Source organism: Thermoactinomyces sp. CICC 10522 (assembly GCF_016055075.1).
In the GTDB taxonomy this organism is placed as follows: Bacteria; Bacillota; Bacilli; order Thermoactinomycetales; family Thermoactinomycetaceae; genus Thermoactinomyces_A; species Thermoactinomyces_A daqus.
The window spans coordinates 1-57,671 of the sequence record NZ_JAECVY010000013.1 but is presented as its reverse complement, the minus strand read 5'-3'; the positions used below and the strand labels follow the sequence as shown (position 1 = coordinate 57,671).

Genomic DNA, 57,671 nt, shown 5'->3' with positions numbered 1-57,671 from the left:
TCAAACTCCTTTGGAGTAAGGAAAACTTCTTTATCATTTACATAAACTTGTCTGGTTGACAAACGGATCGTCACATGTTGAATGTGAAGCACATCGTTTTGTTTCTCAGCCGGAGAGAAGTGCAGAAATCTTCGTAAATGCGCTTTGATTCTCGCAACCAGTTCCAACGGATTAAAAGGTTTGGTCACATAATCATCTGCTCCGATGCTGAGTCCCTGAATTTTATCCATATCCCCGGTTTTGGCTGTCAGCATGATAATCGGCATCTGGAACTTCTCCCGCAGGCGAATGCAGGCTTGCATGCCATCCATTTCAGGCATCATCAAATCCAGGATGATCAGGTCGACAGGATGCCGTTCGGCCAGACCCAATGCTTCCCGGCCATTGGTGGCATGGAAGATCCGATAACCTTCATTTTGCAGATAAAGCTGGATTAACTGGCGTATTTCGTCATCATCATCGACAATTAGAATGGTGGTGTTTTGCTTCATGAATCCTTTTCTCCTTTTCATTTTTTCTCTGGGCATAGGAACGAATGAGCAAGAGAAGAAACATCACGGCGGCGATTCCCAGAGTGAGATGACCCAAGTCCCGGCTCAGTTTCGCCACGTATGCAATGGAATCCCCAAATTGATAACCAACCGTAAAGTAAATTGCTGTCCAGACAAAGCCGGCACCGTAAGAAAATAAAGCGTACCTCGGATAAGGCATTCGCAAACTCCCGGCGAGATAGGGGACAAGGTGGCGGATGACCGGCGTGAAATAGCTGAAACAAAGAGCAAAACTCCCGTATTTCGTCAATAATCGTTCCGCGCGGATCAGGTGTTTTCGAAGCTTTTTCTTGTTTAAAAGTTTATCATAAACCGTACTCCGGGAAACCCTCCCGCCAATATAGCCGATTGAGAGCCCGGAAATTACACCGAGATAAGTGACGGTGAAAGAAGGGATCGGCTGCAGAATGTGGTATGTTGAAACCAATCCTCCGGTCATGACAATCACTTCATCCGGAATCGGCACGCCCAGGATTCCCAGCCATAAAAAAAAGAATAAAGCAAAGCAGCCGTATTCCGATATCCAGTGAATCAGTTGTGCTGTTTCCAAAATGCTCACCTCCCCTGGCAGATATAGACAAAAGCAGGCGGAAGATTAAAGGGGACAAATTGGATGTCTACCTGTTGAAAGCAAGATTGCAGAAGCGGTTTCAGTTGTAAAGAGTATTGAAACTGGATAAAAACACCGTTTGGTGCCAGAACGTTTTTTATCCCATCCATGATCTCTCTTCTCAGGGTTGCCGAAAAGTTGGCAAACGGCAGACATGAGATAATCGCATCGGCTTGGCCCAGCCTGCGTTTCTCCAGTTCCTGCACCAGGAAACGGGCATCGGAACAATGGATCAACGCCGGGTGATTTCGCTTAAGCCAGAGACTCAGCTTTGGATCGGATTCAAAGATGACTGCCTGACCATCGGAGTTTAAATTTCGTTCAATTTCCAGCGTAACAACACCAGTACCCGCTCCCAGCTCAACTACTACTTTAGCCCGGGCCCAATTCACGGGTTTTATCAAAGTATGAACCAAAAATCTTGAACTCGGTGTCACACTGCCGATTGCAGCCGGTGATTTTGTAAACCGGAGAAAAAATTGAAGTCTTTGCATCAAAGTTTCCATGGTATTGATTCTCCTTTTGTGTCAGGTCGGAAAATCCGTTTTTGCGCTCATGATTCCCATGATAAAGTGCTGCAAACTATCATAAAGAAACGGGAGCCCCGCCGGAACCTGCCAAAGTAGGATTCAAACTCAGACCTGAGACTTACTTTTTTCCGGATCATTCGCCAGCGATTTCAGTCATAAAGAGGATTGAAACAGGATAAAACATCGCAGGGTTGCCGGAGTGATGAACCAAAAATCCTGACCCCGGTGTCAGCTACAGGTTAAACCGAAATTCTTAGCAAAACAGGAGAGGAATTCTTAATTTTTTCTTAAACGGGAAATAAAAAAAAATGACGCGGCGATCGCGTCATTCAAAATAGAAATGGTAATGCTTTTTACATCCGGGGTTAAAAGGATGGCGGCACTCAGGACAGCGTGCTTCTCCATTTAAATACTCGTGAACGGTCAATTCCGTCTGGCAGTTCCCGCATAATATCGCTTTTTCATGAAACCGGCTCCTTGGCCAGGGAACGGCTTGATGTCCGGCTGTTTCCTCATGGCATTGGTAACAAGGATAGTAACGCTCGCAACAGGCAAATTTGATGGCGACAATATCCAAATCAGAATGGTAATGTACACAGCGGGTTTTCTGGTCGATCGTTTTTCCGAAGATGATGGGTTTCATATGGATTCTTCCTTTATAATAAATGGTCTTGGTTTCATATATAATGGTAAAAACTTTTTTCCGGGAAAGAAAGTCGTCGAATGTGATTGATCTTTAGAGGACTCTGCTTTATGATTAGGTTGCCTAATAAAACAAGATACTAACTTTTCGATTCCGGGCTTAAATCAAAAGAAGCGGAGATGATCAAGAGTGATGAAATTGTCCCGATTTTTGCGACCCTATCGAATGTCCCTGATAATCGTGGTAACTCTTACTTTCTTGCAAGCCTTGTCCGACTTGTATCTCCCTACATTGATGTCGGATATCGTCGATACGGGTGTTGTGAACGGAGACATTTCCTACATCCTGAAAATCGGCGGCTTTATGTTGCTGGTGGCCGCGGGAGGGATGATTTGCTCCATCGTTGCCCGCTATTTGTCCTCCACAGTTTCCGCAGGGTTTGGCAAGGATGTTCGCAGTAAAGTTTTCAGCCACGTGGCTGCCTTTTCATTGAAAGAGGTTGATCAATTCGGGACCGCCTCGCTGATTACGCGAACAACAAATGATATTACCCAGGTTCAGCAAGTGCTGAACATGATCCTGCGCATGATGATCAGCGCTCCGCTGATGTGCATCGGCGGGGTGATCATGGCTGTTTTCAAGGACATCAAGCTCTCTTTTGTCATTATAGCGGTCGTTCCCGTTCTCGTCATGGTGATTTTTGCGATTACCAGAAAGAGTTTTCCTCTTTATCAAGCGATGCAGTCTAAACTGGACAAATTAAATCTTATTTTAAATGAAGGGTTAACCGGAATTCGGGTAATCCGTTCCTTCAATCGCACGGATCATGAAAAAAAACGATTTGATGAAGCCAACTCCGACCTGATTCAAACGGCAATCAGGGTGAATCAACTGATGGCGTCCCTTATGCCGATGATGATGCTTGTTCTCAATTTTTCCACCATCGCCATCATCTGGTTTGGTGGAATCCGCATCGACAGCGGCGCGATTCAAGTCGGGGATCTGATGGCATTCCTTCAATATGCCATGCAAATCATGTTTTCGCTGATCATGGTATCCATGATGTTTATCATGATTCCGCGCTCTTCCGCCTCTGCAGCCCGAATCAACGAAGTATTGGAGATTGTTCCCGACATCAAGGATGGGAAACAGGCCGCAACTGAAGAGAAAAAAGGAGTGATTGAGTTCCGGGATGTGACCTTTCGCTTTCCGTGGGCGGAAAAACCGGCACTTTCCAACATCTCTTTCAGTGCCAGATCCGGGGAGACGATTGCGATCATCGGCGGCACCGGTTCGGGAAAATCAGCTCTCGTCAATCTGATTCCCCGTTTTTACGACGTAGATAGCGGCAGCATTTTGATCGATGGAGTGGATATCCGCGATCTGCCACTGACTTCGCTTCGGGAAAAAATCGGTTTTGTTCCGCAAAAAGCAGTCCTGTTCTCGGGAACGATTCTTGACAATATCCGTTTCGGAAAGGAAAGCGCCTCGGAAGAAGAGGTGAAACGCGCGGCTGAAATTGCCCAAGCGGATGAATTTGTCTCAAAGCTGCAAGACGGGTATCAGACAGTGATCGCGCAGAGAGGCCTTAACGTCTCCGGCGGGCAAAAGCAACGGCTCACCATCGCCCGTGCCATCGTGAAAAAACCCGAGATTTATATTTTCGACGACAGTTTTTCCGCGCTTGATTTTAAAACCGAAGCGAAATTGCGAACCGCTTTGAAACAAGAAACGGCCAATTCGACGGTCTTCATCGTGGCGCAAAGGGTCAGCACGGTGATGGATGCCGATCGGATCATCGTCTTGGATCGTGGGAAAATCGCAGGGATCGGCAAGCACCAGGAATTGATGGATACTTGCAAAGTTTATCGGGAAATCGTTTTGTCCCAGCTTTCTGAGGAGGAAATCGCATGAGAGCCAATTTCGGAAGAGGCATGGGGAGAGGAAGCGGTCCGCAAATGGGGATACCGGTGCAAAAAGCAAGGGATTTTAAAAGAACGCTCTTCCGCCTGCTCAAATATTTGAAGCCGTATCGGATGCGCTTGGCCGTGGTTTTGATAATGTCGATTCTCAGTACTGCCTTCAGCATTCTCAGCCCGAAAATTATCGGGAATGCCACGACCAAGCTGTTTGAAGGGGCAATGCAGAAGATCAATCATGTACCGGGAGCCGCTATCGATTTTCACTATCTCCTTGATACTGTTTTGCTGTTGGCTGCTCTATATATTGTCAGCAGTTTGTTCAGTTATTTGCAACAGTACGTGATGGCGGGGGTGGCGCAGAAAACCGTTTATGAGTTGAGGAAAGAAGTAAATGACAAGCTTGCCCGCTTGCCGCTTCGCTTTTTTGATTCGCGGACAAACGGGGAAATTTTGAGCCGGGTTGTCAATGATGTGGATAACATCAGCAGCACTTTACAACAAAGCCTTACTCAGTTAGTTTCGTCCGTTGTTACTTTTTTGGGCGTAATTGTGATGATGCTGACCATCAGTCCGCTGATGACACTGGTCGTTTTTCTGACCATCCCGCTCAGCCTCATTGTAACCAAGTGGATTGCCGCACGATCACAAAAATATTTTGCCGGGCAACAAAAAGAGCTCGGGGAATTAAACGGACATGTCGAGGAAATGTATACAGGGCATATGATCGTAAAGGCATTTGGCCATGAAGCCAAGTCGGTTGAAACCTTTGACCGGATCAACGAAAAACTGTATCAATCCTCCGTCAAGTCGCAATTTATTTCCGGCATCATCATGCCCCTTATGCGATTCATCAGCAACATCGGTTATGTGTTCGTTTGTGTCGTCGGCGGAGTGCTCGTCACGAAACGGGCAATCCAAATCGGGGATATTCAGGCATTTATTCAATATGTCCGGCAGTTTTCCCAACCGATTATTCAGTTGGCCAATATCTCCAATATCATTCAATCTACGATTGCTTCTGCCGAGAGGGTATTTGAACTTCTTGATGAGCAGGAGGAAGTACCCGACAGCGAAAAAGCGGAAGAGATTTCCGATCCGGAAGGAAACGTGCAATTCCAGAACGTGACGTTCGGTTACAAAAAAGATACGATGTTGATCAGAAATATGAATATTGAAGTGAAAAAGGGGCAAACGATCGCGATCGTCGGTCCGACAGGGGCGGGAAAAACGACTCTGATCAATCTGTTGATGCGTTTCTATGAACTGGACGACGGCAGAATCACGATTGACGGTGTTGACATAACCCGGCTGAAGCGCGAACATCTGCGTTCGATGTTTGGCATGGTGCTTCAGGATCCGTGGCTTTTCAGCGGCACGATCCGGGAAAATATCGCCTATGGCCGTGCCGGAGCAACCGAAGAAGAAATCGTGCAAGCGGCCAAAGCTGCCCATGCCGACCACTTCATCCGTACTCTTCCTGATGGATATGACACGATTTTGAACGAGCAAGCCTCCAATATCTCTCAAGGGCAAAAACAGCTCTTAACCATTGCGCGGGCCATTCTCGCAGATCCGGCCATTCTTATTTTGGATGAAGCGACGAGCAATATCGACACGCGAACTGAAGTGTTGATCCAAAAAGCAATGAACGAATTGATGAAAGGGAGAACCAGTTTTGTCATTGCCCATCGTCTGTCGACCATTCGCAATGCTGATCTGATTCTGGTGATGAACAACGGCAATGTGATCGAAAAAGGGCGGCATGAAGAACTCCTCGCCCAAAAGGGACTTTATGCCGATCTCTACCAAAGTCAATTTGTCGGCACCACCGCTCAGCAAAAAGCGATCTGAAGCTGACTGCAGAAGTCGTCTTCCGTGGGTGAGGACGACTTCTGTATGTTTGTAACATGGTTGTATTTACCATTTGCAAATCAGTGACTTTTTTGCTTATGATAGTTAGTTGTAATCGATTACAATTACAATTTTTTAATGAAAATTTATACCAAGAGGCATGCTATTGAACAAGCCTTTCACAGTTGGACAAACGGAGGAATAGGTGTGAATATCATTTTCTTGTTAACCGGTTTGCTTATGGTGTTTATTTTGGCTTTTGTGGTTAGTAACAACCGAAAACAAATCAGATACAAACCGATCCTGTATATGCTGATCGCACAGTTTGTTATCGCTTTTGTTTTGTTGCACTCCAAGATCGGCGTGATTTTTATAAGTCTTGTGGCCAAAACATTTGAGCGTCTGATGGACATGGGGATGGAAGGGGTTAATTTTGTCTTCAGTGGGATCGAAAACAAGGGAGAGTCCACTTTTTTTCTCCATGTGCTGCTCCCGATTGTATTTATTTCCGTGCTGATCGGGATCTTGAATTATCTTAAAATCCTTCCGTTTATCATTAAGTATACGGGATTGGGACTTAGCAAACTCAATGGCATGGGCAAACTGGAAAATTACCTGGCCGTTTCCTCAGCCGTGCTTGGACAATCTGAAGTGTTTCTGACGACAAAAGAGCAGCTGGGGATGGTTTCCAGCAAACGGTTGTATACTCTTTGCACATCGGCGATGAGCGCGGTGAGCATGTCGATCATCGGTTCCTATATGACCATGTTGCCGGCAAAATATGTCGTTGTGGCGATTTTTCTCAACATCTTGTCCGCCTTGATTATCGCCAATATCATCAATCCTTATGAGCTGAAGAAAGAAGAAGATTTCGTTGCTGGTACACCAAACAGAGAAGGGAAAGCCGGATTTTTTGACGTCGTCAGCGAAAGCATCATGGACGGATTTAAAGTTGCCGTGATTGTTGCTGCGATGCTCATCGGATTTATTGCGCTGATGGCGCTGATCAACGCGATCTTCTCAGCGATTTTCCATATCACCTTCCAAACGCTCCTGGGATATGTCTTTGCGCCGGTCGCCTTTTTGATGGGTGTGCCCTGGCACGATGCTGTACAAGCTGGAAGCATTATGGCAACGAAATTGATCACCAATGAATTCGTGGCGATGATCAATTTGAAAGCGATCGCCGGCGGTCTCTCGGCGAAAACGATGGGGATCTTGTCCGTCTTCCTGATCAGCTTTGCCAACTTCGGTTCGATCGGAATCATTATCGGTTCCGTCAAAGCTTTAAATGAAAAGCGGGCTGATGAAGTTGCGCGATTCGGCATGAAATTGTTATATGGTTCTACGCTTGCTTCAATCTTGTCTGCAACAATCGCCGGATGTTTTCTCTGATTTTTGGACCAATCTGTAACGAGAACCCCGGGCTTGTGTTTTCGGACTTCAATCACAAGCAAAGGAGCGACTCCTTTAACGGAATCGCTCCTTGCTTCGTTTAATAAACGCCGACAGCCGAATATGCGTTTTTCACCGTATTTACCTCTGCGGAATTGGCTCCGTACAAATCGGTGGCAGCTTGAATGGCAGCCTGGCGCATCGAGGAGAAATTGGAACTGGAGTAGAGATAATAGTTCAGGGCGCGATAATAGATGTTGGCTGTTTTTGCCCGTCCGATCCCCGACACTTGCACACCGTATGCACTGCCGCCCTGAGCCATCAAATAAGCAGCTTTGTTGTTGATTCCGCTGTTGGTGTGCACGCCGCCGTTATCATCCGGGCCGGTGTAGCGATTGGCGTAGTTGTCCGGGTCGCCATATTTGGTCGGATCCGACATGGAGCGCAAAGCGTCTCCCGCAATACCCGGCGTATAAACATCTTCCCCGATATCCCAGTCGTCGGAATCGATCATCGCTCCGAAAATATCGGAAATCGATTCATTGAGCGCACCGGATTCACCTTGGTAAATGAGATCGGCAGTCGATTGGGTTACGGCATGGGTCAACTCATGGCCGATGACGTCAAGTCCGCCGGACAGGGTGCGGAAAGTGGTTCCATCGCCGTCTCCGTAGACCATTTGCGTGCCGATCCAGGCAGCGTTATTCCACTTGTTGCCGACGTGAACAGAAGAGATGATAGGTGCGCCTTTGTTGTCATAGCTGTTGCGCCCAAAGGTATTTTTATAGTAATCATAAACTCTTTCGGCATAAGCATGGGCATCGACAGCAGCGGGATCACTAAAGGTTGTGCTGGAGCTTCTGATCAAGGTGCCCGGAAGATTGGGGGAATAGTACGGAACATGTTTGGCATCGTAGGTGGCGATTTCAATGCCCCGGCTGGTGCCGTCAAGATAATAGTATCCGCCCGAATAGGTGACATCGAAGGTTTTTGTATCACCAAGCACGCCTTTACCGGTTCCGGTGGCATCATTGGCTGCATTGAATTTATTGATGACACTGCCGTTGGTCGCATCGATAAAGTAGAACCAGTATCCCGGTTTCGGCTGCACCGTCGACATTTTCACAAGGTAGGTCAGTTTATATTGGTCCTGATAGGGATAGATATACAGATCCGCCGAGGGTTGTCCAACGAATTCTTGAATTGTTCCAACTTCTTTTTGCAAAGCGGTTTCAGCTTGCCGGATTGCCTCCTCTCTGGAGATTTCGGCTTTCGTGGCCACATGTTTGTTTTCCAGTTCGGGGATAAACTGTCCGAAGTAAGAAGCAACATCACCGTTTTTTTGCACATGGATCGTTTGATCGGACCCGTAGACGGGAATTCCTTTGTAAACCTCACGGACCCGGTAGTGGGTCATGCCCAGCTCGTCTGTTTGCACCTTTATGATTTGAAAATGGGATTGGACATTATCCCGAATTTTAAACAGATTCTTTTTATTATTGAGATAGGTCCAGACGATATCCTGCTTGTTTTTTGTGCTGGGGGCATTCCATTTTCCCATAAAGGTGGGGGTTTTGTATTGCTTGTGATATTTGATCGGATCGGTCGGTGCGGCATGAGCCGGGGAGCTGGCAAACGGTATTGTCCCGAGAACCAGGGCCATCGCCAATCCGGCGGAAGTGACCAATTTCTTCATCGGCTTCACTCCTTTTATTAAATAATTTTTAATGATTAGTTAATACAATTTATATTAAAAATAAATGAACTGTTCGGTCAATAGTAAATTAGAAAATAGATTAAATTTATATATTTTATTAGCATTTCTATGCTTTCCGGCATTTTTCTGCCATTTTTCACTTTGCTCTGTTCGCGAAACAGCTGGTCGGGAGTAATTGGATTTGCCTGCTGATCAGTTGATCTTTTATTTGAAAACACAAATGCCGAAGAGAAGTCTGCTTCGGCATTTTTTCTGTTCATGAGAATGATTTCTTTGGCTCACGGGAACAAAGGGATGGATGAAGGGGAAGAGGGGGTGGCAAATGGTTCATTTCAGCATCTGATCCGTCATCAATAACTCGCTCCTTTTCTGCTGATCAAACAAGGATCGGTAATTTCCGGATTGACCGGACTAAAGCCTTTATTCGGTCCCCTGGCCAACATCTTGCCAAATGCCGGACAAAAATTGCGAAGAATGACAAAATAGGCGGCAATCTGATGGTGATGTCTCCCAAATGCGCGACAATTCCAGTGCAAGGGAAAGAGATAGTTCACATGTTGATAACCGGAAAGGAGCAGCTTCGGCACAATATCCCATTCGTTTGCCACTCTCAAACTCCGGGAAATGGCGCGGTTATAAGCGTTGACGAAGACAGAGTCGCCGGTTTTCGGAGAACCGAAAGTAATTACGACAGGTTTAACGGAAAAATTGAGTGCCAAGTCCAAAGCGGCCATGGTGGCGATTGCACCACCCATGCTGTGCCCGGTTACATAAACGGTTTTATGAGGAAATTTCCTGAGGCATTTAAGAACGGTTCCGATAATTTGCCTTCGCAGCGGAGGAATTTGGGGGTGAGAGGATCGCTGATACAGATCAGTCCAGCCGGAATGGGTTTTGCCAGGGCCGAAGGGGAAACGCTTTTGCGCGATTTGCAGATCAATGAGATTATCCTGGCTTGACTCAGAACCGCGCAGAACCACAACGATTCTTCTTTGCGAATGAGCGATAAATCCGATGGCTTCCGGTGCTTTCAGCGGGGCTGTGAGAACCTTTTTCGCGAAATGAAAGGATTCACCTGAGATGATCGGCAGTTTGGGCAGTTGATGCTTCCGGAATTGTTCCCTGGCCTGCCAGCAAAAACCAGCCATAAGCAGCAGCGTTTCATGAAGCTGGGCAGCCATCTTTGCTTCAGCTCCTTAATCTCGGGCTATAGATCGAAATGTAATATATTTTATTCCGGCTGCTCATGTTATTTCACAATCAATGAAAAACAGTTAATCCGACTGTTTGTTGTCAAGTGAAGGAATTTCCTCCCCGATGAAGATCGCTTCCTTAAAAAGCAAGGCGAGATCCCCGGAAATTTGGCGAAGATCCACCTTGTCGGGATCTTGTTGCAAAACGAAGTCAATCGCCCCGGAAACCATCCCGGACAGTGCGCTGACGGCCAAGTCTCGGTTTACGCTCCGGCATAAGCCTATGCTCATGTTCCGGATGATCTCATATTCCAATGGATGAAAAAGGGTTTTCATGATGTTGTCCCATCTCTCTTTTATCTCTTTCTGCGAATCCTTTGCGTTTTTCAGGATGGTGACTACATCACGATGTTCGTTGCATGCGGACAAAACATGATAAATGCTGTTGTAAGTCCGTCGATAAATACTTTTTTCCTCGGGAGAAAAAATTTTACATTTGGTGATCTTTTCATGCACTTCATCCGCCTGCTCAAGCAGCACATCCAATTTGGAATGATAGTACTGATAAAAGGTTCCGTATCCCAAATCAGCTTCATCCATAATCTCTTTAACATTGGTATGATGAAAGCCCGGTTCCAAAAACAATCTGAGCGCTGCCCGGCGAATCGCATTTTTTGTTTTGGCTTTCCGCCGAAGCTGTCGGTTGGGTTTGGTCATCCTCATCACACCTCTTCACCATTGTTCAGAAATCTTTATTCTATTGACAAAAATACAAAATTGTACGACAATTATTATAAAATGACATGGTTATCAATATTGATGCGGATCATATTATCGAAAATTACAAAATAATTAAACCCCATTTTCTTACTCTTGGCAACGGAGGGGGAACTCGTTTGTATTTCGACTTTTCAGATAAAGTTAACTGCCTGCGGCGCAAATTGGAACTTTTTATGGAATCGGTTGTTTATCCGAATGAAAAAGTTTATGAAGATCAGTTGAACTGCCAGTCTACACGTTGGCAAAGCCCCCCGGTCATGGAAGAGATGAAAGAAAAAGCCAGGAAGGAAGGGTTATGGAATCTGTTTTTGCCTGATCGCGAGTACGGGGCAGGGCTGAGCAATCTGGAGTACGCCCCGCTTTGTGAAATCATGGGGCGGTCGTTAATCGCGCCGGAGGTTTTCAACTGTTCTGCTCCAGATACAGGAAATATGGAGCTTCTCTATCAATACGGCAGCCCAAAACAGAAACAGAAATGGCTGCTCCCGCTTTTAAATGGAGAAATCCGTTCCTGTTTTTCAATGACGGAACCGGAAGTTGCTTCATCTGATGCAACCAACATCGAGACGCGGATTGAACGCGATGGTGACAGTTACATCATTACGGGGAGAAAATGGTGGTCATCCGGTGCAGGGGATCCCCGTTGCCGATTTGCCATTGTGATGGGGCTGTCCAACCCGGAAGCGCCCAAATACGAGCGCCATTCGATGATCATCGTTCCGCTTGATACTCCCGGAGTGGAGATTATCCGTACGTTGCCGGTATTCGGATATGATCATGCCCCCCATGGACATGCCGAAATCCGTTTTAATCAGGTTCGCGTTCCAAAAGAGAACATGATCTGGGAAGAAGGAAAAGGCTTCGCCATCGCCCAGGGGCGTCTGGGTCCCGGGAGGATTCATCACTGCATGCGCCTGATCGGGGTAGCGGAACGGGCATTGGAAATTTTGTGCGGGAGGGTGCAGAGCCGGGCGGCTTTTGGGAAACCTCTGGTGGAACAAGGCGTCATTCAGCAATGGATTGCCGATTCCCGAATCGAAATCGAGCAGGCCCGCCTCCTTACACTGAAAGCAGCGGCCATGATGGATCGCTATGGAAATAAATCTGCGCGCAAGGAGATTGCCATGATCAAGGTAGTTGCGCCCAATGTCGCTCTACGGGTACTGGATCGAGCCATTCAGGCTCTGGGCGCAGCCGGTGTATCGGAAGATTTCCCTCTTGCCGCTCACTGGGCAAACACCCGCACGCTGCGTCTCGCTGACGGGCCTGATGAAGTGCATCGCATGTCGGTGGCGAAGCTTGAATTGAGGGAGCAAGCCCGCAAACGGGGAAAAATCGATCAGGAGTGATTGCCATGCACATTCATGAATTGTTCAGTCTTAAGGGAAAAACAGCGATTGTGACCGGCGGGGGACGCGGGCTCGGGGAGCAGATTGCCGTTGCGTTGGCGGAAGCAGGAGCCGACATTGTCGTCTGTTCACGTAAAATCGAAGCTTGCGAAAAAGTCCGGGACCGCCTTAAGGAAAACAGAACGGAGGCTTTGGCTTTATCTTGTGATGTGACTGATCCGGACAGCGTCGAACAGGTGGTTCAAGAGACGCTTGCTGCATTTGGGAAAATCGACATCCTGGTGAACAACAGCGGTGTTTCCTGGGGCGCCCCGGCTTTGGAAATGCCGCTGGAAAAATTCAAAATGGTGATGGATGTCAATATGACCGGAACATTTCTGATGTCACAATCCGTCGGGAAACAGATGGCAAAGCAGAAGGCCGGCAAAATCATCAACATCGCATCGGTGGCAGGTCTAAGCGGAGCTGATCCACGTGTTTTGGATGCGGTCGGTTACCATGCCAGCAAAGGGGCCGTGATCTCCTTTACCAAGGATTTCGCCTGCAAAATGGCCGAATACGGGGTCAATGTGAATGCGATCGCGCCGGGCTTTTTTCCGACCAAAATGTCCAAAGCGATTCTTGAATACCGGGGACAAGCCATTCTGGAGCGCACACCGCTCAAACGTTTCGGTTCAGAACACGATTTGAAAGGAGCCGCGGTCTATTTGGCTTCACCCGCTTCCGATTATGTAACGGGACATGTACTGGTGGTCGATGGCGGAGCCCACGCGATGTGATGACTGGATCAGAAGAGGGGATGAACCGTGATTGAATCGGAGATAAGAGTCCGTTTTTGCGAAACCGATGCGCTGGGCCATGTGAATAATACAAGTTATTTCATCTACTTGGAACAGGGGAGAACCGAATTTTTTGAAGAGATTGCAACCTTTGCTGATCTGAGCGATTGGCCATTTATCCTGGCCCATATCCGTTGCGACTTTCTGCAGCAGGCATATTACAACCAACGGTTAACCATTCAAACCGGGGTCTTGCGTATCGGCACGAGAAGCGTACATCTGGGACAGCAAATCCTGGATCGCGAAAGCGGGGAAGTGATTGCCCGTTCGGAATCCGTCATGGTTTATTTTAATTTCCTCCGTCAACGAAGCGAGCCGATTCCCGACGGATGGAAGGCCAAATTGAATGCGTACTCCATCTCTTGGCCGGAAAAGAAGGAGGAGACATGAGTAAGGAAACCATCCCTGTCCGCCAGGGGGAAGAATTGAACGAAAAAAGACTTGAACGTTTTTTGCGGGATCATTTTGACCTTGAAAACGCTCCGCTTGAGATTGAACAATTTGCCAACGGCCATTCCAACCTGACGTATTTAATCCGAGTCGGGGCATGGGAAGCGGTGTTACGCCGCCCTCCTTTGGGACCGACTGCGCCCAAAGCCCACGATATGGGGCGTGAATACCAAGTACTGAAACGGTTGCACCCCGCTTTTCCGCTGGCACCGAAACCGCTCGTCTTCTGTGATGATCCGGAGATTGTGGGAGCGCCTTTTTTTATGATGGAACGCCGCAAGGGAGTTGTCGTTGAAACCTCTTTGCCTCCGGATATTCCGCCGACTCCGGAGAAAGGGCGCCAGTTATCCGAACTGATGGTTGATGCATTGGTTGAGTTGCATGCCATTCCCTACAAGGAAGCGGGAATGGTGCAAATCAGCCGCCCGTCAGGTTTTCTCACCCGGCAAGTGGAAGGATGGATCCATCGCTTTCACCGGTCGAAAACAGAAGAGATCAAAGAATTGGATTCGCTTTCAAATTATTTGACCTCCCGGATTCCCGCTTCACCCGAACCGACTGTGATCCATTATGACTACAAGTTTAATAACGTGATGTTTGATCCAGGCCTTACCAAAATGGTCGGGATTTTTGACTGGGAAATGGCCACCGTCGGGGATCCGCTGGCCGATCTGGGCTGTACGATGAGTTACTGGATCGAAGAAAGCGACCCCGATTTCCTGAAAAAAGCGTTTGGCCGGGATCCGGTGACAGTGTTGCCCGGATTTTTCACCCGTAAGCAATTTCTCGAATGTTATGGGCGAAAGAGCGGGCAGGATCTTTCCACGATCCATTATTATCTGACGTTTGCTTATTTTAAGCTAGCCGTCATCTGCCAGCAAATCTATTACCGCTATCAAAAGGGACAAACGGCGGATGAGCGTTTTGCCAAAATGGGAGAGCTTGCGAAAGCTTTGATTCGGTTTGCCTGTCAGCATGCCAACGGGCATCAATAGGAGAGAAAAAGATGGGAAAAGTACATCTGGTGTCACGCAAAGAGGATCTCGATCAGGAGCGGGTGCGGGGTCAGGTGGTTGTGGTGCTTGATATTCTTTTTGCCACTTCAGCGGTTGTTTCGGCGCTTTCTTATGGCGCACGCGAAGTGATTCCGGTTTGTGATGAATGGGAAGCCCGGCGAGTTGCAGAAGGAAAAGAAACGTACTTACTGGCCGGGGAAAATCAAGGGAAATTCATCGACGGATTTTTGAGTCCCTTTCCGAATGACTGGAAAGAGAAACTGCGCGAAAAAACAATTGTTCTGTCGACGACCAACGGAACGGTTGCCGTGCGAAAAGCGTCTCAGGCTTCTACCGTTTATATTGGGGCGCTTTTGAACAGTTGTTTTATCGCAAAATATCTGACAACCAACCATCGGCACCAGGAGATCGTGATCCTCTGTTCCGGTTCTGGGGGAAGGTTTTCACTGGAGGATTTTTATGGCGCCGGTTGCCTTATTCATTATCTCCTCCGATTTGATGAAACCTGGCAATCATCCGATGCAGCCAGATCCGCTTTGCTTTTGTACCAACACCATCCCGATCCGCTCGCTCTTCTGTCGCTCTCGCGGGTGGGAAAAGGGATGATTCGCCACGGATACGGACGGGAAGTTGCATTTGCGGCACAACAGAATTTGTTTCCGTTGATTCCCCGCCTGGATCAGGGAGTAATCCGCCCATTGGCTTTCGGTTAAGGGAAATCCAAGTTTATGGAGGGAAAATGATGTTGACGAAACATTTCGCTTTTTGGCCTCCATTGTTGCCGAAAACACTGACCGTACCGAAAACGCCGGTTCATGACAATTTGTTTGTCACAGCTAAGCGATATCCCGACAAAATTGCGATCATTTATTATGGCGGAACTCTTACCTACCGGCAGCTGGCCGACGAAGTGGAAAAAGTCGCAGGATATTTGCAAAAGCGTCTCGGTGTGAAGCGCGGTGACCGCGTCATCATCTACATGCAGAATGCACCGCAATTTGTGATTGCCTGCTACGCCGTCTTATGTGCAGACGCGGTGGTTGTTCCGATTAATCCGATGAATAAGACGGGTGAGCTGGCTTATTATCTGAAAGATTGCGGGGCGGAAGTGGCCTTTGTCGGACAGGAACTGTACAAGCAGGCTGCACCCCTCCTGGAAAACGGGGATTTGAAACGGATGATTGTCGCCTGTTACTCCGAATATGCCCGGCCAACTCAGGAACCGGATGAATTGTTGCCCGAAGAAGTAAAGCTGACGCCTGTCGCGTTTTCGGACAGCCGGATTGTGAATTGGCGGGATGTAATTTCCTCTGATCTGAGACCGGATCAAAGCAGAGCTAAAGACGATGACATTGCCACCATCCCGTATACCTCGGGAACGACCGGCAAACCGAAAGGCTGCATCCATTTGCACCGGACCCTCCAGGCCAATATCTTCAGTGCGGCCGTCTGGGTGCATCTTACCTCTGATTCGGTCGTTCTTACCTGTTTGCCGTTGTTTCATGTGACAGGAATGGTCCATTCCATGCACTCGGCGATTTCCTGCGGCGGAACGATGGTGATCATGACACGCTGGAACCGAATTTTGGCAGCAGACTGGATCGAACGGTACCAGGTCACGCACTGGACCAATATCAGTACCATGCTGATCGATTTCCTCTCGCAACCGCACATTTCCAAAAGGCGCTTGGATTCGCTTGTATCGGTGGGAGGAGGAGGAGCATCCCTCCCCAAGGCGATCGGAGAAAAACTGGAAGCACTGACCGGCCTTCGCTATATGGAAGGGTACGGGCTGACGGAAACGATCGCCCACACGCACTTCAATCCGCCAGGGCGTCCCAAATTACAGTGTCTGGGGATCCCATCTTTTGATGTCGATGCCCGGATCATTGACCCCGACAGCAAAACTGAACTCAAAGAAGGGGAAGAAGGCGAACTGGTTGTCCACGGACCTCAGGTCTTTGCCGGTTACTGGCGGCAACCGGAAGAAACCGAACGGTCGTTTATTCAACTCGATGGCAAGCGCTTTTTCCGCACGGGGGATATTGCCCGTTACGACGAAGAGGGATATTTTTTCATTGTTGACCGCCTGAAAAGGATGATCAATGTTTCCGGGTTCAAAGTTTGGCCGACCGAAGTGGAGTCTGTACTCTTCCATCATCCGGCGATTCAGCAAGTGTGTGTGGTCGCCACGCCGGATCAAAGAAGAGGAGAAACAGTCAAGGCGTTTATCATTCTGAAGGAAGAGGCGGATTCCATCAGCCCGGATGAAATTATTCAATGGGCCAAAGAGCGAATGGCTGCTTATAAATGCCCCCGCCAAATTGAATTTGTCAAAACATTGCCGATGACCAGCAGCGGAAAAATCCTGTGGCGCGAGTTGCAGGAAAAAGAGTTTGGCAAAACAACTTGAAAATTGAGGATTGACTCGTATGGTCCGGCGTTGTATATTGGTGAAGTAATTTAATATCCTATCCGTTAGGTGAGGCTCCTGTACAGAGAGACGCTACTGCCCAAAAATGTCGAGAGACGCCAATGGGTCAACAGGAAAGATCGGCTTAAGGTCTTTTCTAATGTAGCTGGCATAGCCTATGCTGTACAGTGCTAAAACTCAACGAGAGGACAAATTGGGATGTCGCTGAAGATTGCTTGTTTTGCATGAGCAGTTTTTCAGGGACTCTGTCTGCATGGTGCTAACATAAGCCTTCACGCCCACGCCTCTTGTTGGGGAAGTGAAGGTTTTTTATTGCTCACAAAAACGCTCTGTTTCAAAAAGGAGGTGGAGAACATTCTTACAGACGATCCATTACCGTTACCGTTATTCAGACCTTCACTAGACCATGGCAGGCGGGGATGTTCTCCCTTCCTGCGGCAAAGCTGCAAACAGAGGTGAGCATGATGCTGAACATCTACCAATCCGATCCAAACGGCTCAATCAAAGAGATTCATGAATTCCGGCCGGGATGCTGGGTCAACCTTACCAATCCGACGGATGAAGAAATCGATCAGGTTGTGCAGGCGTTAAAGATCCCTGCCGACTTTTTACGGGATTCCTTGGATGAAGAAGAGAAATCGCGTATTGAAAAAGAGGATAATTGCCTTTTAATCATTGTTGATATTCCCATGACTCAAAATGGTTCCCGGGAAGAACGATATATCACGCTCCCCCTCGGGATGATCGTAACCGAGAACTGTTTTGTCACCGTCTGTTTGAAGGAAAACTCGATTCTGGAACATTTCACCGGCAACAAAGCCAAAAACTTTTACACATACATGAAAACCCGCTTTGTTTTGCAACTGTTGTCGTTAATTTCCACTCACTATTTAAGCTATCTGAAAAAAATCAATCGCAAAACGAACGAAATCGAGAAAGAACTCCGTCAATCCACGCAAAACCAAGAGCTGTTTTCCCTGTTGAATCTGGAAAAGAGCCTCGTTTATTTCACCACTTCGTTAAAAACGAACAACATCGTGACGGAGAAATTGCTCAAAAGCCAGTATTTAAAAATGTATGAGGAAGACCAGCATTTGCTGGAAGATGTGATCATTGAGAATAAGCAGGCAATCGAAATGGCGGAAATCTACAGTTCCATCCTGAGCGGATTGATGGATGCTTTTGCTTCCGTGATCTCAAACAATTTGAATCATGTGATGAAAATATTGACCTCGATCACGATTGTTTTATCATTTCCCACCATGATTGCCAGCATCTACGGAATGAATGTGCCATTGCCTTACCAAAATCACCCGCATTCCTTTTCGGTTCTTATGGTATTGTCCCTTGCCCTTTCTTCGATTACCGCCATTATTTTTTGGAAAAAGCGTTTCTTTTGAAACCCGCAATAAATCCCGGCTCCGTACACAGGGCCGGGGTTTTTTTGCTGAAGAGTTTGCGATACGATCTCAAATTCAAGGCAACGATTTCCCGTTATCAAGAGTTGGAAATGTTAAAATAGAGGTATACCGATTCAGAAAGGAAGGGCGAGCAGATGAAAAAATTTCGGGCGCTCCTGTTGGAAAAAGAGAACGGGAAAGTGATCTCCCGGCTGCAAGAGTTGGACTTGTCCGCCTTGCCGGATGAAGACGTGCTGATTAAGGTTACATACTCCAGTTTGAATTACAAAGATGGATTGGCTGTCACAGGGCGGGGAAAAATTATCCGGGACTATCCTTTTATTCCGGGAATCGATCTGGCCGGGATCGTGGAGGAATCGCGTTCACCGGCGTATAAACCGGGAGATGCCGTCATCTTAACAGGCTGGGGAACGGGAGAAAGGCATTGGGGCGGCTATGCGGAGTATGCCCGGGCCAAGGCAGACTGGCTGGTCCCGTTGCCTGAAGGCATGAGCCTGAAGCAAGCGATGGGATTGGGAACTGCCGGATTAACGGCAATGCTGTCCGTGATGGCATTGGAAAAGTACGGAGTCCAAAAGGACCGGGAAATCGTCGTAACCGGAGCAGCCGGAGGAGTGGGAAGCATATCAGTCGCTCTGCTCGCAAAGCTTGGATATCATGTAACCGCTTCGACAGGGCGGGAAAGCGCGCATTCATTTCTGAAAAGTCTCGGAGCCAAACAGATTATTGATCGCGAGCAACTTTCCCGGAAAGGAAACCCATTGGAAAGCCAGCGCTGGGGAGGAGCAATTGATACAGTCGGAGGAACAACACTCGCCGGAATATTGCGCGGCATGTCCTATTATGGTACCGTAGCCTCTTGCGGACTGGCGGGCGGCAGTGATTTGAACACCACGGTTTTCCCCTTTATTTTAAGAGGTGTCAAGCTGATCGGCATCGATTCCAACACCTGTCCGACAGAAATCCGGTCAGAAGCATGGCGAAGATTGGCCGCATTATTACCGGAAGAAGTGCTGCAACCGATTGTCGAGATTCATCCTTTAAGCCAGATCCCGGAACTGAGCGGGCAGATTTTAGCAGGCAAAATCCGCGGCCGAATCGTGATCGATGTGAAATCATAAGGGGGATTCTTTCTTTAAAACGAAAAAATTTGATTGGCAGCAGGCCTTCAGGAATGGAGAGCCTGCTTTTCTTTTACAAGGGAATATCCGACTCCGAATAAGCGCATGATCATCTGGAAATATCTAATCGAGAACAAATCTTTCTTTGTGAGATTCCTTCTGAAGAAAACAGATGGCGCAGGTGTGGAAAAATGTCATTTTTTAAAAGCATCTTCTCAAACAACCGATACGGGAATCATAAAAGCAAAAAAAATACGTTGAAAGGTGAAAAAAAGCCTTTCAAAAGCTTAGAGGACAACATCCGCTATATCAAGGAAGCGGTTTACAATACGGACGATTTAAAAGAAAGAGAGGTCGATTTTTGTAACCGTAAAGCCATTTTGCTCTATATGGAACCGATGTGCAGCCACCAAAAACTGTACGACTATCTGATTGATCCGATCCAAAGGACCATCAAAGAGGATCTCGAAGAGGTGATTCTTTCTCCGGAACTTGAAATAGCGGAAGATCTAAACCACGCCATCTTCAAACTCTTGGACGGAAGTTGCGTGATCTTGCTGGAAAGGGAAAAAAGGATCTATATTGCAAACGTCCCCAACACGGATAAAAGGGGAATCGAAGAGCCGGATAATGAAAGGGTGGTTCGCGGCCCGCACTATGGGTATGTCGAGGATTTGTCAACCAATCTTCGACTCTTGCGAAAACAGATTCAAAATCCCAATCTGGTCATCCGGTATTATAAACTGGGCAAAATAACGAGAAACAAAATTGCGGTCGCTTATATGCACAATCTGGCCAATCCGGAACTGGTTGACAAAGTGGATCAGCGTCTGCGTTCCATTTCCAGTGATACCATTCTTTCTCCCGGTTTTTTGCAGGAATATATTGAGGATCATCCTTTTTCACCTTTTCCGCAAGTATTGAACACGGAACGTCCTGACCGGACGATGGCCGCCCTGATGGAAGGAAAAGTGGCGATTTTTTCCGAAGCCGATCCGACTGCCCTGATTGTTCCGGTCACACTGTTCACCTTTTACCAAACGCCGGATGATTACCACAGCCGCTGGATCGTCGGCTCTTTCGTGCGTTTGATCCGGTTATCCGCGTTTCTGATCTCGTTCATCCTGCCGGCGGCCTATATTGCGATTGTGTCGTATCATCCAGAGGTATTGCCTGTCGATTTGGCATACAATATTCAGGGTACATTGCAGAACATTCCTTTCCCGCCGCTATTGGAAGCGCTTTTGATGGAATTGACGGTTGAGTTGATCCGCGAGGCCGGGATTCGCCTCCCCAGCCCGGTGGGGCAAACCATCGGCATCGTAGGCGGATTGGTGATTGGAGATGCCGTGGTTCATGCGGGGTACGTCTCTTACACGATGGTCCTGGTGGTGGCGGTTACGGCCATTTCTTCCTTTTTGGTTCCATCCAATGACATGAGTACTTCCATCCGGGTGTTACGTTTTCCCCTGATGTTTGTCGCTTCCGTGTTCGGGGCGATCGGGATTCTGTTCGGGGTGATGTTTCTCCTGATTCACTTGGCGAAACTGGATAGTTTCGGAACTCCGTACATGGCTCCGGCCATGCCGTTCCGTCTCCGGGATATGAAGGATACGTTTGTCCGGCTGCCGATCTGGAAGTTCAATGAGCGCCCGCAAGAGGCGCATCCGCAAATACTCAGGCAAGAATGGAATTCGAGAGAGTGGGAGAATAATGAAGAACAACATTGAGATCACCCCAATCCAATTAAGCTTTACAATCATGCAGGCGATGTTTGGGGTGGGGTATGTATCCCTGCCGCATGACCTGCAAGAGGTAGCCAAGGGAGGAGGGTTTCTCTCCGTTCTCTTTGCCGGTTTCCTTGTACAGATTTTGCTCATTATTCTCTGGGCTTTAAATAAACGCTTTCCTACCAAAACCCTTTTTGATTTTGCTCCGGTGATTTTGGGGAGATTTTTCGGAACAGCCGTTTCCTTGCTCTATATCATCTATTTTTTGCTCACCGCCAGTCTTGTATTGGACTTATACACCCTCATCAACAAGGATTGGGCGTATCCTTTGACACCGGGTTGGTTATTGATGTTGCTGATGATCCTTACCAGCATTTATTTGGTAATCTCCGATTTGCGGATTATTGCCCGCTTTCTGGTGTTTGTCTCTTTCCTGCTCATCGCCAACTCGTTCCTGGCCATCTGGGGGCTTCAAAACGCCAACTATTTATACATTCTGCCGATTGATGAAGCGGGATGGATCAATATTGTGAAAGCGATGCATGATGCGGTGATCGGCATGCTGGGGTTTGAGCTGATTCTCGTAGCCTATCCTTTTACGGAAGGAACTGACAAAGACAAGTTGAAAGCGGCTTCGTTCGCGCTCTGGGTAATAGTTTTCCTCTACGCGTTGATCACCTTTACCTGTCTGGTTGTCTATTCCCCGGAAGAAATCCCTCTGATCTCGGAACCGGTCATCCACCTGCTTAAAGGTTATCGGTTGCCGATGATTGAAAGGCTGGATCTGTTTTACTTATTGCTCAATGCCATCGCGGCAGCCACATCGTATATGGTGTATTTGTATATGTCCACCAAAGGAATTACATCTCTTTTCAAGCGGGTGAAGTACAAATGGGCCATTTTGCTGACTGCTGCTATCAGTTTTGTCATCGCGCTGTTCCCGGAAAACCGGTATCAAATCATGCAATTCAGTAAGATTTTAAGCTTTGTCAGCTACTTGTTTATTGTTGCCCTTCCCGTATTTCTGCTCATCGTTGCGCTTATTAGAAAACAAAAGGAAGAGGGGGTGAATATGTGATCCGAAAGCGCCTGACACCATGGATGTTGCTCCTGTCCCTTATCTTCCTCTCTGGCTGTTGGGATATCGATTATTTGCGTGATTTCCGGTTGGTCGTTATTGCTGGATTTGACCGAAATCCCGATGGGAAAATACTGGAGACGGTAGCGGCTCGCTATCCTCCTGCTACCTTTGAGGCCGGAAGTCCCAGCAACATCACTTTTGAAGGGATCGGAAGTTCGATCCGGGAGGCGAGAAAGAATATCATCATAAAAACGAACGGCAGAATCCGAACCTCGAAAAACCGGACCTTGCTTTTGGGGGAACGATTGGCCAAAGAAGGAATCTATGATGTGCTGAATGTCTTATACCGGGATCCAAAATCCGCACTCAGCGCTCACATCGCCGTGACTCACGGCAGGGCCAAAGACATTATCGCGATTAATCAGATCGGTTCAACCCTGATCGGGAAATACATCGACGAATTGATTGAATCCAAAGAGACGAGATCGATTGTGGAAAAGCATAACATCGAGTCCATATTCGCCTATCTGATGGATCCGTTTCAAGATTTTGCCATCCCCTATCTGACCAGCAACGGCAAGGATGTGAAAGTCGCCGGAATGGCCATGTTCCACGGGCAGCGAATGACGGGAATTCTCACTCCCGATGAATCAATGCTCTACCTGATGATGAAGGGAAAAAACAAGAGTGGCTGTGAATTAACCATCAAAATCGGTCAAAATGAACGTTCGCTGCAACGGAATTTCATCTCGATTGATATACGAAAAACGAAACCCAAGATGGATGTAAAGGTTCATGGAAATAAGATAGACGTCACCCTTGTGGACAAACTCAAGGTAGAAGTGGGAGAATATCCGCCGGGCCAATTGGATCAGGAAGAAAATGCCAAAAAATTGAACAGCCAGCTTTCTGCGATTCTTACCAAACGGATGAATTCGCTTCTCGGGAAAATGCAAAAGGCCCATTTTGACGGTTTTGGAGTAGCACGGCATTTAAAGGCGTTTCACTATGAAGACTTCAAGAAGATTGACTTTGAGAAGGAATTCCCCAATATTCACTTTCAAGCAAAGGCGATTGTGGAAATCACGGACTACGGAATTATTAGTTAGAGAAAGGAGAGCTGCCCCGTTCACCCTTGGCCCGTGTAAACATCAAACACGAGCCGGGCCAGTTCCCCCAATCCTTTTTGCGCTTCATGGTAATTCAGACCTTCGCTGAGCGCGACCAGGATGAACGCGCGGGAACCGATATAAAAGATGCCCGAATCATGCAAAATACGGGTGACCATTCCTGTCTTATGAGCCATTTCATAAGGCGGAATGCTCCCCACGATATCTGTATTTTTCGAAGGAAGGAAATAGGGGAAGCAATCGTTTAATTGCTGTTTTTTGAGGATTTGCACCATCTCCTGGCTCGCATGCCACGAAATCGCTTTGCCGGTGGCCAGGGCTTTGTAAACGCGCGCCATATCTTCGGCAGTGATTTGGTTTATCCCTTCCGGATTTGCCGGGAGAATCATCAGTTTGTTGTAAAAAGTGCTTCCGGTCATCCCCAGCTCGTTCATCGTTTCCCGAATCACATTCTTGCCGAGCAGATCGATCAACAGATTGGTGGCGGTATTGTCGCTCTGAATAATCATCAAAGTGACGAGATCCTTCACGGTGAAGCGGGTGCCGGGCGTCAGGTGTTGCAAAACCCCCGAACCGCCGACTTGATCCTCTTTCCGCAAAATCACTTCCCGACTCAATTCCAGCGCCCCGCGATCTGCCTGACGATAGACCGCAATCATAATCGGGACTTTGATGATGCTTGCGGAATAAAACGTTTTTGCTTCATTCCAGCTCCAGCGTTGTTCGGTATGAAGATCCTCGATCCAAATCCCCCACGTACCGCCAACGCCGGTTTTCCAATCATCCAGCTTTTGAGTTAACTTTTGAAATAAACTCAAATTGATCGCTCCATTCCCTGTTGGTATCTGTCTATTCCTATTATAAATGAAATTTCTATTTTACAGATTTGGCTTGAACCGAAGATTTATTCAAGCATCCATGATAAAGTAAGCAATGAAAAGATTTTACATTAAGGGATGAATGGACAGATGACAGCAGAAAAAATCGCACAAATATTGGATCGCGTCCGTAAGGAAAACCCGCTGGTTCACAATATCACCAATGTGGTGGTGACCAATTTTACCGCAAACGGACTGTTGGCTCTTGGCGCATCACCGGTGATGGCTTATGCACATGAAGAAGTGGCGGACATGGCCAAAATCGCCGGCGCCCTTGTCTTAAACATCGGCACATTGAACCGGGAAACGGTCAAAGCGATGATCATCGCCGGAAAATCAGCAAACGACCACCGGATCCCCGTTGTTTTTGATCCGGTCGGTGTCGGAAGCACTCTGTTCCGGACTGAGATGGCAAGAGAAATTTTGTCCAAAGTGAAAGTTTCAATCATTCGCGGCAACGCAGGGGAGATCGCCAATCTCATCGGTGAAAACTGGGCGATGAAAGGCGTGGACACAGGTAACGGCAGCGGAAACACCAGGAAACTCGCACAACTGGCTGCGCAGCGATTAAACACGATTATTGCGTTGACGGGCGAGGAGGATGTGGTTACGGATGGTCATGAAATCCATATAATCCGTAACGGTCATCCGCTCTTAACCAAAGTAACCGGCACCGGATGTCTGTTGACTTCCGTCCTGGGTGCGTTTGCCGCCGTCGAAAAAAATCATCTTTTGGCTTCGGTCAGCGGGATCGCCGTATATGGCGTGGCCGCAGAAATCGCTGCCGCAAAAGCAGGGCATGAGGGCCCGGGAAGTTTTCAGTATGAATTTTTGAATCAGCTCTCCAAGATCACGGAAAAGCAAATTATCCAATACAGTTCGACGGAAAATACAACAGTCATAGAATAAAAAGCATGGCTCCTCACCCCGGAAAACAGGGAGGGGAGTCATGCTTTTTATTCAAACAGATATACAAACGACCGAAAAAGGACACATCTCTCCCACTTTAATTATAAAACAAAATCGGAATCAATTACAGACTGTTTATTCTTGGAGCTAAGTTCTAGAATCTATACAGTAAGAGATGCTCCATGGCGCAATTGGCGGCAGATCAAGTCTAAAAAAGGGGAGAAGTGAATGAGCTCCTATGTTGTCAGTTTTCAGGAGATGGATAAAACGCAACTTTTGCTCGTTGGAGGAAAGGGGTTGAATTTGGGGGAACTGGCGAAGATTCATGGAATACAAGTGCCGGAAGGATTTTGTGTTACGACAAAAGCTTTTCAAAAAGCCCTCGAACAAAACGAAGCGTTCCGCGCATTGTTGGATCAACTCACATTGATGAAAGCAGAAGAGCGGGATCGAATCAGGGAAATCAGCAGCCGGATTCGGAAAATCATAATGGAAGCAGAGATTCCTTCCGATGTTGAGAAAGCAGTTGCTCACTATCTCGCACGATTTGGCAACGAACATGCGTATGCCGTGCGGTCCAGTGCAACGGCGGAAGATTTGCCGCATGCCTCTTTTGCCGGTCAGCAAGAAACCTATTTAAATATTATCGGAAAGGAAGCTATTTTGCGGCACATCAGCAAATGTTGGGCTTCCTTGTTTACGGATCGTGCCGTGATCTACCGTATGCTAAACGGATTTGACCACAGCCAAGTTCATCTGGCCGTAGTCGTTCAACGGATGGTGTTTCCACAGGCTTCAGGAATTTTATTTACTGCAGATCCGGTTACTTCCAATCGAAAACTGCAATCGATCGAGGCTGGTTTTGGACTTGGAGAAGCTCTTGTCGCCGGTTTGGCATCTGCCGATTGTTATAAGGTGCAAGAAGACAAAATTGTCGAGAAGAGGATCGCAACCAAAAAATGGGCGATCTATGGACTGAAAGAAGGCGGAACGGAGACACGGCAGATCGATCCTGATCAACAAAAGATTCCGGCACTTACTGACCAACAAATTTTCCGACTGGCACGCATCGGGAGACAGATCGAAGCATATTTTGGTTGCCCGCAAGATATCGAATGGTGTTTGGCTGACGATACATTTTATATCGTCCAGAGCCGCCCCATCACCACTTTGTATCCCATCCCCGAGACAAATGATCCCGGCTATCGCGTTTATGTGTCTGTCGGCCACCAACAAATGATGACCGATCCCATAAAACCGTTGGGATTGTCTTTTTTCCTGTTAACGACTCGTGCGCCCATGCGTGCAGCCGGCGGAAGGTTGTTTGTTGATGTCACACAGATGCTGTTTTCACCTGACAGAAGAGAAATGTTATTAGATACCATGGAACAACATGATCCGCTCATGAAAGACGCACTGATGACCATCATCGAGAGAGACGAGTTTATCAAATCGTTCCCAAAAGATGCGAAAGAACAAAGTCTCGGCAAAATCAATAAGGGGATATTGTCTGCGGGTTTTCAAGGCCAAATCGAAAACGATCCGACCGTTGTTTCCGATTTGATGAAACGCACTCAAACAGCGATTGAAGAGTTGAAGCACAACATCCGGAAAAAATCAGGACCGGATTTATTTGATTTTATCCTGGAAGATATCCGGCAATTGCAGAAGCTTTTATCTGACCCCCAAAGCATAAGGGTGATTCGGGCCGGGCTCGATGCTTCATCATGGATCAATGAAAAAATGAATAAATGGTTGGGTGAAAAAAACGCTGCGGACACGCTTTCGCAATCCGTGCCGAACAATATTACTTCGGAAATGGGTCTGGCACTATTGGATGTTGCCGATGTAATTCGCCCTTATCCGGAGGTAATCCATTATTTACAACACGTAAAAGATGATCGCTTTTTGGATGAACTGGTTAAGTTTGATGGCGGGCGGGAAGTCAGGGAAGCGATCCTTGCTTTTCTCAACAAATACGGAATGCGCTGTCCCGGAGAAATCGATATTACCAGAACCCGTTGGAGCGAAAATCCAACTGCACTCATCCCTTTGATTCTCCGAAACATCAAAAACTTTGAGCCTGGCGCCGGTAAACGAAAATTTGAACAAGGACGGCAGGAAGCTTTAAAAAAAGAACAAGCGTTGTTGGGCCGATTGAAGCAATTACCGGACGGGGAACGAAAAGCTGAAGAGACAAAACGAATGATCAGCCTGCTCCGGAATTTCATCGGTTTCCGGGAGTATCCAAAATACGGCATGATGAATCGCTACTTCATCTATAAGCAGGCGTTGTTGAAAGAAGCCGAACAGCTTTTGCAAGCCAAGGTAATCCGTGAAAAAGAAGATATTTACTATCTCACTTTTGAAGAACTTCGCGAAGTCGTGCGTACAAACAAACTGGATTACCGGATTATCAGCAAACGAAAAGACGAGTACAAACGATATGAAAATCTAACCCCTCCACGTGTGATCACATCTGATGGTGAAATCATTGCCGGCAAATACAAACGGGAGAATCTCCCGGCCGAAGCGATTGCGGGCCTGCCGGTTTCTACCGGAGTGATAGAGGGGAGAGCGCGTGTGATCTTAAACATGGAAGATGCAGATCTGGAAGAGGGAGATATCCTGGTCACAACCTTTACTGACCCCAGCTGGACACCCTTGTTTGTATCCATAAAAGGTCTGGTCACCGAAGTTGGCGGACTGATGACCCATGGAGCGGTTATTGCGCGTGAATATGGTATACCAGCCGTAGTCGGTGTAGAAAATGCCACCAAACTGATAAAAGACGGGCAACGCATTCGGGTGAATGGAACAGATGGCTATATCGAAATATTGTGATTGCTGAATACGTGCGAATTTAATCAATAGCACTCAATAAGGAACCGGTTGAAAAGTTTGTTCCAGGCCGGGTCGTGACACCCTTTAACCTCCCCGCGTTTCGCGAATGGTGAGTCAAGGTGTATCACGACTTCCTGATTTGCTTAACTTTCATCAGGGTTCTGTTGGGCAAAAAACGGGCGCCCGAAATAGAGAGAAAGCCATAACAGATTAAAAATGGCAACCGCATATTTCGCCCAATGCGGCCAGTGCGCAGGAGTCACGTATCCTTCAATGATGCCGGCGATGATAAACATCGGAATCACGCCGGCCATTAATTTGATCGTGACCAGTCCCTCGCGGATCAAGGCATGCTTCCTTGTAAAATCACCGGGGACAAACAGGCGGTATGCCAGAGAAAGCCCTGCTGCTCCGGAGATAAAGATGGCAGTCAATTCAATGACACCATGGGGCAAAATAAATGCCCAAAACGGGTAGTCGCCTCCCGCCTGACTGTACAAGGCGGATAAAGCCCCCAACAGCAATCCGTTCATAAACAAGCTCCAGATCGTTCCAATTGCCAAAAATATCCCCATCGCGAAACAGGTAAAGGCCACTTGGATATTGTTAATCATGATTTGACTGGAAACGATCGCATCATTCCAGTCATTTTTTCCGATATTTTGAGGATCGATGTTTCCCGCAAGGTCTGACGGAAGGAAAAAGGCCGCCGCATCATGATTCAAACAGATAGCAACAAAGGCAAAAAGAAAACCGGCAAACAGAAGAAGTGCAGCTGTAAGCACAAAAAAGCGGCGCTCATAAAACAATTTGGGGAATCCGTCACGATAAAACAGCCAGACCTTTTTTCCGTAGGTTGTTTCAGGGGCACCATACAGGATATTGTGAGCTCTCATAACCAGTTGTCGCAGTTCCGCTGTGATTTCATGCGAGGGAAAGCAGGTTTTCGCATAAGCCAAGTGCGCGGAAATTTGCCGGTACATTCGGCCGAATTCATCAATTTCTCCCTTTGTGCAATTGCGCAGCGACTTTTGCCCCAGAAATTCCTGCAAACGTGACCAGGTTTCCTGGTTCTCCTTGATAAATTGACTGAGCCGGTTTGATGTGTTGGTCAGGGACAATCTAACCCCTCCGATTAACTGATGAACGAATTGTCAATGTTTTTCCTATTTATTTTCCTATATAAAGATATTGTATAATGTGAATGTGAATCAGAAGGGGGCTAAAATGAAAAACATTGTTACAATCCAAACGCCTGAATATGTTCAGGTTCCCTTTGAGACTGCGGGGATTGTCAGCCGCGGGATCGCAAAATTGGTGGACTTTTTGGTTTTAAGCGTCATCCTTGTCCCGTCGAGTTTGATCAGTTTTGCGTTCCTGGCAATGGGGGATGACCCGCAAAATACAGAGTTATCAATCCTCGCGGCGCTCTTCTTTTTCATCACGGCCGCACTTCCTCTTCTTTACTTTGTTTGTCTGGAATACTGGATGAATGGCCAAACCATCGGAAAAAAAGTGCTCGGACTTCGTGTAATACATGACCGGGGAGGAAAAGCATCTTTTTCTGCCGTGTTTTTGCGGAACCTTTTGCAATTGGCTGATCTTTTTCCCGGTTTTTATGTCAGCGGAATGATCGCGATCTTTCTTCATCGGGAAGAAAAAAGAATTGGGGACATGATCGCCGGAACACTTGTCGTGATGGAAAGAGAGAAGCACCAAGTGTTGCATTTTCAAGCATCACCGCTCTTTTTGAATGAACGGGAGGTGGAAATTTTACAGAGACTGTCCCCGATCTCCCCGGAGCAATACCTTATGCTGGAATCATTCTTAAGACGCAGAAATGAATTGCTTTCACAGGTCCGAAGTGCGATCGCCGAACAATTGATTAAAAAATGGTGGCCTGAAATTGAAACAAAAGCGGGATGCGAAGAGGAGTTTTTGGAAAAAGTTTATCTCTATCTGCGCAAAAACATCTATCCGGTTCATCTGCCGAAGATTATCCCGGCTTTGATAATTGGAAAATAATGCTGGTGGCACGGTCAAAACCGTGTCATCTCATTTTATACTTTCTCTTTGAAGCAGCATATAGTAAGAGTAAAGATCAAAATTGGGGAGCGGAACAATGTCAGAGGATCTGTTGCACCTGTTTGAAATCTTCGATAAAAATACAGGCTGGTTTTTCGATTTTCTCGTAATCACGTTCTCGATTTCCATCGCAATCTTAATCGGAATCTATCTATACCGGTTCGCCTCGGGGAAAAGTGATTTGATGGGCAGAAAAACCGAGGAACCGACCCAGGATAACCAGGTCACTCTTCTGCAATTGGAATCTTGCCGCAAGAAAAATGAAGAATTGGAGAAAAAGCAGGTTTTGCTGGAACAGGAAGTACAGGAATTGTTAGATCTTTTGAAGGAAAAGGAACAGGAGTTGAGCAAAAATGCCGTTAACCTCATGAAAGCGGTACAAGAAGTGGAAATCCTGAAACAATTATATGAGGAACTTGACGCCAAGTACGATGACGAAACTTACACGATGTCGCAAATCATGTACACAGCGGATGAAGTGGCAGCGGCGATCGCCAACGAGGAAAGGTTCAAGCAAAATCGCGATGATATCTTTATGAATTTACTGGACTATCTGGTAAACACCTTAAAAAACTTTCGGGATAAGAATCCGCGGGTCATCATCCATGTCAAGCACCCGAACCATCCGGGAAAGTTGACGCACTATGCCCATTCCAGCGGACACACCCACCGCGTCAAGATTTATGAACCGCCCCTTTACGGAAGTGCTGCCGGCAGAGCCTGGCGAACACAGGAGGTTTATTATGCACCGGATGTGGAAGATCAAAAGTATGAGTATGATCGCAAAGAACATTCCCGAAAAGTGTATCGATCCATTCTTTGCATTCCGTTAAAGGCAGGTGTTGAGCACCCGAATATTATCGGGGTTTTGTCGATTACGGGCACGCCCGCCAATGCGTTTGAAAAGATTGAAATTGAACGGGCGTTGCTCTTTGCCAGTTTGATCTATCCGCTTATTTATATTGATCTGAAACAGGAAGGGAGGTTGCCTTGATGGGATGGTTTCGCACACTCCCGCCGGAAGAGCGAAAACGCCTGAACAAACTTTATCGTGAAGGATCAATTTCAAGAAAGCAGTTCATGCAAAAAATGAAAAATGGTTTTTTCGACCATGAACGGCTCGCAGTGAAGGAGAAATTTACCCGGTTGATGCAAAAGCGGGACTGGGAAGAAGAACCGGAGTTTTAATTGTGGTTAAGAGAGGCGTGGTGTTCTTGAGAGAGCACCACGCTTTTGTATAAATTTGATCAATAGCGAAAAATATATATTGAGTATTCGCAATTATTCATTTAAAATAATATCGAAAACGTTTTCGGAGGAATAAGATGAAGGTGACTATTAAAGACTTGGCAAGACTGGCCGGCGTATCGATTACCACTGTTTCCAGGGCTTTAAACGGCTATAAAGACGTGCGCCCGGAAACGAGGAGAAAGATACTGGAACTGGCTAAAGAATTGCACTACCGGCCCAGCGGGATTGCGCGCAGCCTGGTGACAAAAGAGTCGAAAACACTGGGTCTGATCATTTCCGGGTTTACGGGTTCGCGCAAAGGGCATCATTTTATGTTTGACATTATCTACGGGGTGATTGACCAAGCGACAGAATGCGGCTATGATGTGATTCTGGCAGCCACTTCACCGCACCAGCAAAAAGCTGTGCCATATATGGAGCTCTGCCAGCGCCGCCAGTTGGATGGAGTGATATTTTTCGGGGCGAGAAGGAATGATGTCTATCTCCATGAAATCATCAATGCTTCTGTCCCCTGTGTTTTGATTGATGTTCCGATCGTGTCTGATCGTTGCAGTTTCGTTACGGTCGATAATCGCAAAGCTGCCCGGTTGGCAGTTGATCATCTGCTCTTGCAGGGACACCGTCGAATTGCCATGATTAACGGACATCAGGAAGCCTATGTCAGCGAAGAAAGGGAAGCGGGGTTTCGTGAAGCTTTGAAACAAGCGGATTTGGATGAGCCTCTGATCGTTTATGGTGATTTTGAAGAAGAGTCAGGGAGGGAAGGGGCAAAGAAACTACTGGAGACAAATCCGGATCTGACAGCGATTTTTTGTGCCAGCGATTGGATGGCGATGGGGGCAGTAAACGGCCTTCGGGATCTGGGCAAGAGAGTGCCGGAAGAGGTATCGGTCATCGGGTTTGATGATATCGAATTGTGCCGCTATGTTACCCCGGCTCTCACCACCATTCACCAACCGCGCTATGAATTGGGAAGCAAGGCGGCCAAGGAACTTGTCGCTCTGCTGCGGGGGGAGAAAGGAAAAGGGATTGTGCTCGAGCCTGAACTGATTATTCGCAATAGTACAAATTGAAGTTGATCCATTTTTTGAAAACGTTTTCGAGGAGAGACCGATCATGAACCACATCATTAAGGAAGAGGATATCTTCTTATTTACGGACGGCCAAGGAAATATCCCTGTGAACAGCCCGTGTGGTTACGGACTTTTTTACCGCGATACCCGCTTCCTCCATCATTTTTCCTGGGAGCTTTCCGATATTCCCATGATCTCGCTTTGTTCAAAAGCGGCGGGCGCAGAAAGCGAATACCGGTATACCAATAAGGAGGTGATGCGCGGAGATTCTCTGATTCTATGGCGGGAGTCATTGGAGTTGGTACATCGTCGCCGGATTTTTGAAGGAGTGGTATATGAAACGTTTCATTTTGTCAATTTGGATCAGCGTGCAGTAAACACCCGGCTCAAACTGACCGTCGGAGCCGATTTTACCGATATGTTTATCATCCGGGGTTTTAGCACGGGAAAACGGGGTGAGGAACCGGACTGTCAGGTGCTCGATTCAGGACTCCGCTTTTCTTATAAGGGATTGGATGGCAGAGAACGAAAAACGGAGATCGTATTTGATTCGCAGCCATCCGCCATCAGGCAAAATGGATCTGTGGAGATTCCGCTTTCCCTTCATCCGGGAGAAAAACGGGACATCGGTTTTAAGATCATTCCTTATCTGGACAAGAAGCCGCATGTGCTGGATCAGACGGAGGCCCAAACACGCCTGTGGACCTCATATCGCGCATGGATGGAGAAAATGCCGCAGCTGGAGTCTGATCATCCGGATTTCAACGCAATGTTTCAAACCGGTTTGCATGATTTTCGAATGCTCTTGACCGATGTGGGGAACGGAAAATTACCCGTGGCAGGATTGCCTTGGTTTGCCGTTCCGTTCGGACGGGACAGTTTAATCGCGTCGTTGCAGTCCCTTTTCATCGATCCGGAGCTGGGCAAGGCGACGATTCGCACGATGATGCAGAAACAGGGAACCCGTCTGGACCCCTGGAAAGATGAAGAACCCGGAAAGATTTTGCACGAAATTCGTTATGGAGAGTTGACGGAAACGAACCAGGTTCCGTTTTCGCCTTATTACGGTTCGGTAGACGCAACCCCTTTGTTTTTGATATTGATTCATGAGATTTACCGTTTTACCGGCGATTTGTCATTTGTGCGCGAATGTGCGGAGTCAGCGAAAAAAGCTTTTGCATGGATTGATGAATACGGGGACCCGGACAACAGGGGATACACCTCATATGCCTGCAAATCCGCCAAAGGAATCCGGAATCAGGGGTGGAAAGACTCCGAAAATTCGATCGTCCATACGGATGGCACATTGGCGGAAGCGCCGATCGCTCTCGTCGAAGTGCAGGGGTATGTTTATTGGGCAAAAAAAGCGTGGGCACGCTTATTTGAACAGTTGGGTGAAAGCTCTTTGGCCAGGCGATTGGAGCGAGATGCAAACCACTTGCAGAAAAGGTTTCTTCGTGATTTCTGGATGCCGCAAGAAGAATACATGGCCTTGGCTCTGGATAAAGACAGGCGCCAAGTGGGGGCAATCGCTTCCAATGCCGGTCATTTGTTAATGAGCGGGATTTTGGATGAAGCAAAAGCGGGATCCGTTGCCCGGAGGCTGTTGCAACCGGATTTGTTCAGCGGTTGGGGGATACGGACGCTCAGCGCGGAACATCCTGCATACAACCCGATGAGTTATCATAACGGTTCGGTTTGGCCGCATGATAATTCGCTGATTCTGCTGGGGTTAGTCGAATGGAATATGACCGAAGCACTCAGTTTGCTTCTTGATGGTTTGATCGCAGCTTCCGCCCATTTTCCGGAGCGCCGTTTGCCTGAACTTTTCTGTGGATACGAACGGAGCGGGGGATCCCTTATCCCTTATCCGGTTGCTTGTTCGCCACAAGCCTGGGCTGCCGGAACGGCATTTGTGATGCTCCGGGCCATGTTAGGTCTTAAACCGGATGCCGTTCAAAAGAAAATCGTGCTGACCCCCTCCTTGCCTGCAAGTATAAACCGGCTGAATGCGAATCGGTTGCGGATCGGGGAAGGGGAGCTGGATGTCAGCCTGTACAAGAGCGGGGACACCGTCTACACTGCTGTTAAACGAAATACAACCGGCTGGGATGTCATCATAGGTTAGAAGGTTCGGCATGGAGTTTTACGGAGAGTATTCCCTGAATGGACCTGTGACCATGTTCAAGATATTTTTCAACCGGAAATTCGTGTTTCCACAGCTATATGAGGAGGTTGAAATATGAGCCTTTTCAGACAATTCCTCGCGATCCTGTTACTGACTTCACTGGTGTTGACGGGATGCGCCGCAGGGGGATCAAGCAGCAAAAAAGAGATTCGAATCGGGGCTGCTCTCTCTTCACCGGCGGAAAAACAAATTCTGGAGGCGCAGGTCAACGAATTCAAGAAAGAGCATGCTGGCGTGGATGTCAAGATCGAGTCGCTCACGGATGACTACCTCAAGGAAATCCAAACCATGATCGGAGCCCATAAGGAACCGGATATTTTTTATCTGGACAGCATGTATGCTCCTGATCTCATCCGTTATCAAGTATTGGAACCGCTTGATCCTTATATAAAAAAAGAGAAAGTGAACTTAAATGATTTTGAGGATTCACTGGTCCGAGCTTTCCAAAAGAACGGCCATACTTACGGGATTCCCAAAGATTATAATACGCTCGCTCTTTTTTACAATAAAAAAATACTGAAAGAAAAGGGAGTTGCCGTTCCAAAAACATGGGATGAACTGCGTGCGGCAGCAAAAGCGTTAACGACCAGCGAACATAAGGGACTAGTTATCAATCCAGAACTCGCGAGGTTTCAACCTTTTCTCTATCAAAACGGAGGAAAGGTGATCGATGACCAAGGCAAACCGGATCTCAATAGTCCGCAAAATCGGGAAGCCCTGCAATTTTTCACTGATTTGTTTACGAAAGATCACAGTGCTGACACCCCGAAAAATATGGGATTTCAATGGAGCGGAGACGCATTTGCCGAGGGGAAATCCGCGATGGTGATCGAGGGAGGCTGGCTGATTCCGTTCCTCAAGGAAAAGGCTCCGGATCTCGACTACGGGATTGCGGAACTGCCGGTCAAAGCAGCCGGAAAACCGAATTCCAACCTGGCGTTTACGGTAGCTTACGTGATGTCCAAACGGAGTGAGCATAAAGATATCGCGTTTCAATTAATCAATTTCCTCACCAGCGAAAAGGGGCAATCCTATGTGGTGAAAAGCGGGTTAGCCTTGCCGTCCCGAAAAGCGATGGGAGAAAAGTTCATTCAAACCTATCCTGAACGGGCCGCTTTTGTCAACGGAGCGAAATACGCCCAGCCCTTCCAATACGGCGATGCCGGGTCCGCCTTGGTGGATGCTGTCAACAAGGCCGCCGAGTCACTGGTATTGGGACAAGAACATGATGTAGCCAGGGCGTTAGCTGCGGCAGAGCAACAAGCGAACAAAAAACAATAATCAAAGAGAGCGCTTTTTGCTCTCTCTTTTTTCATCAGGCGGGGTGAAAACATGAAACGGAAAAAGCGCTGGACGAGCGATCCATTTATGGGTTATCTGTTCGTTTTGCCGGCAGTGGCCTGTTTATCCGCATTTTTTATCGGTCCGATCCTTTATGCCTTTTATCTCAGCTTTCAGCATTTTTCTTTCCTTAATCCCGAATTGTCCTCGTTTGTCGGGTTGGATAACTATTTGCGCTTATTTACAGATCAGCGATTCCATCGCGCTCTCTGGAATACCACGCTTTATTCCCTGGGAGTCGTACCGGTTCAAGTCAGCCTTTCTCTGTTATTGGCACTGATCGTAGACAGCAAGATCAAGGGGAAAACTTTTTTTCGCGTTACTTATTTTTTGCCGACCGTCACTTCATCTGTAGCCGTTTCCGTTATGTTTCTCTACCTTTTCAAAAAAGAGGGTTTGGTCAATTTATTTCTGTCCCAGTTCGGGATTCAGGGAAGAAGCTGGTTGATGGATGTTGATTTTGCTTTGCCCTCAATCATGCTGATGGCGATCTGGACGACAGTCGGGCAATTTATGGTGATATACCTTGCCGGCTTGCAGGAGATTCCGCAAGATTTGTACGAAGCGGCAAGAGTGGACGGGGCAGGGGGATGGCGGCAATTTTGGCATATTACTTTGCCGCTTTTGAAACCAACCACTTTTTTTATCGTTGTGATGTCCATTATCGGGACATTTCAGGTATTTGACCAAATGTACATCATTTCCAAAGGGGACGGCGGCCCTTTGGACGCCACTTTGACCGTCGTTTTATACCTGTATAATGAAGCGTTCAAGCAATTTGATATGGGTTATGCTTCAGCCATTGCCTTTTTCCTGTTTGCCGTTATTTTAATTTTGACAATCATCCAAAGGAAAATTTTCAAGGATGAGACTTATCAATAATGCGGAGTCGAGGAGGATCAGTTTCCATGTGGAAAAGAGCGGCACGAATATTCCTTTACATTATCGCCATCGGCTATGCCTGTATCACACTTTTTCCGTTTCTGTGGTCGTTTTTCACTTCGCTTAAGTTGACTCCCGATACAAACAAATGGTGGGTGCCTGTATCCAGATTGACCATGGAGAACTATACGAATTTGATCTTCAGCCATGAATACCCCTTTTTTCAGTGGTTTATCAACAGCTTAATTGTCGCCGCTGTTGTCACGGTGGGGAATCTGATAATCAATTCAATGGCCGGGTTTGCATTGGCAAGAATTCCGTTTCGGGGCAGGTCATTTTTGTTTTACCTCGTCCTGGGGATTATGATGATTCCTCCTCAGGTTATACTGGTTCCGATCTATATTCTCCTAAGCAAATTGAATTGGGTCGATACCTATTATGGTCTGACCATCCCCTGGATGGTAAACTGCTTCGGCATTTTTCTCATGCGCCAGTTTTTCCTATCAATTCCCAGGGAGTTGGAGGAGGCGGGTTTTATTGACGGACTTTCACGGTGGGGCGTTTTTTGGAAGATCATTTTGCCCCTGAGCAAACCGGCTTTGGCCACACAAACGATTTTCATATTTATGGGCAACTGGAACAGCTTTATGTGGCCCAATCTCCTGGCCAGTTCAGAAGAAATGTATACTTTGCCTGTCGGTTTAAGCACATTGTACGGGGAATATAACGCTTTCTGGAATCATATTCTGGCCGGAACAATGATCATGACGATTCCGATTATCATTGTTTTCCTGATTTTCCAACGCCACTTTATCCGAGGGATCGCAACCACCGGAATAAAATAGGGTAGATGATTTTCACAAGAGGTCCGATTAATTAATCGGACCTCTTGTGGTTTTAATACGATTTAAAAGAAAATAATTTCTCAAAACTATAGTTAACTTTTTCTAACGAGACAGAGACGAGAGAAACAGAAGATATGAATAAGAGGAAACCAAAATTTTGCCAAAGGAAGAAGATCAGATTTACATACCGTAACAAAACAAATATTTTGTTACGGTATGTGAGGGGATTACAGGGGATCAGGAGGCGATTTTTCTCCTATTCATCTCCTTTTATCCCTGTTTATGTAATCCGAAAACACCCATATAACCCCGGTTTCTCTGATCATCATTTCCAACCTGAAGATCTCTCTTACAGAAACTGTCTTCAGTTTTTTCAACCGCAAAATATTACTCGGCAAACCGGCTGATGCTTCTCCCTGTACATGCGATAATCACCATCTTGCTTCTGGCAGCATTTATTCATGGTGGCATTCCGACGATTGGTTGTATCCTGTTTTTAGCGCAAACCAATTTGCAAAATACATAGTTCGGATAATTCTTTCAACTTGACTTATTCCCGGTCTACCACTATTGTATTAGACAAATCATTTTCTGGAGGGCTTACAATTGGATAAAAGATATCAACTGGATCTGACGATTCAAGACTTGAGACAAGCTAAAAATATCATCCAGCGTGCCGTTGACCGCTTGGAGCAGATCAACCACAGTAAGAGTTTCACTCTTAATAACCTGGCAAATGACTTAAAGGATTTTATTGAAGAATTGGATTCTGATGAGGAATTTTAATTGGTATCATAGTTTTTCGGGTGCCGAATGGATCTTCTTCATCCCTGGTATCCTTCCGGCCAATCGGGGTAAATATATCCTTTTAAGATTCTTTCTTCCTTTATTCCCGAAAATAACAACCTTCTTATTTCGATTCTAAGGCCGTTTTTCTTATTTCCAATACCCAAACCTATCAAAAAAATAAAAAGGCTCTAAACCCGCTTAGAATCGCTCTGGCGGCTTGATTGGATAAACATTTGCAAAAACAGAACAATGCGTTATTATATTAATGTAATTGTTCGTTTTTTATATCGTTTTTTCTCTTTCGATCCACCAATCGTTCACTTCTCATCTCAGGAGGTTTCTTATGAATAATTTAGGGATCTGGAAGACTTTATTTTTGGGATTTCAACATGTACTGGCCATGTATGCCGGAGCAGTTGTTGTTCCCTTGATCGTCGGGTCTTCCTTGGGAATGAATCAACAAGACTTGGCTTACCTGATTTCGATTGACCTGTTTACCTGCGGAATTGCCTCTCTCTTGCAAGTGGCAGGCGGGCGATTCCTCGGCGTCAAACTCCCGATTATCCTGGGTTGCACGTTTACTGCCGTCCCACCGATGATCACCATCGGCAAACTTGAAGGATTACCGGCAATCTACGGTTCCATCATCGCTTCCGGAATCATCGTGATGATCGTTTCACAGATTTTCAGCAAGATTGTCAAGTGGTTCCCGCCTGTCGTCATCGGTTCGGTCGTCACCACGATCGGCGTCTCGCTGATTCCCGTAGCAATGAACAATGTCGCAGGCGGACAAGGTTCGCAGTCCTTTGGAAAAATCGAAAATTTGGGTTTGGCTGCTCTCACCTTGGCCATTGTAATTTTGCTTAACCGCTTTTTCAAAGGCTACATTCGCTCGATTTCCGTTTTGATCGCCATGATCATCGGCACGGCCGTGGCTTGGGGATTGGGAATTGTTGACTTTACCTCCGTCAGTAAAGAAAAATGGTTTCAACTCGTGGAACCCTTCCATTTTGGTTTACCGCAGTTTCACCTGTCCTCCATCCTTACGATGACCCTGGTTGCCATCGTCAGTATGATCGAATCTTTGGGTGTCTTCATGGCCCTGGCCGACTTGTGCGAAAAAAAATTAAGCGATAATGACGTCAAAAAAGGTTTCTTGGCAGAAGGATTGGCCTATGTGATCGGCGGGATGTTCAACTCTTTTCCCTACACCAGTTTTTCGCAGAATGTCGGTCTTGTCGCCCTTAGCAAAATCAAATCTCGTTCAGTTATTGTCGCCGCCGGTCTCATCTTGATGGTTTTGGGGTTGCTTCCCAAAATCGCGGCGATCACAACCATTGTCCCCAATGCGGTCCTGGGAGGAGCAATGGTACCGATGTTTGGAATGGTTATTACTTCGGGAATTCGCATTCTCTCCACCGTTGATTTCAAACAAAACGAGAATTTGCTCATCGTTGCCTGCTCCATCGGCATCGGACTGGGAATCTCCGTCGTTCCCTCAGTATTTAAAGAAATCCCCGAGTCCATCCGGGTAATCGTGGACAACGGAATTGTCATTGGCAGCTTAACGGCCATCATCCTCAACCTCATATTGAACCGAAAAAAAGAAACCGCACAACATGTCAACACTCCCCAATCTGCTGCAGAAACCTTATAAAATGAGAAAAAGGAGAAGGATTTTGATCCTCTCCTTTTCTTATTGGTCAACGGCTCAGCTTGATCAAGATAAAATACTCGCTAAAGTTCGCTTTTGACGGAGAAACGCTTTGCCATCTCGTTCAATCGGTGAAGATCCCTGTTGGTTAAGGTGATTTTCACCGCCTCGATATTTTCCCTCAGATACTTTCTTCGTTTGGTCCCTGGGATGGGCACAATATCATCCCCTTGAGACAATACCCAGGCCAAGGCAATTTGCGAAGCAGTTGCTTCCTTTTCTCTTGCGATTTTTTCAAGCTCCGTCACTAAGTTCAGGTTCTTTTTGAAGTTTTCCTCTTTAAATCGTGTGAAACGACGTCTGATATCATTCTGCGCAAAGTCATCGTATTCCTTGATTTTACCTGTTAAAAAACCATTTCCAAGCGGGCTGTAAGCGACAAGGCCAATTCCTGAATCACGGGCGACCGGCAGGATTTCCTCGACGTCTCTGTTCCATATGGAGTATTCCGTCTGTAAAGCTGTGATCGGATGCACGCTGACGGCACGGACTAAAAGATCAGCATCCACATTGGAAAGCCCGAGGAAGCGGACCTTTCCTTCTTTCACCAGATCTGCCATGGCTCCCACTGTTTCTTCGATCGGCACATTTGGATCCGGCATGTGCAGATAATAAAGGTCAATGTAATCCATCCCGAGCCTGCGCAAACTGCCTTCAATCGCTCTTCTTACATATCGGGGATGTCCGTTCAGCCCTGTTATATCCCCTTGTGCGTTGCGGACCACTCCAAATTTGGTTGAAACAATCGCTTCTGATCGGCGTCCCTTTAATGCTTTGCCAACAAGGATTTCATTTGCTCCCCCAACACCATACAGATCAGCTGTATCGAAAAAGTTGACGCCAAAATCAAACGCTTGATGAATGGTGGCAATCGCTTCCTTTTCATTTGTCTCTCCATAAAATTCGGACATGCCCATACAGCCGAGTCCGATAGCGGATACTTCCAAACTCCCTAATTTCCTTCTTTCCATCACCATTCACCTCCCTTGTCTCCAAACATGCTTTAAAAATATAGTTTATATTTCAAAAAGAGAATAGACTTTTTCTTCTCGTTGAGTTATCCTTATACTCAGAGTATGCCCTGAAACAGTCGCGTTTCGGGGCATTTGTTGTATAACGGTAAAGATCGGATCAGCCAATGCCTCCTTATACTATTCGAAATTTTCGTGTGTATGTATTGTAAACTGATTTGCATTTTGAATTAGTTTAGGTGAATATTAGGAATTGGCATTAAATAAATAAGGATCCATTGATGGGAGTCCGTTCATGTATCCTGACTGTGAAATCGTCCAAGCAGACGGAACTCAATGAGCGATTGAACTGTGGCTAGATCAATAAGATGAATAATAGGTTCGCTTAAGGAATCCCCTATTCATGTATAATAAAATCGGGTGATACCGCATGGAGAATTTAAGAAACAAAAAAATATTAATTGTAGATGATGAAACGGAAATCAGAATTATGATTGAAAGATTTTTAAGAAAAGAGGGTTTTTTTCGCATTTATACAGCTGCCGACTGCGCTACAGCCCTATCGATCTGCCGCACAGGCAATCCGGATATTGCCATTCTCGATGTCATGCTGCCTGATGGAGATGGTTTCTTTCTTTTGTCTTCCATCAGACGTTTTTCGGATATGCCAGTCCTTTTTCTCTCCGCCCGGGGTGAGGATGAAGATCGGTTGCTCGGACTCGGTTTGGGTGCGGATGATTACATTGTGAAGCCGTTTCTGCCGCGCGAACTGGTATTGCGTCTGATGGCGATTTTAAAGCGAGTCTACTCTTCTCCCGTGGCGGAGCGTCTGCCTGTCTTCCAATTAGGGGAACAGATCATTGATTTGAATAGCGCGGTAGTGCACAGGAATCAAAATGAGATTCCATTGACGGCAAAGGAGCATGCTATTCTTGTAAAATTGTATGAAAACCAAGGTCGAATTGTCACAAGCGATGCCTTGTGCAAGGCTGTCTGGGGAGATGACAGCTACGGCTACGAAAATACATTAATGGTCCATATCAGACGGGTACGCGAAAAAATCGAGCCTGATCCCTCCAAACCGCTCTATCTTCTCACCGTCAGAGGGCTGGGATATAAACTGCTGGTTAAGGAGACAAGTTGAGTGGAAGGAATTATTCGCATATTACGCCGGTTTGTCACCACGACCATCTTTGTTTCGATATTTCTACTTATTTTTAACTTCGTACTGCTGGGCACACTGGTGTTCAAGAAATTTACCCAGCGCCCGTCTCCGGAAGGCGTGCTTAAGCAAGTGTCCCAAGGCTTGGTCAGACAGGACGACAGCTATCACCTCGATGAGCATGCCGCCAGGCTTTTGCAGCACAATCAGGCTTGGGCCATGTTACTCAATGAAGATGGACACGTGCAATGGAGCTACCATCTTCCTGATGATGTTCCTCGATCCTACAATCTAGTCGAGGTAGCCAAGTTCTCGCGTTATTATCTTATGGACTATCCAGTTTATATTTTTCAATATGGTGATGACCTGGTTGTGGTGGGGTATCCCAAGAAAAGCTACTGGAAGTATCAATTTAATTTTCTTTCCGATTGGTTAAGGTCGGTACCCCAGCGGCTTATACTGCTGTCATTCATAAATGTGGGGCTGGCTCTCCTGATCTCTGTTGCGATTGGCACGCGTCTCATAAGAGGGATACGTCCACTTGTTACTGGAATCCACAATCTTGCCAAGGAGCAAATGGTCCAGTTAGATTCCAAGGGTATATTCGGTGATTTGGCCCGGAGTATTAATTCCGCCTCAGCTAAGCTACAAAACAAGACGGCTGCATTGAAGGCACGGGATGAAGCACGCTCCAATTGGATTGCCGGGATTTCTCATGATATCCGGACTCCACTCTCAATCATTCTCGGCTACGCAAGTGAAATGGAGGATAATTCAGATTTGCCGAAGGATCAGAGGCATCTAGCTGGTATCATACGGCGTCAGGGCGAGAAATTGCGCTCGCTTGTAAGCGACCTGAATCTGGTCTCCATGCTTGAGTATGAAATGCAACCTTTGCATTTAAAGCCCATTCGACTATCGGTTTTAGCGCGACAGGTTGCCACGGATTTTTTGAATAACGGATTGGATGACCGGTACAACATTGATTTGAAACTTACTGTTGAAGCAGTTCAGATCATCGGGGACGAGAAATTGCTGCTTCGGGCAATTCATAATCTTGTCCAAAACAGTATATGTCATAACCCTCAGGGTTGCAAAATCGTACTGGAAACCTCTCTATCCAGGGACAAATCCCAATATTACTTTATCGTAAGAGATAATGGACGGGGAATTCCACGGGAACAATTGATGGAAATTACCGAATTGCCCTATTCATCAAAGAGAAAGCGGGCTACCCGGGAAGGTCACGGTCTGGGGCTTCCCATGGTGTCAAGAATTATGCGGGCGCATCACGGTCGCCTTATTCTTTCAAGCGGCGTGGAACAAAGAGGTCTAAAAGCAGTTATGCAATTCCCTGTACAATCGAAGATATAAAGTGATCGTGGTAACCATTTATCATTAAAAAGTCGGTGGCATGGAATTTTGCACAACCAGTCAGATTGTCTCATCATGCATATTGTTTCGCATGCGCAATATTATTGTTACATTGGAAGGAGCATGTCGCGGACGGACAAGCTCCTTTTCTATCGAGTTGATAATTAAATTATTATTTCTATACATGAGATTACCCAGCCATATTTTTTTATCAGAAAATACCTCTTATGTGCAATCAGGATGATACAATATCATCGCTCCTCAACCAGCGAATAGACATCGATGCAAAAATAATAATGTAAGCCATATTCACCATCCAAAACAGAATGTTCTGTATATCAGTCAGCTTATTCTGGCTCAGCACGCACATGCCAATGGTGAGTAGCGAGAATGGGAAAAATATGCCCAGCTTGGCAGTATACATGGCCAGACCAATCAAGACCGCACACAGATTAATGCCGATCGGCGTAGCAAAGCTGCGGATCCTTAACGACAGTCCCAATTGCAGAGCGCTAATAGACAGAGAAACGTACCATCCGCGTATCGTCCAGCCTATAGTCTCTACAGGGAAAGGTCCGGGTAAGGTGAAGAGGTTACCTGCAAGCCAGTAGAGTGCCATGAAAAGTGCTTGAGCGAACAAAATTAAAATGCTGACAACAATCAATTTGGCTAGAAACACACTTGCGACTGATACTGGAGAGTCCAAAATCATATTCCAATTTCGGTTCAGATGCTCCAGCCTGCATACATAGGAACAGCAGATGGCGATCAGGATAGGAAGGAAAAACTCACCATAAAAAAGGCTGACCTGTGTCCACAGGCTGAACCAGCTATTTTGCAGGGCACCTTGGTTAAAATAATAATTCGTACATCCAATCAGCAGGCTTATGACAGGAAGTACAGCGAGTACAAGACCGATACGAGAATGCCGCAATTTAAGCCATTCAGCAGAAATACTCCGTTTCATCAGTTCCCCTCCTCAGATTTCCTTCCGTGTTACGTGGATGCTTCCAGCTATATAGAACAAGACGGTCATAGTCAGTGCGGCCACTAAGATCCCGGGGCTTACAGGTTGTGCTATATACTTACCTGAAAACTCAGCATATTGATAAGTAACCGGGCTGAGATCCAAATAATAAGACCAGATAAAGATATGTCTGGCAGTGGCAGGGAACAGTCCGGCAGTCATTCCGATGAAGCCGCCAAGCATGCCTAAGCACAGCGCAAAGGCCTGGTTTTTGATGGCAAAAGAAATCCATTGATGAAGTGCCGTAACTGCTAAAGTCGTCAGTAGGGTTCCCCAAATGAACCGGATCAGTAATTCGATAGGAAGAGGATCGGAAAAATGCTTTAACAGTCCAAACACGATCATGAGTATAGTCTGTGCAAGGATGCCATACAGGAGCAGACTATTGGTGCATATATACTTCGCTGCGTAGAGATGACCGCGGCCCACATTGGTAGCAACAAGCATTTTCCAGGTCGCTCCCTTGTGCTCCATATCACAAATCCGGGAGACGACAATGACCGAAATAATCGGCATAAAAAGTCCATTCATGGAGGATATATTAAAAATGACAGATTCCCAGACGGCTTGATCCGGATTACTGGCAATGGATCGGCTGATGGACATGAAGGCCCAAAACATCTCCACAACAAGAAATAATGTAATCATGATCCATATTTTTTTGCGGCGGATTTTGAAGTATTCAAGTCCTAATATTTTGATCACAAGCTCCTCTCCTTTCCCGTCAACTCCAGGAAAATATCCTCCAGACTTTTCTTCTGCTCCTCGATCCGTATGACAGGAATGTAATGTTCAACAAGCAGTCTGTTGATTTCCGCCACCTCCGTGTCCTCAAGATTGTCGAACTCAAGCCGGCTGCCGCTTTGGACCGGACTGTAGCCTTGAGTGAGAAGCAGCTGCTCTGCTTTGGAATTGTCTCCGGTTTTTATAAAGATGGCGGTTCTGCTTTTTTGCCGCAGGCTTGCCATACTGCCCTGGAACAGCAGATTTCCTTCGCTGATAATGCCTACTGAAGTAGCGATCTGTTCGATCTCCGAAAGCAGGTGGCTGGAGAGCAATACAGTTATTCCATAACGTGCGGGCAATGATTTGATGAGCTCCCGGATTTCACCAATGCCTGCGGGATCAAGACCGTTCGTCGGCTCATCGAGGATCAGCAGCTTGGGGAAGGAGAGCAGGGCCATAGCGATTCCCAGCCGTTGCTTCATTCCGAGCGAATATTGTTCAGCTTTTTTGTGTTTATGATTTTCCAGCCTTACGATACGAAGCGCCTCATGTACGTTTTTATCTGGTACGTTTCGCAGACGCTGCATGACCTTCATATTCTCAAGTCCTGTTAGATGTCCGTAATAGGAGGGAGATTCAATCAGCGATCCGGTACGTTGCAGAATGGATGGGCGATGTTTGCTCATCAGGCTTTCCCCGAAAATTTTGATTTCCCCTTCTGAAGGCTTGATGAGTCCGAGCAGCATTTTTAGTGTAGTTGTTTTCCCCGCTCCGTTTGGACCCAGAAACCCGTAAATTTCTCCTTCTTGAACGTGAAGATTGACTTTATTTACACAATTAATATCCCCATATGTTTTGGACAGACCTTGTGTTTGCACAATAACTGAGGTACTCATATGAAAGTCAGCTCCATTCATTTCTTTTTAGATTTTTCTCCCTTTGGTTCAACTGTAATAAAACTACCTTTCCTCAGTCTGAAGAGAACCTTACACCAAGCTTAAATATTGGCTTAAACTAGAGTCTGTCTGGTGAATCAGTGCAAGTTCCAGATACCGGGAAATTAGAAGTGTTATTTACAGAACATTCAACTGTATGTACCATAAACCAATTTGCGTTTTGAATCAGTTGAACTGAATGTTATGGAAATAGTGTTTTTAAGTATTTTCCTCTTTGTCTATTTTGTTAAGTTCTGATTCCTTTTAATTAGTGATACAAACGATATGTTAAACTAATAGTAGAAAGAGATAAAAATAAAAGGGGATGAAACGAAACCATGCATCGTTTCCTGATTGTAAATGCAGATGATTTCGGCTTATCTGACGCAGTCAACCGTGGCATTGTTGAAGCTCATCAAAACGGGATTGTGACCAGTACCACGATCATGGCCAACATGCCCGGGTTTGACAATGCTGTCAGCCTTGCCAATGAACTGCCTGATCTCGGCATTGGCTTCCATTTTAACCTTACCTACGGCGCCCCTCTCCTTCCCCCGGAAGAAATCCCCTCGTTGGTTGACGATCAGGGGAACTTTCGGCCGATCTCAAGAGAAACAATCGAAAACTGGAAGACGGAAGACATTGCCAAGGAATTGGCCGCCCAATGGGAGAAAGTGAAAGCATCCGGGATCAAGATTACGCATTTGGATTCACATCATTATATTCAGATCATGCCGTCTGTCCGGCCGTTATTTCTTGAATTGGCAAAGAAAGAAAATTTGCCGACCCGGCATACGTTTACTTTGAACTTTCAAGAAATGAATATGCCCCTTGTTTCCAAGCGCTCAGAACTTCCTCCTTCCCACCCTGCTACGACCAAGTTTTTTATCGGGGATATTTATTTTCAGGAAGACAGGTTGAACAAGCTTCTGGGGCATTTGGAAAATCTGTCTGAAGGGCTGACTGAACTCAACTGCCACCCGGGTTATATCGACGATGATTTAAAGCGCCTGTCCGCCTGGACCGATTATCGGGTCACTGAATTGCAAACACTGACTCACCCGGAAGTGAAAAAACGCGTGCAAAAGTTAGGAATTCAACTGGTGCATTTCGGAACGGCCCGCCTTTCCTGAACAGACCGAGCGGCACTCTTTCTTGCGTGAGTGCCGCTTTTTCGCCTCAATCATGATGCGTTTTCCCCGATGCCGCCAATTGGATCATCATCTGTATTTGTTCCCCGGTAATCCGTTCGGTTGATAAATCGGGAAGATGATCAACCGGATAAAAAGCTGCTGCTTCCGTTTCGATGCTGCTGGACGGTTGGCCTCCGATCAGTCGTGCAAGAACAAAAATTTTATAAATGGAATACGGAGAAGGCGGGTGGTTGTACCGATTCCGATCCAAGATTGCGAGGATCCGCTCCGCCTCCACCTCATATCCGGACTCCTCTTTTACCTCTTTTACGATGTTCTCTCCCAAAGACAACCCGGGTTCCGCCCATCCCCCAGGAAGTGTCCAATTCCCGTCGCTCCTCTCTTTTACCAACAGAATGTGCTGATCTTGGAGGATCACTGCTCTCACGTCAATCTTCGGTGTCTGATAACCGGTTTCGTTCAAAAAAAGCCCTCTTACCCTTTTCATGGATGTTTCCGAATAGCGGGAGACCATGCATGCACTGATTTCTCTTAATTCCCGGTAGCGTTCCCGATCAAAGGGATCTTTGCAATAAGCCAGGCCTGATTGGGCAATCGCTTGAATTCGCTTTGCAATTTCCAGCCAAAAAGGTTCCATGCTTAACTCTCCTTTTTTGTATAGAAAAAAACCCACCATATTCATATGATGGGTTTTATCTGTTCAATTCCAAAAACGGGACCGGTCGGAAACTGAATATTTGACATACCAGTGGCTGTCAGGAGTCTCATTGACCAGTCGGAAGAAATAATAGCCGTCTTCGGGAACGGTATAAGGGGAATCGGCGTGGGAGACAAAATTGTATGCATTGCCAATACGGGTTTGCACAAGCGTCCCGTCTTTCTTGTAAAGTTCAATGCGAATATCAATATATTCACGATCAGCCAGATTGTCATTTTTAAAGTAGATCTCGCCCGCTTTGGCATAAAATACGCTTGTGCTGTGTTCTGATGTAACCACGGCTTTGCCTCTGACAAACGTAGCCGCATAGGATTGCTCGGATGACAAAACAAATACGAACAAAAACGCCAACAGACCTGCCAGTACCTTTTTGATCTTGTCCACCCCCTGTATTTAATTATTCGAATAACAGTCTCTTTTTGTGTCCGTGTCCCGGAATTTGATCAATTCATTTTGTCCGCAAAATGCTCCGCTGCCAAGCATAGATAATAAGCAAGACCAGTCTGTTGATTTTCAAGCATTTGACGATGGAAATCATCATCCAAAAAGAAGCGCGTCATTGCAGCAAAATCTCGCGGTGTTTCAATATGGTGACGTTGTTTGAGACCGGCTACATGTGAATCGATCAAGTGCTGAACATGGCTGTTAGTATGCTTGATCCCGCTCGCAAGGGCGCGGGCCATACCTGTGATGAATTGTTGGGCCTTTCTAGCCTCTTCATTCATCTCCTCGGGAACGATCGGTTTCTCTCCCAGGTCGTGGCCGTAGTTCTCTTTTAAATATTCAGTCTGCTCACGCATCGCGTTACGCCATTCTTCTTCCGTTTCAAAACCTTTAAACATGTCTGCTTGATCCATGGGTTCTCCTTTCTCGGCAGAGCGGATCGATTCGTTGATTGTTTGAATCAGGTCTGCTGTTCTTTCCATACGAGCCTGCAGCAGCCTTTTTTGCTCTTTCAGTATCCTTATCCGATCATGCTCGCCAGTCAAAATTTCTTTAATCTTCTTGAGAGGAAAGTCGAGTTCACGGTAAAACAGTATTTCCTGCAAACGCTCCAGTTCTTTCCTGCCGTAGAGGCGATAACCGGCATCGTTCACCTCGCAAGGCAGCAAAAGACCAATTTTATGATAATGATGCAATGTTTTCACTGTCACGTTCGCGATCTTTGAAACCTGTTTAACGGTATAGGGGTAAGTCCGAGATACGTGTAAAAATATACAGTTATAAATGGAAATTTGTCCCAAACCACAATAACACCAGCTCCCTTGCCTGTTTCACGTTAAGGGAGCTGGTTAGTTTATGACTTGCTATTCCACAATGCTAGTTGGCAGGATTAATTGTGGTTCTGGGGGCTCAGGTGCATTGTCCATGTCAATTACATAGTCACCAAAGCGCTTAATGTGACTGGTCATGTAAGGACTCAAAGTAGCCACGGCTTCACTTTCGATTCCGTATCCGTCTCTGGTCAACCCCCGTAACATGGCTGTTAAGTCCACTACATTCTGAAGAATAACTGCGTTTGCAACAAGATCATTGTACTTAATCACCTTTTCTTGCTCTTCCGGATGATTATCAGCAATAATGCTTTCACCGCCGAAAAGGACATGACGGAACTACGGGGGTATTTCAGAAGATCGCCAGGGGAAATCATCGAGATCAAACAGGAACCGGAGTATCGCTATGTAGCCTACAAGTACAAAGGATATAGGCAGGAAATGAAGTTCCTGAATGAGTGGATCAAGGTCGAATGCAGCGAAATCTTGAAGGAGTATCTCAATCGAGAAAATTAAGGTTCAACCGCTGTAGGCAGCCCACGAAAATTAGGAACAAAATATTTTATGTAATAGGGTTACTGACCTTGTAGTAAGAACAAATTGATAAATGAAAGACAGTATTTTCTTTATTGGAGGGTCAGTAACCCTTTGTATTATTTAGTACAGCGTTTCCTTACAGTTATTAGCACTCATGGCGATGGCGGCGGTGGTGACGACGGTGGTGGCGGCGATGATGACGGCGGCGCGGGCAACAGAATCGGAAGCAACGACGGTGTCTTCTTCTGAAACACATACCGATCACCTCCTTTCATAGAACAAAAGGAAGTTTGATTTAGGGTAGGGGAAGAAATGAAAAAGGATGGAGTAAAAGCGGGGAAGTAGATGGAAGTAAAACTCTTTCTAATATTATATGTTTTTGGTTAACGATTGGTGCTGGGTGTCAGCATTCTGTCACACCCAAAGGGAAATCATCATATGATGAACTAGATCATTAGTATACAGGGGAAAGAGACCGTATACGATGATGCGACGTATCTTTAATGGAGCCCCATGATAGCCAGCTCATCAGCCGTCCATAAGGATGGCTTTTTTTCTGTGAAAATAAATCAGCACACCTCTTTTTTAAATCTTTCGCAGAAGCCGCTTTAACCTGAAAAAGGCAATAAAAAGCCACCACGATGTTAATTCGTGTTTTTGTGAATATTCACTTCTCCTTGTCTTGATAGTTCCAAGTCTGGAAATTCACTCGAAAAATAATACCATTTTTCTGTCCGTGATCATCGCATTTACCATTCGATGTCGACATAGGGTTGTCCGCTGAGTGAATTTATACAGTTTTTGTTCCAGGGTCGAACCACTATAAAAGAGCGCGTAGTTCTTCTCTGACTTGGTGTTAACAAGTATGGTCTGGAAATTCAACATGGAAACATTTTCATGTCTGGGTTGTGGCTATTCGTTTGTCATGACAGTTTTTGTTTGAAATAAACAAAAGAACCACCCAGAGAGCAGACGTTATTCGTGGGATGGAAACGCGGTCTAGGAAGATATCGGTCCAAAAATCAATGGATATAGGATAAAAGCACTTTCCCTTTGGATTTGATTACATACGATTCCACATCGGTAAGAATCGTTCGATAGGTCTGAATCGTTTTTGGACTCATTTCCTCCTGTCGAGATGGGATAAGAACGCATCGTAGAGTTTAGCGCAACTTTTCGTTTCAAGAAAAAGAAGCGAAATTTGCTTCCATCTCCTTGACATTTTATCATAGGATGATCAAAAAATGAATCAAAATTTCGAATAAAGGGATGAAGCGTCAGAACCAAATCACCCCGAAACCATAAGGCTACCCAAGCGATTGGGCAGCCTCCTTTTTAGGGGGTTCTCCAGTCATCGGCGGCTTCCCTCTATCTCTTCAACAGTTCGATCAAAATCTGGGCTAGTCCAATCATCACCATCACTTGCTCCCGGGTGATATACTTGTTCACCATGGTATCGCCCCCTTCGTTTTGTCCGTACATTATACATTACCGGCGGGAGGAGCATTTCGCACAGCCGGAGACGAAAAAAATCGATTTTCCTTTCCTTGTGGAAGGAACATTCCCCTCCTATCAATGGATTCTCGCTCCAATGTGGGGGAGAGGTTTTTTGTAGCTGCCCAAGTATTTCGGGCATCTTATTTCATTAGCTCAACAACAATGGAGATGATGGCCAAGATACGCTTAACTGTTCCCAAGTCACCGGTTGTCGCATCAAATCAATCCTTTGGATAGAAAAAAGGACGCCCGCAATTGGACGTCCTCTCATTACTATTACACGACGCTAACAGGGGTGTGCGCGCATAAAATCGCGAAAAAATCCGTTCACTATTTATGCACAGTGAATAAATGAAAAAGGACATAATGAGCAAAAAAATTCCCTCATTTTATATATGGGGACCGAATGAGCCAAAAGTGACATAACGAACAAAAATCATGAAAAAAATTTTCCCACTCATATACAATAAGCACAAAAGTGCTCTAAAAGTGACATATGGATCAAAAAGTGACGCAGAATTAATGTGGCCAGATTTGGATTTACCTCGGATTAACCCCTTATAGTTCAACAATTAGAGAAGACCTGCTCGAAAATCTCAGTAATCTAATGAATTTGGGCAGTCCCTATATAGCCGGATCTGACATACCAGACACGCCCTAGTTGGATAGCAGTTTCACAATTTTATTTTAATTCATATCTTAATTTGTACCCTTATTGTAAAAGGAGGTTATGAGGTGAAAACAGTAGGTCCTGTTTGTAAAAGATTTGCAGCCATACTTGGCGGAACTCCTCAAATTGTCAATGGTGTTTGTACCGTAACCCGGATTATCCCCCATCATGTTACCATTGAAGGTCGTCGGTCTAAATCGCCTTTGACATTGGCAGCTTTATTTTCCTTTGAATCGATCGATAAAAATGGGCGAGCTTTAAATCTTGGGGAAACTCATATTTTACAAAAAGACGTCAACCGTTTTATCTCCGCATTACGAAAACGAAATATTCTAGTAACGGCTTTGCATAATCATTGGCTGTTTGACAAACCTCGGATGATGTTTATCCATTGGCAATCTGTAGAAAATCCCATAACTTTTGCGCAAAAAACAGCTGAAGCACTTAAATACGCGTTGGAAAAAGGTGGAACATGAGATCGCTAGCTCAAGCATGTCCAAACCTACTGTCATGCCGTTTCTGATGTGGATTGGCTTGTTTTCGTCGACAGCACCATTGTCCGAGCTCATCAGCAGCCGCAGGCGCGCCAAAAAAAGGGGGATCCTCGCTTCCAAAATGAGGCACTCGGACGAAGCCGTGAAGATCTGACGACAAAAATTCACCTCGCTTGTGACGGGAAAGGTTGTCCGCTTGCTTTTACCCTCACTCCGGGTCAGCAACATGATTGCACCCAATTGCAAGCTTTGCTCGACTCGATCTGTGTTCCCAGTTTCGGAAAAGGAAGGCCTCGTAAGAGGCCGGATCATCTCATTGCGGACCGTGGTTACAGCTATCCGTCCTGTCGACTTCTTCTGCTTAAACGGGGCATTCCTCATCAATCCCGGAACGTAGGGATCAGGCTGAACGCCGGTCCAAAAAAGTCGAAACGTGATTGAAGGCTGTATTACTCGTCTGAAACAATGGCGCGGCTTCGCCACTCGTTATGAAAAACGGGTAGCTTACTTTTTTTGCTGCCATCGGCTTGATTTCCCTGATGATTTGGCTCAATTAGTGATTCACCAGACACGCCCTAGTCGTTTTTTTCATTTTTTGGGCATATGGCGGCAAATGCCTTACATAATCATATGATTAGTTACTAACAAGAATGGGGTGGGACTATGTCCTATACGGATAATTATGAAAGAGACATCTATGGGATAATAGCTTTTTGGGTACAAAACAATTTTGATCACGGTCGATTTTTTGATAGAGAAATAAGCCATTATGAAGTGGAACTAGCCCGTACGAACCAGTATATGATTCAGCATTTGGGAACGATATTGGAAAAAGCAAAATCAAAAAAAGCGGATGTCGGAACTTTGATTAATGAAGCTCAACATGCGACACATGAATTTCACAGTTTACTCACCTATACGCTGGATAAAGCTTTACGGTGTGAAGTCATTATTTCAACTCCACAATCACTTCTCGATCATATGATACGGGAAGCAGAAGAGACTGTGTCAGTCTTTAAATTACTACAGACTGGTAAGCGAGTTTCACCAGCCGACGCAACCATACATGAAAATTACTTTTGGTTGAGGCAAATGGCGGATCATCTTAGCTTTATAAGCCATTATTTAGATACATCAAATTATGAACTTCATGATCGGGTTAGACAAATGACAAAAAAATTTGAAAACCTATTTCTCCAAGCAAATGCACTCAGAACAATGATACGCCGTCCACGTAATGAGGTGTTACCGGTTTTACACAACTTCAACCAAATGGTTATTAAAGAAGCTAAAGATCTCGAAGCATTTAAATTGGAATTAGACGATCTAATCAAACGATGTGCTGCTGTTACAACTTCACCGCCAGATTTATTAGAACATATTGCCAGGGAAGCGCATCACTTATGGAGAAACTTAGAGGATCAGGTTATATTATAGCGCCCCTCTCTTAAATCTTCTTTTCTACCAATGTGAACATCTACCCATACAATTTTTACTCGATAATGGTTGCTTTAATCCAATTGCATGTCAATTAAGGCGAGAAGGTTATTACATAGACCCAGACGATCTGAGTGCACTCAGCCCTTATCTAACAGAACATATCAAGCGATTTGGTGATTACGTAATCGATTTACAAGAACCGCCTCAGCGCCTTTGATGGAAAGCTGGAATTAAAGCTAAAAACCACTTGAAGGCTCCTAGACCCCTGTTTTTATACATGAAAAAGAGCTTCCCTTCTCGGGTAGCTCTTTGTGTATTTCAGGGTAATGGCTTGGAACCGGCACAATTATTTATTCATCATTTAAGGGGTTACCCGTGTCGGCTAATAACTTGTGGTTTACATCCGTTCTTCACTAATAAGCTCAACGGCTTTTCTTAGCTCTCTTTCCGATGGTGTCGTATAGCGCCGGGTCGTTTCGATGGATTCATGACCGGCGAGCGCAGCCACATTTTGAATATCCACGCCTTGATCAATTAAGCTTTTGCAGAAGGTATGGCGCAAGCAATGGGCAGATACTTCTTTGTCATCCAAGACAAGGAAGTATTTTTTTAATTGGTCATGGATCCCCTGGCGTGTAATCGGCGCGCCTTTGCGGGTAACAAAGAGGCGGTCGGTTACGAGCTGGCCGCGCTGCTCGATCCATTCCTTATAAGCGGTAATCAAATCGGGATTCATGGAGACCATGCGACATTTACCACCTTTTCCGGCAGTGACCAATATCTTTCGTCCACCGTCATCAAATCCAAATCTTTCACTTCGCTGATCCGCAGGCTCGCTCTTAACAAGATCATGATCGTCGCTTTATCGCTTGCGTTTCCATTCGTTTTTGACGCTTTCGACAGAATGAAGAATTTTGGCCACTTCTCTTCGTTCTAACCAGCGCGGAGCCTCGTTGACCTGAGAGGAGCGCTTGGTTTTCACCTTTTTCGTGATATCAACCGGAGCCAGACCCGTATCAATGAGAAAGGACCAATAAACTTTCAGGGAGGAAATTCGCTTATTGATGGTGGCCGGTTTCAATTTTTCGTTGGTTTGCATGTGTTGCTTCCAATCTTGGACATCCAAGATCGTAATGTCTTTTGGGATGAAATCGACACGATTGGTTTCCATATACCATTTCTCGAAGAGTCGACGGGTCGGAGATAGGAAACCCTTTCCTTCTTGTTTGAGCCAGGTTTCAAATTGGTCTAAGTAGTTGATCATGATCACCTCATCGGTTATGTATTCTGTAAAAGTTAATTTTGCCTTCATTACATCGTATTCTGTAAAGTAAATTCAATGGGTTCGGATAAATTTTGTTGACAGAATACATATTCTGTAAAGTTTTTTATTCCCGAATTCGCTCCTCCTGATGGGGTAGGGGTAGAAGGAGCATCCGTCGATTTTGGCCACCATTTACCCAATAAAACGCCATCTAAGACTCAAGTGTTCAATGATAAATGCTCCAAAACAATGAGGCGATCGCTTCCGATATTAGCTGGAGAGCAATCGCCTCATAAATTCTAGGCTATATTTATATGATTAGTTACGTGTGTTGAGGATCCAAGTTACGCCGAATCTGTCTGTTACTACTCCATGTGCTGGGCTCCAGGGAGTTTCTTGCATCGGCGAAACTATTTGACCACCATCTTGCAATTTCCAAAATACTTCTTTTGCTTTTTCTGCATCATTCAACGGCATGTATAGGGTTACCTGAGATGATTTGATTTTATTTGGTGGTAATTCATCTGAAAGCATAAAATCCGTATTACCCACTTTTAAATGTGCATGTTGTACACGTTCATTCGCATCATCAAGAACAACTGTAACAATTTCTGCATCCAATGCGTTTTCATAAAAATTAACAGCTTCTTGTCCATTTCCATCCAAGACTAAATAAAAGTTAAATCCTAAATTCATAAAATTCACCTCAATATATAAAGCTCGCACTATGCGAACATCTTCGCTAATAGTTCCTCAAGACGATCATGTGTAGATTTTGCGACCTTAATGGCTACGTGATTGATCCGCATATCAAGTTGGGGGCGACTTGATGAGCGCCTGCACAGTTATGCTAACACTTTTTCGAGCTGGTCAAGCATTCTCTGCCAACCATGAATCGCTCCGTTTTTCGCTTGTTCATTTTTGAATCCAGTTTGTTCAAGATGCAGATGGGTAGTACCGTCCGGAGCTTTTTTCAAAGTCCATGTAACCGTTGTATTTTCCGAACCGCTTACCCAAGTGTAAGATAACTTCTGAGGCTCGTCCACTTCGAGTACTTCGCAATCTATAATTCCATTCCACCATTCTGTTGGCTCGGTCCGAAACTGAAATTTATGCCCAACGACCGGTTTAAAATCATTATCCATCCCTATCCATTTCGCGAGGGTATCCGAATCTGTTAAGGCAAACCACACCTGCTCGATTGAACTTTTAAAATGAAAATCTAGTGAAACATCTGGTTTCATTTTTGTTCCTCCTGAATCCTCTTGTAGTAAATCCTTTAAAAGCACAATTCTTTCTTTCCAGAATTTCTCGTAAAAAGATACCCAATCCTGAATTTCTCTCAACGGAGCGGCATTCAACCGATACCGCGTTTCCCTACCAACTCTTCGGTCGGTTACAAGACCGGCGTCTTTAAGGATAGCCAAATGTTTGGAAACCGCTGTACGCCCCATTTGAAAATGAATCGTTAATTCATGAAGAGGCAATTCTTCCGCATCTGCTAACAGACGAAGCAGTTTACGCCGAGTTGGATCAGCAACGGCGGCAAAAACGTCCCGCATTTGACCTTTTTTCGTTCAAATCACCTCCCCCTTATAATCATTTCCTAAAATGACACCGATTAATTAGACACCATTTGGTGTCGTATTCATTATAGGACACCGATTAGTGTCATGTCAAATCCTATTTATTGGTAAGATCACACCAAAACTGCCTACCTTCACCCCTATAAGGGGTAGAGGGAGCATAGAGCAATTTGCCGCCATTTGTTACCGCCGGTCTATAATTGACCCAGGATCGCCGAAAAAGAATTGACCCACTCCCCGTCGAATAAATCCCCTTCGAATAATACCGCCAAATTTCTTC

General features: G+C 46.0%; 54 protein-coding genes, 2 pseudogenes and 1 riboswitch (1 of these 57 running past the window's edge). Of the genes and pseudogenes, 34 read left to right on the top strand and 22 right to left on the bottom strand.

Annotation, left to right across the window (positions count from 1 at the left end; translation table 11 throughout):
* The 4 genes from I8U18_RS14360 to I8U18_RS14345 all read right to left on the bottom strand — a co-directional run.
* On the bottom strand, window positions 1–491 hold the 5' portion of the coding sequence (locus I8U18_RS14360) for a response regulator transcription factor (RefSeq protein WP_198056199.1). Its footprint begins 220 nt before the window's first position; only the first 491 of its 711 coding nucleotides appear in the window; it begins with the start codon at window positions 489–491; its stop codon lies off the left edge, out of view.
* Window positions 457–1,101, bottom strand: a complete 645-nt coding sequence (locus I8U18_RS14355) for a DedA family protein (protein ID WP_198056200.1) — start codon at window positions 1,099–1,101, stop codon at window positions 457–459. Before I8U18_RS14355 ends, I8U18_RS14360 begins: the two co-directional genes overlap by 35 nt.
* Before the next feature lie 5 nt (window positions 1,102–1,106).
* Entirely contained in the window at window positions 1,107–1,667 is a 561-nt protein-coding gene (locus tag I8U18_RS14350) for a class I SAM-dependent methyltransferase (RefSeq protein WP_033099986.1), read from the bottom strand.
* 349 nt (window positions 1,668–2,016) lie between these two features.
* Window positions 2,017–2,334 (bottom strand): CHY zinc finger protein, encoded by a 318-nt coding sequence (locus I8U18_RS14345; protein WP_033099985.1) that lies wholly within the window; start codon window positions 2,332–2,334, stop codon window positions 2,017–2,019.
* 189 nt (window positions 2,335–2,523) lie between these two features.
* On the opposite strand from I8U18_RS14345, the gene I8U18_RS14340 reads away from it, so the two are divergent.
* The 3 genes from I8U18_RS14340 (at window position 2,524) to I8U18_RS14330 (ending at window position 7,502) form a co-directional block, all read left to right on the top strand.
* Window positions 2,524–4,248, top strand: coding sequence for an ABC transporter ATP-binding protein (locus I8U18_RS14340; RefSeq protein WP_198064891.1), 1,725 nt, complete (start codon window positions 2,524–2,526; stop codon window positions 4,246–4,248).
* Complete coding sequence (locus tag I8U18_RS14335) at window positions 4,245–6,107, top strand: ABC transporter ATP-binding protein (RefSeq protein WP_304650704.1); 1,863 nt, start codon at window positions 4,245–4,247, stop codon at window positions 6,105–6,107. Before I8U18_RS14340 ends, I8U18_RS14335 begins: the two co-directional genes overlap by 4 nt.
* 207 nt (window positions 6,108–6,314) lie before the next feature.
* Window positions 6,315–7,502: a NupC/NupG family nucleoside CNT transporter gene (locus I8U18_RS14330; protein WP_370589406.1), complete on the top strand. Its 1,188-nt coding sequence runs from the start codon at window positions 6,315–6,317 to the stop codon at window positions 7,500–7,502.
* A gap of 100 nt (window positions 7,503–7,602) precedes the next feature.
* On the opposite strand, the gene I8U18_RS14325 is transcribed toward I8U18_RS14330, so the two are convergent.
* The 3 genes from I8U18_RS14325 to I8U18_RS14315 form a co-directional block, all read right to left on the bottom strand.
* The gene (locus tag I8U18_RS14325; RefSeq protein ID WP_198064890.1) at window positions 7,603–9,198 is read right to left on the bottom strand and encodes a M4 family metallopeptidase; all 1,596 of its coding nucleotides are present in this window, start codon (window positions 9,196–9,198) and stop codon (window positions 7,603–7,605) included.
* A gap of 371 nt (window positions 9,199–9,569) precedes the next feature.
* Complete coding sequence (locus tag I8U18_RS14320; RefSeq protein ID WP_198056203.1) at window positions 9,570–10,400, bottom strand: lipase family protein; 831 nt, start codon at window positions 10,398–10,400, stop codon at window positions 9,570–9,572.
* 93 nt (window positions 10,401–10,493) lie between these two features.
* A complete protein-coding gene (locus tag I8U18_RS14315; RefSeq protein ID WP_198056204.1) occupies window positions 10,494–11,129 on the bottom strand; it encodes a TetR/AcrR family transcriptional regulator in 636 nt (211 codons plus the stop codon).
* Between the two features lie 179 nt (window positions 11,130–11,308).
* Between I8U18_RS14315 and I8U18_RS14310 the strand changes: the two genes are divergently transcribed.
* From I8U18_RS14310 to I8U18_RS14260, 11 genes are all read left to right on the top strand, one after another.
* Entirely contained in the window at window positions 11,309–12,541 is a 1,233-nt protein-coding gene (locus I8U18_RS14310; RefSeq protein WP_198056205.1) for an acyl-CoA dehydrogenase family protein, read from the top strand.
* Between the two features lie 5 nt (window positions 12,542–12,546).
* A complete protein-coding gene (locus I8U18_RS14305) occupies window positions 12,547–13,320 on the top strand; it encodes an SDR family oxidoreductase (protein ID WP_033099979.1) in 774 nt (257 codons plus the stop codon).
* Between the two features lie 27 nt (window positions 13,321–13,347).
* Window positions 13,348–13,770, top strand: coding sequence for an acyl-CoA thioesterase (locus tag I8U18_RS14300; RefSeq protein WP_033099978.1), 423 nt, complete (start codon window positions 13,348–13,350; stop codon window positions 13,768–13,770).
* The gene (locus I8U18_RS14295; RefSeq protein ID WP_198056206.1) at window positions 13,767–14,825 is read left to right on the top strand and encodes a phosphotransferase family protein; all 1,059 of its coding nucleotides are present in this window, start codon (window positions 13,767–13,769) and stop codon (window positions 14,823–14,825) included. Before I8U18_RS14300 ends, I8U18_RS14295 begins: the two co-directional genes overlap by 4 nt.
* 11 nt (window positions 14,826–14,836) lie before the next feature.
* The gene (locus tag I8U18_RS14290; RefSeq protein ID WP_198056207.1) at window positions 14,837–15,559 is read left to right on the top strand and encodes a 2-phosphosulfolactate phosphatase; all 723 of its coding nucleotides are present in this window, start codon (window positions 14,837–14,839) and stop codon (window positions 15,557–15,559) included.
* A gap of 29 nt (window positions 15,560–15,588) precedes the next feature.
* On the top strand, window positions 15,589–17,259 hold the full coding sequence (locus I8U18_RS14285; protein ID WP_198056208.1) for a long-chain fatty acid--CoA ligase: 1,671 nt from the start codon (window positions 15,589–15,591) through the stop codon (window positions 17,257–17,259).
* Window positions 17,260–17,313: 54 nt separating this feature from the next.
* Window positions 17,314–17,476: riboswitch (M-box (ykoK) riboswitch) on the top strand.
* 268 nt (window positions 17,477–17,744) lie between these two features.
* Entirely contained in the window at window positions 17,745–18,680 is a 936-nt protein-coding gene (locus I8U18_RS14280) for a magnesium transporter CorA family protein (RefSeq protein ID WP_198064889.1), read from the top strand.
* Between the two features lie 155 nt (window positions 18,681–18,835).
* On the top strand, window positions 18,836–19,822 hold the full coding sequence (locus tag I8U18_RS14275; RefSeq protein WP_198064888.1) for an MDR family oxidoreductase: 987 nt from the start codon (window positions 18,836–18,838) through the stop codon (window positions 19,820–19,822).
* Between the two features lie 191 nt (window positions 19,823–20,013).
* Window positions 20,014–21,552, top strand: a complete 1,539-nt coding sequence (locus I8U18_RS14270; RefSeq protein WP_198064887.1) for a spore germination protein — start codon at window positions 20,014–20,016, stop codon at window positions 21,550–21,552.
* The gene (locus I8U18_RS14265; RefSeq protein WP_198064886.1) at window positions 21,536–22,630 is read left to right on the top strand and encodes a GerAB/ArcD/ProY family transporter; all 1,095 of its coding nucleotides are present in this window, start codon (window positions 21,536–21,538) and stop codon (window positions 22,628–22,630) included. Before I8U18_RS14270 ends, I8U18_RS14265 begins: the two co-directional genes overlap by 17 nt.
* Entirely contained in the window at window positions 22,627–23,742 is a 1,116-nt protein-coding gene (locus I8U18_RS14260; RefSeq protein ID WP_198064885.1) for a Ger(x)C family spore germination protein, read from the top strand. The genes I8U18_RS14265 and I8U18_RS14260 overlap by 4 nt, the downstream gene beginning before the upstream one ends.
* 20 nt (window positions 23,743–23,762) lie before the next feature.
* On the opposite strand, the gene I8U18_RS14255 is transcribed toward I8U18_RS14260, so the two are convergent.
* Entirely contained in the window at window positions 23,763–24,581 is an 819-nt protein-coding gene (locus I8U18_RS14255; RefSeq protein ID WP_232336400.1) for a serine hydrolase, read from the bottom strand.
* A gap of 150 nt (window positions 24,582–24,731) precedes the next feature.
* Between I8U18_RS14255 and thiM the strand changes: the two genes are divergently transcribed.
* Both thiM and ppsA read left to right on the top strand, forming a co-directional pair.
* The gene (thiM, locus tag I8U18_RS14250; protein ID WP_198064884.1) at window positions 24,732–25,550 is read left to right on the top strand and encodes a hydroxyethylthiazole kinase; all 819 of its coding nucleotides are present in this window, start codon (window positions 24,732–24,734) and stop codon (window positions 25,548–25,550) included.
* A 228-nt stretch (window positions 25,551–25,778) separates the two neighbouring features.
* A complete protein-coding gene (ppsA, locus tag I8U18_RS14245; RefSeq protein ID WP_198064883.1) occupies window positions 25,779–28,394 on the top strand; it encodes a phosphoenolpyruvate synthase in 2,616 nt (871 codons plus the stop codon).
* A gap of 143 nt (window positions 28,395–28,537) precedes the next feature.
* Here ppsA and I8U18_RS14240 read toward each other — a convergent pair whose 3' ends face one another.
* Complete coding sequence (locus tag I8U18_RS14240) at window positions 28,538–29,515, bottom strand: stage II sporulation protein M (protein ID WP_198064882.1); 978 nt, start codon at window positions 29,513–29,515, stop codon at window positions 28,538–28,540.
* 106 nt (window positions 29,516–29,621) lie between these two features.
* Here I8U18_RS14240 and I8U18_RS14235 point away from each other — a divergent pair, with 106 nt between their 5' ends.
* The 10 genes from I8U18_RS14235 to I8U18_RS14190 all read left to right on the top strand — a co-directional run bounded on the left by I8U18_RS14235 (window position 29,622) and on the right by I8U18_RS14190 (window position 40,505).
* Window positions 29,622–30,419, top strand: a complete 798-nt coding sequence (locus I8U18_RS14235) for an RDD family protein (protein ID WP_198064881.1) — start codon at window positions 29,622–29,624, stop codon at window positions 30,417–30,419.
* A 97-nt stretch (window positions 30,420–30,516) separates the two neighbouring features.
* On the top strand, window positions 30,517–31,473 hold the full coding sequence (locus I8U18_RS14230) for a GAF domain-containing protein (protein ID WP_033102046.1): 957 nt from the start codon (window positions 30,517–30,519) through the stop codon (window positions 31,471–31,473).
* Window positions 31,473–31,667: a hypothetical protein gene (locus I8U18_RS14225; RefSeq protein WP_198064880.1), complete on the top strand. Its 195-nt coding sequence runs from the start codon at window positions 31,473–31,475 to the stop codon at window positions 31,665–31,667. The genes I8U18_RS14230 and I8U18_RS14225 overlap by 1 nt, the downstream gene beginning before the upstream one ends.
* A 137-nt stretch (window positions 31,668–31,804) precedes the next feature.
* The gene (locus I8U18_RS14220; protein ID WP_033102048.1) at window positions 31,805–32,803 is read left to right on the top strand and encodes a LacI family DNA-binding transcriptional regulator; all 999 of its coding nucleotides are present in this window, start codon (window positions 31,805–31,807) and stop codon (window positions 32,801–32,803) included.
* 43 nt (window positions 32,804–32,846) lie between these two features.
* A complete protein-coding gene (locus I8U18_RS14215; RefSeq protein ID WP_198064879.1) occupies window positions 32,847–34,931 on the top strand; it encodes an amylo-alpha-1,6-glucosidase in 2,085 nt (694 codons plus the stop codon).
* Window positions 34,932–35,045: 114 nt separating this feature from the next.
* Complete coding sequence (locus I8U18_RS14210; RefSeq protein ID WP_198056220.1) at window positions 35,046–36,272, top strand: ABC transporter substrate-binding protein; 1,227 nt, start codon at window positions 35,046–35,048, stop codon at window positions 36,270–36,272.
* Window positions 36,273–36,323: 51 nt separating this feature from the next.
* Window positions 36,324–37,214, top strand: coding sequence for a carbohydrate ABC transporter permease (locus I8U18_RS14205; protein WP_198056221.1), 891 nt, complete (start codon window positions 36,324–36,326; stop codon window positions 37,212–37,214).
* A 26-nt stretch (window positions 37,215–37,240) separates the two neighbouring features.
* Window positions 37,241–38,059, top strand: coding sequence for a carbohydrate ABC transporter permease (locus I8U18_RS14200; protein ID WP_198064878.1), 819 nt, complete (start codon window positions 37,241–37,243; stop codon window positions 38,057–38,059).
* 606 nt (window positions 38,060–38,665) lie between these two features.
* Entirely contained in the window at window positions 38,666–38,845 is a 180-nt protein-coding gene (locus tag I8U18_RS14195) for a hypothetical protein (RefSeq protein ID WP_033102052.1), read from the top strand.
* A 346-nt stretch (window positions 38,846–39,191) separates the two neighbouring features.
* Window positions 39,192–40,505 carry a nucleobase:cation symporter-2 family protein gene (locus I8U18_RS14190; protein WP_198064877.1) on the top strand — a complete coding sequence of 438 codons (1,314 nt, stop codon included), beginning with the start codon at window positions 39,192–39,194 and terminating at the stop codon, window positions 40,503–40,505.
* An 80-nt stretch (window positions 40,506–40,585) separates the two neighbouring features.
* Here the strand turns inward: I8U18_RS14190 and I8U18_RS14185 are convergent, their stop codons facing one another.
* Complete coding sequence (locus I8U18_RS14185) at window positions 40,586–41,533, bottom strand: aldo/keto reductase (protein WP_033102053.1); 948 nt, start codon at window positions 41,531–41,533, stop codon at window positions 40,586–40,588.
* A 430-nt stretch (window positions 41,534–41,963) separates the two neighbouring features.
* Here I8U18_RS14185 and I8U18_RS14180 point away from each other — a divergent pair, with 430 nt between their 5' ends.
* Together I8U18_RS14180 and I8U18_RS14175 are read left to right on the top strand one after the other, a co-directional pair.
* Window positions 41,964–42,677 carry a response regulator transcription factor gene (locus I8U18_RS14180; RefSeq protein ID WP_198064876.1) on the top strand — a complete coding sequence of 238 codons (714 nt, stop codon included), beginning with the start codon at window positions 41,964–41,966 and terminating at the stop codon, window positions 42,675–42,677.
* A complete protein-coding gene (locus tag I8U18_RS14175; protein WP_198064875.1) occupies window positions 42,678–44,069 on the top strand; it encodes a sensor histidine kinase in 1,392 nt (463 codons plus the stop codon).
* Window positions 44,070–44,304: 235 nt separating this feature from the next.
* Here I8U18_RS14175 and I8U18_RS14170 read toward each other — a convergent pair whose 3' ends face one another.
* Genes I8U18_RS14170 through I8U18_RS14160 form a run of 3 tightly spaced genes read right to left on the bottom strand, consistent with a single transcriptional unit; the run spans window position 44,305 to window position 46,718 of the window.
* Window positions 44,305–45,036 carry an ABC transporter permease gene (locus tag I8U18_RS14170; protein ID WP_198064874.1) on the bottom strand — a complete coding sequence of 244 codons (732 nt, stop codon included), beginning with the start codon at window positions 45,034–45,036 and terminating at the stop codon, window positions 44,305–44,307.
* 12 nt (window positions 45,037–45,048) lie between these two features.
* Window positions 45,049–45,801, bottom strand: coding sequence for an ABC transporter permease (locus I8U18_RS14165; protein WP_198064873.1), 753 nt, complete (start codon window positions 45,799–45,801; stop codon window positions 45,049–45,051).
* On the bottom strand, window positions 45,798–46,718 hold the full coding sequence (locus I8U18_RS14160; RefSeq protein WP_198064872.1) for an ATP-binding cassette domain-containing protein: 921 nt from the start codon (window positions 46,716–46,718) through the stop codon (window positions 45,798–45,800). The genes I8U18_RS14165 and I8U18_RS14160 overlap by 4 nt, the downstream gene beginning before the upstream one ends.
* A 377-nt stretch (window positions 46,719–47,095) precedes the next feature.
* Here I8U18_RS14160 and I8U18_RS14155 point away from each other — a divergent pair, with 377 nt between their 5' ends.
* The gene (locus tag I8U18_RS14155) at window positions 47,096–47,890 is read left to right on the top strand and encodes a carbohydrate deacetylase (protein WP_198064871.1); all 795 of its coding nucleotides are present in this window, start codon (window positions 47,096–47,098) and stop codon (window positions 47,888–47,890) included.
* A 46-nt stretch (window positions 47,891–47,936) separates the two neighbouring features.
* On the opposite strand, the gene I8U18_RS14150 is transcribed toward I8U18_RS14155, so the two are convergent.
* From I8U18_RS14150 to I8U18_RS18265, 4 genes are all read right to left on the bottom strand, one after another.
* Window positions 47,937–48,548, bottom strand: a complete 612-nt coding sequence (locus I8U18_RS14150; protein ID WP_198064870.1) for an NUDIX hydrolase — start codon at window positions 48,546–48,548, stop codon at window positions 47,937–47,939.
* A 63-nt stretch (window positions 48,549–48,611) separates the two neighbouring features.
* Window positions 48,612–49,013 carry a hypothetical protein gene (locus tag I8U18_RS14145; protein ID WP_198056226.1) on the bottom strand — a complete coding sequence of 134 codons (402 nt, stop codon included), beginning with the start codon at window positions 49,011–49,013 and terminating at the stop codon, window positions 48,612–48,614.
* A 59-nt stretch (window positions 49,014–49,072) separates the two neighbouring features.
* A complete protein-coding gene (locus I8U18_RS14140; RefSeq protein WP_198064902.1) occupies window positions 49,073–49,846 on the bottom strand; it encodes a MerR family transcriptional regulator in 774 nt (257 codons plus the stop codon).
* A 90-nt stretch (window positions 49,847–49,936) separates the two neighbouring features.
* On the bottom strand, window positions 49,937–50,209 hold the full coding sequence (locus tag I8U18_RS18265) for a Tn3 family transposase (RefSeq protein WP_370589272.1): 273 nt from the start codon (window positions 50,207–50,209) through the stop codon (window positions 49,937–49,939).
* Window positions 50,210–50,233: 24 nt separating this feature from the next.
* Between I8U18_RS18265 and I8U18_RS14130 the strand changes: the two genes are divergently transcribed.
* The 5 genes and pseudogenes from I8U18_RS14130 to I8U18_RS18445 form a co-directional block, all read left to right on the top strand.
* Window positions 50,234–50,419 carry a YhjD family protein gene (locus I8U18_RS14130; protein WP_198059766.1) on the top strand — a complete coding sequence of 62 codons (186 nt, stop codon included), beginning with the start codon at window positions 50,234–50,236 and terminating at the stop codon, window positions 50,417–50,419.
* Window positions 50,420–52,672: 2,253 nt separating this feature from the next.
* Window positions 52,673–53,083: a DUF1259 domain-containing protein gene (locus tag I8U18_RS14125; RefSeq protein ID WP_370589403.1), complete on the top strand. Its 411-nt coding sequence runs from the start codon at window positions 52,673–52,675 to the stop codon at window positions 53,081–53,083.
* Between the two features lie 48 nt (window positions 53,084–53,131).
* The gene (locus I8U18_RS18260; RefSeq protein WP_198056227.1) at window positions 53,132–53,542 is read left to right on the top strand and encodes a transposase; all 411 of its coding nucleotides are present in this window, start codon (window positions 53,132–53,134) and stop codon (window positions 53,540–53,542) included.
* Window positions 53,543–53,764: 222 nt separating this feature from the next.
* Window positions 53,765–54,538, top strand: a complete 774-nt coding sequence (locus I8U18_RS14115) for a DUF2935 domain-containing protein (RefSeq protein WP_198056228.1) — start codon at window positions 53,765–53,767, stop codon at window positions 54,536–54,538.
* 82 nt (window positions 54,539–54,620) lie between these two features.
* Window positions 54,621–54,758, top strand: a pseudogene (locus tag I8U18_RS18445) (Tn3 family transposase); the annotation flags it as partial.
* A gap of 180 nt (window positions 54,759–54,938) precedes the next feature.
* Here the strand turns inward: I8U18_RS18445 and I8U18_RS14105 are convergent.
* The 5 genes and pseudogenes from I8U18_RS14105 to I8U18_RS17815 form a co-directional block, all read right to left on the bottom strand.
* Entirely contained in the window at window positions 54,939–55,286 is a 348-nt protein-coding gene (locus tag I8U18_RS14105; RefSeq protein WP_232331140.1) for a tyrosine-type recombinase/integrase, read from the bottom strand.
* Between the two features lie 117 nt (window positions 55,287–55,403).
* Complete coding sequence (locus tag I8U18_RS14100) at window positions 55,404–55,853, bottom strand: site-specific integrase (RefSeq protein WP_198056230.1); 450 nt, start codon at window positions 55,851–55,853, stop codon at window positions 55,404–55,406.
* A 270-nt stretch (window positions 55,854–56,123) separates the two neighbouring features.
* Window positions 56,124–56,501, bottom strand: coding sequence for a VOC family protein (locus I8U18_RS14095; protein ID WP_198059763.1), 378 nt, complete (start codon window positions 56,499–56,501; stop codon window positions 56,124–56,126).
* A 149-nt stretch (window positions 56,502–56,650) separates the two neighbouring features.
* Window positions 56,651–57,049, bottom strand: a complete 399-nt coding sequence (locus I8U18_RS17820) for an SRPBCC family protein (RefSeq protein ID WP_232331141.1) — start codon at window positions 57,047–57,049, stop codon at window positions 56,651–56,653.
* Window positions 57,050–57,151: 102 nt separating this feature from the next.
* Window positions 57,152–57,367, bottom strand: a pseudogene (locus I8U18_RS17815) (ArsR/SmtB family transcription factor); the annotation flags it as partial.
* Window positions 57,368–57,671 lie beyond the last annotated feature (304 nt).

Coding starts and splice junctions, on each gene's coding strand:
- I8U18_RS14350 (WP_033099986.1), bottom strand. CDS start 1,667: ATGGAAACTTTGATGCAAAGACTTCAATTTTTTCTCCGGTTTACAAAA.
- I8U18_RS14345 (WP_033099985.1), bottom strand. CDS start 2,334: ATGAAACCCATCATCTTCGGAAAAACGATCGACCAGAAAACCCGCTGT.
- I8U18_RS14335 (WP_304650704.1), top strand. CDS start 4,245: ATGAGAGCCAATTTCGGAAGAGGCATGGGGAGAGGAAGCGGTCCGCAA.
- I8U18_RS14325 (WP_198064890.1), bottom strand. CDS start 9,198: ATGAAGAAATTGGTCACTTCCGCCGGATTGGCGATGGCCCTGGTTCTC.
- I8U18_RS14320 (WP_198056203.1), bottom strand. CDS start 10,400: ATGGCTGCCCAGCTTCATGAAACGCTGCTGCTTATGGCTGGTTTTTGC.
- I8U18_RS14315 (WP_198056204.1), bottom strand. CDS start 11,129: ATGACCAAACCCAACCGACAGCTTCGGCGGAAAGCCAAAACAAAAAAT.
- I8U18_RS14305 (WP_033099979.1), top strand. CDS start 12,547: ATGCACATTCATGAATTGTTCAGTCTTAAGGGAAAAACAGCGATTGTG.
- I8U18_RS14295 (WP_198056206.1), top strand. CDS start 13,767: ATGAGTAAGGAAACCATCCCTGTCCGCCAGGGGGAAGAATTGAACGAA.
- I8U18_RS14290 (WP_198056207.1), top strand. CDS start 14,837: ATGGGAAAAGTACATCTGGTGTCACGCAAAGAGGATCTCGATCAGGAG.
- I8U18_RS14285 (WP_198056208.1), top strand. CDS start 15,589: ATGTTGACGAAACATTTCGCTTTTTGGCCTCCATTGTTGCCGAAAACA.
- I8U18_RS14280 (WP_198064889.1), top strand. CDS start 17,745: ATGCTGAACATCTACCAATCCGATCCAAACGGCTCAATCAAAGAGATT.
- I8U18_RS14275 (WP_198064888.1), top strand. CDS start 18,836: ATGAAAAAATTTCGGGCGCTCCTGTTGGAAAAAGAGAACGGGAAAGTG.
- I8U18_RS14270 (WP_198064887.1), top strand. CDS start 20,014: ATGTCATTTTTTAAAAGCATCTTCTCAAACAACCGATACGGGAATCAT.
- I8U18_RS14265 (WP_198064886.1), top strand. CDS start 21,536: ATGAAGAACAACATTGAGATCACCCCAATCCAATTAAGCTTTACAATC.
- thiM (WP_198064884.1), top strand. CDS start 24,732: ATGACAGCAGAAAAAATCGCACAAATATTGGATCGCGTCCGTAAGGAA.
- ppsA (WP_198064883.1), top strand. CDS start 25,779: ATGAGCTCCTATGTTGTCAGTTTTCAGGAGATGGATAAAACGCAACTT.
- I8U18_RS14235 (WP_198064881.1), top strand. CDS start 29,622: ATGAAAAACATTGTTACAATCCAAACGCCTGAATATGTTCAGGTTCCC.
- I8U18_RS14230 (WP_033102046.1), top strand. CDS start 30,517: ATGTCAGAGGATCTGTTGCACCTGTTTGAAATCTTCGATAAAAATACA.
- I8U18_RS14225 (WP_198064880.1), top strand. CDS start 31,473: ATGGGATGGTTTCGCACACTCCCGCCGGAAGAGCGAAAACGCCTGAAC.
- I8U18_RS14220 (WP_033102048.1), top strand. CDS start 31,805: ATGAAGGTGACTATTAAAGACTTGGCAAGACTGGCCGGCGTATCGATT.
- I8U18_RS14215 (WP_198064879.1), top strand. CDS start 32,847: ATGAACCACATCATTAAGGAAGAGGATATCTTCTTATTTACGGACGGC.
- I8U18_RS14210 (WP_198056220.1), top strand. CDS start 35,046: ATGAGCCTTTTCAGACAATTCCTCGCGATCCTGTTACTGACTTCACTG.
- I8U18_RS14205 (WP_198056221.1), top strand. CDS start 36,324: ATGAAACGGAAAAAGCGCTGGACGAGCGATCCATTTATGGGTTATCTG.
- I8U18_RS14200 (WP_198064878.1), top strand. CDS start 37,241: ATGTGGAAAAGAGCGGCACGAATATTCCTTTACATTATCGCCATCGGC.
- I8U18_RS14190 (WP_198064877.1), top strand. CDS start 39,192: ATGAATAATTTAGGGATCTGGAAGACTTTATTTTTGGGATTTCAACAT.
- I8U18_RS14185 (WP_033102053.1), bottom strand. CDS start 41,533: ATGGAAAGAAGGAAATTAGGGAGTTTGGAAGTATCCGCTATCGGACTC.
- I8U18_RS14180 (WP_198064876.1), top strand. CDS start 41,964: ATGGAGAATTTAAGAAACAAAAAAATATTAATTGTAGATGATGAAACG.
- I8U18_RS14170 (WP_198064874.1), bottom strand. CDS start 45,036: ATGAAACGGAGTATTTCTGCTGAATGGCTTAAATTGCGGCATTCTCGT.
- I8U18_RS14160 (WP_198064872.1), bottom strand. CDS start 46,718: ATGAGTACCTCAGTTATTGTGCAAACACAAGGTCTGTCCAAAACATAT.
- I8U18_RS14155 (WP_198064871.1), top strand. CDS start 47,096: ATGCATCGTTTCCTGATTGTAAATGCAGATGATTTCGGCTTATCTGAC.
- I8U18_RS14150 (WP_198064870.1), bottom strand. CDS start 48,548: ATGGAACCTTTTTGGCTGGAAATTGCAAAGCGAATTCAAGCGATTGCC.
- I8U18_RS14130 (WP_198059766.1), top strand. CDS start 50,234: ATGACGGAACTACGGGGGTATTTCAGAAGATCGCCAGGGGAAATCATC.
- I8U18_RS14115 (WP_198056228.1), top strand. CDS start 53,765: ATGTCCTATACGGATAATTATGAAAGAGACATCTATGGGATAATAGCT.
- I8U18_RS14105 (WP_232331140.1), bottom strand. CDS start 55,286: ATGGTCTCCATGAATCCCGATTTGATTACCGCTTATAAGGAATGGATC.
- I8U18_RS14100 (WP_198056230.1), bottom strand. CDS start 55,853: ATGAAGGCAAAATTAACTTTTACAGAATACATAACCGATGAGGTGATC.
- I8U18_RS14095 (WP_198059763.1), bottom strand. CDS start 56,501: ATGAATTTAGGATTTAACTTTTATTTAGTCTTGGATGGAAATGGACAA.
- I8U18_RS17820 (WP_232331141.1), bottom strand. CDS start 57,049: ATGAAACCAGATGTTTCACTAGATTTTCATTTTAAAAGTTCAATCGAG.